Consider the following 41,976-nt stretch of genomic DNA (forward strand, 5'->3'; position numbering starts at 1 on the left):
AGTATGTCATTGTATACGACGATTTGCTTTCAGCGAATGGTGCAAGAAACTACCAGTTCCTATTTAATAACAAAGGTACTTGGACTGGTGATGCAAACAGCGGCTATACCATCACACAAGGTTCGGACAGCATGCAATTGTTCATGCTTCAGCCTGATAATCTTCAAGCCGTATTATCTCCTGCATCTAAGGTGGAAATGGGTACGAATTTGAACGTTAGCAACACAGTACCTTCAGAAAAAGCGAACTTTTTGGGGTTATTTTATCCGAATATAAATGGCCGTTCACTCGATGTGAAACCTCAAATAACGAAAGATTCAGAAGGTACGAAGTTGGTTGTAACCCGTGATGGCGGGAAAACAGACTGGATTGGATTTAGAGAGGTAGGCACAGGAACGCTTACAACGACGGATGCTAAGGCCGATGCAAAATCCCTCGTAGTCACAAAGAACGGTACCACTATCGAAAATGCGATGATGATTCAAGGGACTGCATTGACGCTTCCTAATCAAAGGCTCGTTTTCAGTCAGCCGCTGAATGTACGGTATGAAAACATGACGGGCGGGTTTAAGCTGTGGGCAGAAAATCCTCAAATGACTACCATTACGTCCAGCCAAATGGAGGTTACAGGATTAGTTCCAAATACAATCTACACCTTGCAATGGAGTAACGGCACATCACAACCAGTGACTTCGGATAGTGTGGGTAAAATATCGGTTAACTTAGATCTGACTCAGAACGATTTATCCGTTGTGGTAAGCGGAACGATGTTACCCGATACAAACGCTCCGACGGCACCACATGGATTAAGTGCTGTTTCGACAGCAAGTTATTCTGTAAATCTCAACTGGGACGCTTCAACTGATAATATTGGAGTCAGCCATTATCAGGTGTATAGAAACTGTGCATCGATCGGTACTTCCCTCGGTACATCATTTACGGACACAGGCTTAACTGCATCATCCCGCTACTTCTATTCGGTTGTGGCTTATGATTACAATGGTAATGCATCTGGAGGACTCGGACGCTGTATAAATACGCAGATCACTGACTTACCTCCAAGTATACCAGGTAATTTAGCCGGTGGAATATCGGGCAAATCTGTTGCGCTATCCTGGAATTCATCAACTGATGACAACGGGGTAACAGGATATAAAGTATTCCGTAATGGAACGGAAATCGCAACGGTAACGGATACTACCTACAGAGATTTTAATATCAACTCAACTACGTCGTATTCGTATACAGTGAAAGCATTTGATATAAGGAATAGCTTATCTGGATCAAGCATGCCGTTTGAAATCACAACACCGAACTTCCTAGTCTACGCCAATTTTGAGAATGGTGCTTCTGACTGGACTGTGACTTCTGGAACTTGGAATGTTGTTAATGACGGTAGCAACGTGTATAAGTCTAGTACCACTTTCGACAACTCTGCCGCAATTGGAAGTACATCTTGGACGGACTATACCGTGGAAACGAAAGTAAAGGTGAACAATTGGTCATCCACAAATTCGCCGAATGTTGGTATACGGGCACGGTTTACTGATGTAAACAACTATTATTTTTTCGGTTATAAGAACGGAAACTTGACCATTTTCCGAAGAGTTGGAGGTCAAAATTATGGCGGAATGGCAAGCAAGCCATTTACTTTTGAAAATGGCGTTTGGTATACGTTCAAAGCTGTGGTGCAGGGGACAACACTGAAGCTGTATGTAAATGGAAATTTGGAATTGACGGCAACAAATAGCGTTCTAACATCCGGTAAAGTGGGAATTGATAGCCGCTTCGGTGATTCGAGGTTCGACGAATTTACAGTAACCCAATAAGAGGCGAAAAGGATGTGTTGCATAAATGATAGCAAGGAAACGAAGGAATTCGATGCTGCGCTTTCGTCTACTGAATGTGATTTCGGTGGCAATGTCCCTGTTGTTGCTTACTTCTCATGTAGGTGCGGCTTCAGATACCACACCACCGACTGCACCTTCTGGTTTAACAGCGGAACCAATGTCCGAAAGCACAGTTTCACTTGGTTGGAATGCGGCAACTGATGATATCGGCGTTGATCATTACACCATTTTTCGCGACTGTGCATCTGTCGGAACCACGGTAGGAATGAGTTATACGGACACCGGATTAACGGCATCGACAGATTACTTTTATTATGTTCTTGCCTATGATGCTGCTAATAACGAGTCCGGCGGCGGTGGCGCCTGCGTGACCACACTTGCACCGGACCTAACACCACCTTCCACTCCTACAAGCTTAATAACAAAAATGGAGGGGAAATCAGTCGTGCTGACGTGGTCGTCTTCAACAGACGATCGTTTGATGAATGGTTATCAGGTATATCGGAACGGGGTTCAAATAGGCACAACGAGCAACCTCACGTATACAGATTCATCAATTGCTTCTCTAACGAGCTATTCTTATACAATCAAAGCAGTCGATGATAGTGAAAATGAATCTGCTTCCAGTAGTGCATCTGCAGTTACAACGCCAAACTTTTTGTATTTCACCGATTTTGAGAATGGCGCCGCCGATTGGACTGTCGTTTCAGGGACTTGGAGTACAGTGTATGATGGTGGTCGCGTCTACAAATCTAGTACCACGTTTGATAATTCCTCTAAGATTGGAGAGGGATCGTGGTCCGATTACACCGTAGAGACGCGGGTGAAAGTAAACAGTTGGTCGTCGACAAATTCACCTGATGTAGGTATTCGTGTAAGGTTTACGGATAATAAGAATTTTTATTTACTAGGCTATAAAAATGGTAATTTGGTTATTAACCGTACAGTTGCGGGAACAGGTAATGGCGGCACAAGTAAACCATTTACACTCCAAACGGGACAGTGGTATACGTTCAAGGCAGTCGTTCAAGGCAGTACGCTTAAGCTATATGTAAACGGCAACCTTGAGTTAACTAGAACAGATAGCCTGTTGCCAACGGGCGCAGTGGGAATCGAGAGTCGATTTGGTGATTCTAGGTTTGATAATTTTACTGTTTCACAATGACACGAATGGAGAGCAGGGGCACTTAACGATTTCGCCGCTGACGCTTGGTACAGTTCAGCTTGGCATGCCCTACGGCATTGCTAATCAGCTGGGGTCAGCCGGATGAAGCGATGGCAGCGCGTATGGTGATTCCCGCCTTGAATGGCGGGATCACCTGTCTGGATACTGCGAGCGTTTATGGTAACGCGGAGCAAGTGTTGGGGCGATTTTTGAGGGAGAAACGCGGCCGGGTACTGTGATGACCAAGTTGTTTTTGAATGCGGATCAGGGGACGTCGCTTGCCGACATGGAGCTCCAAATCAAGGAGGGCATCCTTCAGTCGTTAGAACGGCTGCAGCAGTTGCGGATGTGCCTGAATTTGTGAACACGCCTTCCCGCTGGGAGGGTAAATAAACGATAATGATTCACCAAACTTAGAAGAAATGGGAGAACAATATGGCGAAATATGTGAAGCAGGGCCAAGTTCAAACTGGATTTACAATGATGGAGGATGCTGTCTACAAGACGGTTAGAGACGTCATTCAGGATGTAGCGGTCAATCAAGATGCGGCCGTTCGCAAATTGTCGGCGCAATTTGATCAGTGGTCGCCAGAATGTTTTCGCCTTAGCGAGGCACAAATTCAATCGATTATCGCCCGTGTTCCAGACAGGGTCAAAGAAGATATTCGCTTTGCGCAGCAGCAGGTGCGCCATTTTGCACAGCAACAGCTGGGAACGCTGCGCGATCTGGAGGTTGAGACGCTGCCCGGCGTCATTCTGGGCCATAAGCACATTCCCGTTAGCAGCGTCGGCTGCTATATCCCGGGCGGTCGCTATCCGATGGTAGCCTCCGCGCACATGAGCATTTTGACGGCGAAGGTGGCTGGCGTCCAGCGTGTTATCGCCTGTACCCCGCCGATCAAAGGGGAAATCCCAGCGGCAACGGTCTGCGCGATGGCGTACGCAGGCGCAGACGAGATCTACGTGCTTGGGGGCATTCAAGCAATGGCAGCGATGGCGCTCGGGACGGAGACGATCGAGCCCGTCGACATGCTGGTTGGCCCCGGCAATGCCTATGTTGCTGAGGCAAAGCGCCAGCTATTCGGCAAGGTCGGCATCGACCTGTTCGCCGGTCCGACCGAAGTGCTCGTCATCGCCGATCACACGGCCGACGCGGAGATGGTGGCTACCGATCTGCTCGGGCAGGCTGAGCACGGGCCGACATCGCCAGCCGTGCTTATCACGACCTCTGAGGCTCTCGCTCGGGAGACGTTGACTGAAATCGAGAAGCAGCTGCTCAAGCTGTCGACCGCTGACGTTGCCGGCGTGGCTTGGCGAGACTACGGAACAGTAATCGTCGTGGAAAGCCGGGAGGAAGCTGTTCGAGAAGCGGACCGTCTTGCTTATGAGCACGTGGAGGTGCTGATGGAAGACCCGGATTTTTTCCTGGCGAATATGAAAAATTATGGGGCTTTGTTTCTCGGACCTGAAACGAACGTCGCTTACGGCGATAAAGCAATCGGTACGAATCATACATTACCCACCAAAAGCGCTTCCAGGTACACCGGCGGCCTATGGGTAGGAAAATTTTTGAAAACCTGCACCTATCAGCGCTGTACGGAAGAGGCAAGTCATCTGGTCGGCTCATACGTCTCGCGATTATGCGAAATTGAAAATTTCTGGGGTCATAAAGAGCAGGCGGATTTACGTGTACGCAGATATAGTGTCCATGGAGAAAAGGTATGAGAATTGTTTCCTATGTTGAGAATGGCGCGCAGAAAGCAGGCATTTCAACGGAAGTAGGCTTGTAGCCGCTTCCTTGCAAGCTGGAAGAAGTCGTGGAGCTTGGGCCAACACAGCTAAAGAACTTCTACTGCAAGCTGCTGGCCCAGTGCTGAATGATCGTGGATTAGTTTCACCTCAGTTTGTAGCTCGGAATTGGGCTGTCCTTGCCCATGCCCCGACGGATAAGCACCCTTGGTTAATGGCTTGCTTGTACATTCAAGCAGGCCAAGCAGCATGCTATACAACCGTTTTGAAGCTTCCCAGTTGGCGTTATCACCTTTCAGGCTGATCAGATGCCAAAGCGATTCTAAATGATCCCAAAGGTCTCGTCGGGTATTTTTAAACGGAAGATCTGCATGTTAATGGTTCATGTGTAATTAAGGATACTTAAATGGGGGGCTTTGTTTGGACTATTTGACAACCGCATCAAAGGAGTTATTTAGCTATCATCCAGAACTAACCAAAAGGGATGATTTTGATCATTTTTGGCATACGACAATTCGTGAAGCACATCAAAACCCATTACAGGCGAGTCGTACACGAATTGACTATCCTATCCATCATGTTGCTGTATATGAAATTAAATATTCTGGCATGGATAGCACACCGATATATGGATGGATGATTGTTCCTACGTTCTTGCAGAAAGATCGGTATCCTTGTCTCATTCACTATCATGGGTTCAGCGGCAGCCGTGGTGAGCCATCGAGCTATATGAAATGGGTCATGATGGGTTTTGTAGTGATAGCTGTTGATTGTCGCGATCAAGGCGGGCGTACAGGGAATCATGCAGCATATTCAAGCGGGTTTTCGTTAAATGTGGCCAGTAAAGGAATTCATAACAAATATGAATATTATTATCGATATGTTTACATGGATTGCCTGAAGGCAATCGACTTCGCTTGCATGCAACCAGAGGTTGATGACTCCCGCATCGTAGTTGAAGGCGGAAGCCAGGGTGGTGGTTTGGCAATGGCGGTTGCAGCACTTGACCACCGACCTGAGTTAGCTCTAGTTGACGTCCCTAGTAATAGCAATTTAACAGAGCGTGTAGGTGGGATGTACGGTGCGTTTGCTAGTGTAGCTGAATATGTGAAGAAGCATCCTGACCAACTTCATCTCGTTATTGAGAACTTAAGTTATTTTGACACGATGAATATGGCGGATAAGATTAGATGCCGTGTGCTGGCATCGGTAGCTTTGAAAGATGAGACATGTCCACCACTCATGTATTTTGCTACATATAACCGAATTACCAGTGACAAAGATATTGTCATTTATCCATTTAACGGGCATGAGGGTGGAGGGGATATCCAGACAGAGAAAAAGCTAGCGTATGTGAGACAATTCTTTCCTTTATGGTTGGATTGATTAATTAGTCGTACTTACTTTCGATGATGCGTTGATTGCCTTGGTTTTGAAATATACCAGTACCTACATCCTTCTGCTATCGGGCTAATGTTACAAGTGAGGAAAGCCCAAGCGTCTTAAATGAGATGGGATTTCAGTGGGCTAGGAGAGAAGGAGAATTCGTATATGATCCTTCCGTACATCATCACCTCCGTATTCTATCTTTTGAAGCGCCGTTAAAAAAGGATATTAATGAGTTTGCAAAAATGGTGAATCAAGCCAAAGAAGGAAAAATCACCGTTCTTTATTTTCATGGAATCCCTGATCTTGCTCATCCATGGGTTTCCATGGAGCGGGAAGCATTTGAAGCCTATATGGAATATTTGTTAGAAAATAATTTTAAGGTTATTGCTATGAGAGAACTTTCTAATTATATGGATCCATTGAAATTACAGGTGAAAATTCGTTTAGGAGTAAAGCGTAATGTCAGAATGGATATTAGTTATGACAAGTTTGTTATGGGCGGGTAATTTTGTTGCAGGGAAATTTACAGCTGGTCATGCACCCGTCATAATACTGGCTGAGTTACGATACGGAATCGCTGTTGTAGTTATGATCCCTTACATTTGGATAATGGAACGACGATTATTGCCCGTTCGTCAAGCTGTGCCTGCCTTAATCGGCATGGGATTAACAGGTGTCGCACTTTTTACTGTATTCATGTTTTGGGCGTTGGAGCGTACCTCAGCTACCAATATTGGTTTATTATCGACACTTAATCCCATTGCTATTGCTTGCATATCTTATATGTTGCTTGGAGAAAAATTGACCATGCGACAAGCTGTAGGTATGGTTGTCTCAATAGGTGGTGTGTTGTTGGTTATTACACACGGAGAGTGGGATCGATTTCTAGGACTACAATTTAATAAAGGTGATTTATTAATGCTTGCTGCGGTGGCGGTCTGGGGATTATATACGGTCATTGCTAGAAATGCGATGAAGTATATGACACCAATCGCTAGTGCGTTGTGGTCGGGTATATTTGGATTCTTACTATTACTTCCGTTTACAGGGAAGAGCATTACATTTATTGAAGTGTCGCCTGCTTTTTGGGGTGCCATTCTTTACATCGGTATAGGCGCAACAGCGTTAGCCATGGTGCTATGGAATATTGGCGTTCATCGTGTCGGGGGTACGCGAGCTGGAATTTTTCTAAACTTAAATCCGATTTTTACAGCTATCTTAGCTTATCTGTTTTTAGGAGAAAGCATGAACGGAGCACAATGGATAGGCACTCTAGTTGTGATTGGCGGAATGCTGATATTTAGTAGAAACCAAGTAAGAAAATTAGTCAAGGAGAGGTAACTTCTATGCAAGTCAAATGAACTATATCATTTTGCAAATATGGTCACTTCGTCAAGTAAACCATGTTCAGATAAGCATCTTAAGCGGCATGTTGGATATCCTACTGGGCTTATTCCGGCAGCACGAGGTGGTTCTACGCTTGAAAGCTGGAATCAGCAGTAGAGCGGAGAATTGTACAAGTGAAGGCTAGCTAACCAGGGTTTTATGGTCTTGGTTGCCCTTTAGCTTCTTTATGATATGGTCAGTATAACCGATTTTATAGGTGGGAAAGCACGAAAATGGCGACAATTAAAGACATTGCTGAACGAGCGAAAGTATCCGTAGCAACAGTATCATATGTTTTGAACGATACGCGTTATGTATCTGCCGAGAAAAGAAAAAGAGTACTTGATGCCATTAAGGAACTTAAATATGTACCTAATGCGGTCGCTAGGGGATTGCGTATACGGGAAAGCAAGACAATCTGCCTTGTGCTTTCCGATATCACCAATCCGTTCTATCCAGATTTAGCTAGGGCGTGTGAGGAGATAGCACGCAGTAAAGGATTTATTCTTAATATGACCAATACCAATGATCAACCGGGCGCACTGGAGGAAGCAGCCAGGCAACTTCGTGAGGGAAGAGCGGATGGAATGATAGTAACAACCGCGCTGGAATTCGATCGTGAAGTGTTGCAGTCTCTGGCAAGCCAGGGTTATCCGATCGTAATGGCTCACCGTAAGCTGGACGAACTCCCCATAGATTCAATCGTATCCGATAACGAGGGAGGCGGATATTTGGCAACTATGCATCTAATCGGATTAGGACATAAGCGAATTGCCTTCGTTACTGGGGTAAATGGTTCTTCTGTCAATATCTCACGCATGGTGGGATACCGGCGAGCGATGGCGGAAGCAAACTTAGGTGTGTTGCAGGAGTGGATAGTCTCTGGGGAAGCAAAATACAAACCGAGCTACGATGCAGCGGGAGCATTATTGCGATTGCCAGAGAAAGTTCGTCCTACGGCCATTATCAACCTAAGCGATTTGGGTGCACTCAGTGCACTTGACGCTGTTTTGGACGCCAACTTGCGAGTCCCAGAGGATGTTGCGGTTATGGGATTTGATGACTTATTCTTTGCTTCCACCCGCAATGTTCAACTTTCCACCATTCGTATACCGAGGTACGAGCTTGGCAAGCAAGCAGTGGAGCGCCTATTCGAGCGAATGAATAAAAGCTCCGGACTCGGTAAGATGGATACAGTGCTTCCAGTTGAATTGGTAGTACGTAAAACGTGCGGTGCTTACCTAAAGTCTTCAAACTGATAAATTGTCGATTACAGGATTTCGTCATGGAGAAAGCCCTTAAACTAAAGTATAGACATAGAATAAATTCTATATTAACTTTCATCTAATCGATTAGATGATGATTTAGGGGGATTGCGAAAGCTCCAAGTTGAAGCTCTCTTCGTTCAATTATGTTGATAAGAAAAAATAAACTAATGCTCATCGCCATCTAATCGTTTAGACAATACTGGAGGGGTTTCGTTTGACTACCGTTCTACCATTTCATTCCGACCGACCAATAGATTTAATTGGAGTTGGCAGGCTTTGCATCGATTTAAATGCAAATGAAATCTATAGACCGATGGAGGATACGCTAAGTTTCACTAAGTACGTAGGGGGATCACCTGCAAATATTACTATAGCGGCTGCAAGGCTGGGACTTAAAACGGGATTTATCGGACGGGTTTCAGATGATCAGTTCGGCAGGTTCATCATCCGGTATCTAAAGAAGGAACAAATTGACACTTCATCTGTTATTACTGACCGGTCAGGGAGTGTGACAGGGCTTGCCTTCACAGAAATCAAATCGTCTACCGAGTGCAGCATTCTCATGTACCGTGACAATGCAGCTGATTTGAAATTGGAGCCGGATGATGTACGTGAGGCGTATATTTCCAATTCAAAAGCGGTCTTGATTTCGGGTACGGCACTGGCTAAAAGCCCTTCGCGTGAGGCAGTCTTTAAGGTGTTGGAGCTTGCTCGCAAGCATGGAACGGTGGTATTCTTCGATATCGATTACAGGCCCTACTCTTGGGCATCGAAATCGGAGGTTTATACTTACTGTCGGTTGGTTGCCATGCAAAGCGATGTCATCTTGGGGGGGCGTGAGGAGCTTGACCTCATAGAACCAAACCTGTCGGAAAGCCAAGATAGGGATGACATCGAAACAGCGAAGCGCTGGTTCACCCACGGAGCGAAACTCGTTGTTGTAAAGCACGGTTCAGAGGGATCGATCGCCTTTACTCCTGGAGGGGAAACGGTTCGAGCAGGGGTGTTTCCGGCGAAGGTGGTCAAAACCTTCGGTGCGGGGGACTCTTTTGCAGGTGCCCTCATCTATGGTCTGATGCAAGGCTTCTCACTTTCGAGTTGTTTAGAGCTTGGAAGCGCGTCCGCATCGATTGTTGTCTCCAGCCACAGCTGTTCAGACGCGATGCCTGTATTACAAGAAGTTCAATATGTCATTGCTCAACATATAAATCGTTAACGAAAGGAATCGGTTGCCTTGTTAGTTGGATTGAACTCAGTAACCTCTGCGGCTGCGGGTAAGGATTATACGATTCCCGCCTTTAATGTTTTTGGTTATGGAACGTATTCAGTCTAAAGTTGATATTCCTCTGGTTATCCACGGCGCGACGGGTGTGCCAGATGAGCAACTGAAACGACTGATAAAGTACCGTGTAGGTAAAATCAACATAGGCACAGCCTTGCGCATGTCGTTTGGTCGTACCTTGAGAGAAACGATCAATGCGTCGCCATCCGAATTCGATCGAATCAAATGGTTTGCCGAATCTATGATAGCCGTACAGGAAGCAGCAAGCAGGAAACTGCAACTATTAGGATGTAAGGAGAGAGTCTAATCTTATGAACAATCAAGTGCTATCTAATTATATTGGCGGTCGGTGGGTGTCTTCTGAAAGCGGGGTTATAGAGGACGTTCCGAACCCGGCTACAGGAGAGAGAATAGCTATAGTTCCGTTGTCATCCGCTAAGGATGTACAGCATGCTGTGGCGGTAGCCGGCGAAGCATTTAAAGAGTGGAGTACAGTAGCTGTCCCGAAGCGGGCAAGGATCATGTTCCGATTTCAACAACTTCTTGTTGATCATTGGGAGGAACTCGCCCGCTTGATTACCTTGGAGAATGGCAAGAGCTACTCGGAAAGTTATGGTGAAGTACAGCGTGGCATCGAATGCGTGGAGTTTGCCGTAGGAGCCCCCACGCTCATGATGGGAAGCACACTTCCTGATATCGCTACTGGTATCGAATCCGGGATGTATCGGTATCCGCTCGGCGTGGTAGGAGGGATTACGCCATTTAATTTTCCAATGATGGTTCCATGTTGGATGTTCCCACTCGCCATTGTTTGCGGAAATACCTTTGTATTAAAACCCTCTGAGCGAACGCCCCTACTAGCAAACCGGCTTGCAGAGTTGTTCTCGGAAGCCGGTTTGCCTGATGGCGTATTTAACGTTGTTCACGGCAGTAAAGAGGTAGTAAACGAAATTTTGGTGAATGAGGGAGTACGCGCAATCTCCTTCGTTGGTTCGCAACCGGTAGCAGAGTACGTGTACAAGACTGCAGCCGCTCATGGGAAGAGAGTGCAAGCGCTCGGCGGTGCCAAGAACCATTCCATTGTCTTACCGGATGCCAATCTTAGACTTGCAGTTAAAGAGATTACAAATGCTGCTTTCGGTTCGGCAGGCGAACGCTGTATGGCTGCTTCCGTAGTAGTTGCTGTAGGGGATGTTGCCGATCAATTAATTAAAGGCTTGAAGGAAACTGCAAAAGAGATTGTTATCGGTAACGGATTGGAGGAGAAGGTGTTTCTTGGTCCGGTGATTCGCCAAGCCCACAAGGAACGTACGTTCTCTTATGTTCAAAGAGGCGAAGAAGAGGGAGCCAATTTGGTGTTGGATGGTCGATTGGCGGAGCAGACCGATAGAGAGGGGTATTTTGTAGGCCCGACAATCTTTGACAACGTGACACCAGATATGGCCATCTGGAAGGAGGAAATCTTTGCTCCCGTCCTTTCTGTCACTCGGGTAGAGACTTTGGAGGAGGCTATCGCGCTGGCTAATCGTTCCGATTTTGCTAATGGAGCGTGCATCTATACGGACAGTGCTAAGGCAATACGTCAATTCCGTGAGACTATCGATGCAGGAATGTTGGGCGTAAATGTAGGTGTGCCGGCTCCGATGTCCTTCTTCCCATTCTCAGGTTATAAGAAGTCCTTCTATGGTGACTTGCACGCTAATGGGCGCGACGGAGTTGAGTTCTACACACGCAAGAAGACAGTAGTAGCTCGATATTAGAATGGAAACTGTTTACAACCAGGAGGAGATGAAGTTCCATGTTTGATTTAACGGGAAAAAAGGCGATAGTAACTGGAGCAAGCCGTGGGTTGGGAAGAGGAATGGCTGCAGGTTTACATCATGCAGGCGCAGAAGTTGTTATTTTGGATATCAGCGATGATGCGGAAGCTACGGCTAAGGAACTGGGGGCGAGCGGCCCGGCAGTTTATGCAGTAATGGGTAATTTGGAAGATAGGAAAGACCGCGAGCGGGCATTCTCGAATTCTTTGGAGCTGCTTGGAGGAAAGCTGGATATTCTTATCAATAACGCTGGTGTCCATGATCGTAGATCTTGTTTGGACCTACCGCTGGAAGCGTGGGAGAGAGTGATGGAGGTTAATATTAATGCAATCTATCATCTATGCAAGATGGCAGGGGAACTGATGCTGGAACAAAAGAGCGGAAAGATTATCAATATGGGTTCCATGCTTAGTTTTATTGGAGGCTTCAACGCTACTGCTTATGCCGCCAGCAAGGGGGCCGTGGCTCAATTGACTAAGTCTCTCTCCAACGAATGGGCCGGTCATGGAATCCAAGTGAACGCAATTGCACCGGGGTACATGGATACAAGCATGAACAAGGATCTCCATGCCGATGCTGTGCGTTATCCACAGGTTACATCACGCATTCCGGCCGGGCGTTGGGGAACGCCCGAGGATCTGCAGGGCATAGCTGTGTTCCTGGCGTCACCAGCATCCAGTTACATTACGGGCACGGTCATCCCTGTCGACGGCGGCTATTTGGTCAGATAAGCACATGTCCGATGTGCAGTCGAGTAGAATAGATGATCTAATGCAGAACAATCATATATCTAAACCGTAGGGTGGGGGAGTACATGACCGTTAAAGTGGCAGTAGTGGGGGTGGGTTTTATCGGTACCGTTCATATCGAGGCGCTAAGACGGTTGAATGGCGTGGAGGTAGCGGCTATTATGGGCTCCACCCAGGAGAAATCCAAGCAGAAAGCTGAACAGCTTGGGGTACCCAAGTATTATTGGAATTATGATGAATTATTAAACGATTCCGAAATTGAAAGCGTCCATATCTGTACTCCTAATAACATGCACTTTGAAATGTGTAAGAAAGCTTTGTTGGCAGGGAAGCATTTGGTTTGCGAGAAGCCGCTTGCAATGAGCGTTGACGAAGCTCAGCAATTGAGTAAACTGGCGCTGCAAAGCGGTTTGATTCATGCGATATGCTTCAATGTACGTTATTATCCCTTGCTTCAGCAGTTGAAATCCATGGTACTACATGGGGAATTAGGTGAGATTTATGCGGTAAACGGTTCCTACATGCAAGACTGGTTATTTTTCTATACGGACTATAACTGGCGGGTTGAATCGGGCCTTTCGGGGAAATCACGTGCAATTGCAGATGTCGGCTCCCATTGGATGGACTTGCTCGAAAGCACGACCGGATTAAAAATTACCGAAGTCATTGCAGATTTTTCAACGGTTCACAAAACACGAAAGAAGTCATTGCATGCCATGGACACCTATACCGGTAAAGTGGTACATTCTGATCCATCCCTGTATCGGGAGGTTCCAATCGATACGGAGGATTATGCTAACGTACTGCTCCGCTTGGATAATGGCGCAAAAGGCTCGTTCACCGTCAGTCAGATTCATGCCGGCCGAAAGAACCGGGTGTATGTCGAAATAGCGGGTACGAAGCAGACCGTTGCTTTCGATTCCGAACATCCCAACTACCTGTGGGTTGGCAGACGAGATGGAAACAATCAGGTAATCATGAAGGATCCCTCGCTGCTGCATACGGAGGTTCGCCGTTATGCCGATTATCCTGGAGGCCACAATGAAGGATACCCCGATACCTTCAAGCAATTGTTTAAGGAAATTTATGCAGCAATGACTTCTAAAGAACACAAAATCGGTACTAAGGTTTATCCGGATTTTAGTGATGGGTTGCGTGAACAGATGCTATGCGAGGGTATTGTCAGGAGCCATCTGGAAAGCAAATGGGTTTCTATATTATAAGAGGGAGATGGAACAAATAATGGCCGCTATGACAAATGCAAACGGACTTCTTCAAGGTAAAATCTCGCTGATAACCGGAGCTGGTTCAGGAATCGGAAGAGCAACAGCAATGGCTTTTGCCGAACAAGGGGCGAAGATATGCCTTATTGACCGGGATCTGGATCGTTTGTTGGAAGTTAAAGAAGAGTTGCTTGGGATTGGCGCTGAAGTATTAGCGATAGAGGCCGATGTACAAGACAGCTTCCACTTAAAGCAGGCTATCGATAAGGCTGGAGAATGGAAGAACGGGTTGGACATCGTGTTCTCCAATGCAGGGGTTGTAGGGTTTCTGACTTCTATTGAGCAAATGCCGGAAGAAGAATGGCGGCGAATCCTTGACATTAACCTAACGGGAGCGTTCCTGACGCTGAAGTATTCAATCCCATGGATGAAGGCTATAGGCGGAAGTATAATTATGAACAGTTCCATACATGGCAGCCGGGTATTTAACAGTTATGGGATGACTGCTTATGCCGCTTCGAAGAGCGGGATGAATGCGTTAGCCAAGATGGCTGCAGCAGAACTATCCCCCAATAAGATTAGAGTGAACCTTATTTGCCCTGGGGCAATCGATAGTCACCTAAATGATAATCTGATCCGATCCGAGGTATTATCGAAAGTAGGAGTACCGGTTGAATATCCTGAAGGCAAATATCCATTTGGCAGAGGTACACCCAAACAAGTGGCAAAGTTGGCCGTATTTCTGGCGTCGGACTTGTCGGATTATATGACTGGCTCAGAGATAACGATTGATGGTGTCAGATCCTTAGTCTAGGCATGTCATACTTGCCAAATAAACTTAAACGTTGAATTAGGAGGACTTTCTGTGTTGTTGGAGACCGCAAAGAAGGCAGCGAGAGAAGCGGGAAAGCTCATTCGTTCTCGCTTTGAAGCTGATTTTATAACGGAAGAGAAGAGCTCAAGCTTTGACATCGTGACGGACGTGGATAGAGCCTCAGAAAAACTGATCAAGGATTATATAATGGCTAGTTATCCGGATCATTCTTTTCTTGGTGAAGAAGAAAGTTATGGAGACGAATCGGCACTTCACTCGACATTAGAGAGTGCCTCAAAACAGCCTTATTTATGGATTGTTGATCCCATTGACGGTACAAGTAATTATGCACATGGGCTTCCTGGATTTTCTGTATCCATTGCGTTAGCGTGCTATGGAGTATTGACTCTGGGTGTCATTTACGATCCCCTGAGGGATATCTTGTATTGGGCGGAAGATGGAAAAGGAGCTTGGTGCGGTGGGAAACCAATATCTGTGTCGAGTAATGAAAATATTGCCGAATGCATATTAAGTACAGGTTTTTCCAGTGATCTCCGGGCACGAAAAGCTGTATTAGAGAGTATTCAAGTGTTTGGGGAACAGTGCCGCACGATTCGTTCGTTTGGATCTGCAGCCCTTCACTTGGCTTACGTCGCATCAGGGAAAATCGCTGCCCACTGGCAATACGGACTAAGTGTTTGGGATATAGCTGCCGGGGTTTTACTGGTACAGGAGGCAGGAGGCAAGGTATCCAATATGTCAGGTAAAGCATATTGTTTAACAGATAAAGATGTGCTGGCAAGTAATACGGAACTGCATTCCGCTCTATTAGCTAATCTACAACCGCTGCCCCTAATCCAGTAAAGTAAATCTCTTTTAGATCTGAGATGTGTATTGATTAATGTTACTACGTAGCTCTTGAGATCTAGTATGCCAATCCGCTGTTTAGGGGAGGGGGAAGTTGTCTGAAACCGGTTGAGTCAGAGTTACTTGAGGGAGGAAATCATCCGGAGCATTTCCCCGACTTTCCGAGTATGATTGGGAAACCGTACCGGCCAGGTTGGTGGAATTTGTTGCCGAGCATTGCAGCAGCAAGAAATTCATTACGTTTGAAAAGCCATCCTATTTTACTCCGAAATGATTATACATAATTATGCATGTGCTTTAAAGTTAGGCATTTATTTTTATTAACGATTTATGAAAACAATAAAGACGGAGCGTCGCGGGTTATAGTAAGGTTGCTAATTCATGAGCAGCAAAATAATTATTAGCCACGATAAGCTAAAAGATACGGAAAGGTTCGAAAACATTACTTTGATGTTCATATTCCGCTTGCCAAAACTAATGTCAATTTCTAAGTTTAATGTTATAAACACCACATTAAGTATAGAATAACACTATGCAGTACAATCAATTATGTTAGCGAGGTTATACATGTTAACTGCGGAGAAGATTAAACAAAACATGATTCGCATTATGAAACAAATGAGCGCTGCTTGCCCACGTATCACATACGTTAATGCTCCAGGAGTGAATCGATATGAAAGTGATCTTCCCCATTCGCTATTCAATCGAGTAATCGCCTATCAATGTATGGAATCAGAAACCGCCATTGGCGACATCGAAGTGATTGCCAGCCATTATCGTGCACGTAACCTCCCTTTCTCTTGGTTGGTCTGGTCGCATGACGACGAAGCCCGCGACTTGGCGAGGGTACTTGAGAATCTCGGGCTTACAAAATCCAGTTATTCGCCAGGAATGTCGCTTCCTCTTTCTAACTGGACGTTTAATACGACAACGATTCCCAACTTCGAGATTAAACCAATCCGTACAACATTGGAATTCGCATGGTTCAAGGAGATTGTGCTTCCCACATTCGGCTTAAAGGGAGATACAGGTGATGTATTCATGCAAATTAATGAAGCGATAGGAACAAATGATCAAACGATATTACAGCACTATGTCGGCTTTTTGGACGGCCATCCTGCAGGAGCTGCAACCGCATTCCAAGAAGGTGATACGATTGGTATTTACAACGTTGCAACGGTAGAAGCGTATCGGCGCAGAGGTATTGGAAGTGCTATGACAGCGCATGCGATTCGTGAAGGACAAGTCTCTGGCGCACAGTTAGCCGTGCTGCAGTCGAGCGAATTAGGAGTAAACGTGTATCGAGAACTCGGATTCAAAGAAGAGGTCGCAATCGAGTTTTATCTAGGATAACGATTATAGAAATAGTTTGGGGCTCTCCCTTTAGTCGAATGACTGAGGGATAGCCTTTTTGTTGTTGAGAGAATAAGAAAAAGGTCATATATGAGCTATAAGAAGTCATAGTCCCTATATACTAATTGGATCCTTGATACCTTATATTGATAAGGGATATGAATAAGAATTATTGTAACATCATTGTTATTGGAGGAGGCGTTTCCGGAACTATCGCTGCAATGGCTGCCGGCCAGATACTCAAAGAAGCATTTCATGAAATAGCCCAAGAACCAAGTTAAGAAGCATCCTACGAAGCAATACAAAGAGCTGACAGCAAGGAGACATGGAGTATGGAACTCAATACTGTGACCGCACAATCAAGCACAACGCCTTTAAAGAAAGCTGTTAAATCTCAAAAATGGCGTGGCTACACATCCAATTTTCGTTCCTATTGGGATTTATATTTGCTGATGGTGCCCGGGATTGTTTATTTTATTATTTTTAAGTATTTGCCTATGGCCGGAATTGTTATTGCTTTCCAGGATTTCAGCATTTTTAACGGCTTTACTGGAAGCGAGTGGGTCGGGCTGGAGCACTTCCGCAAGATGTTCGAAGACCCGCAATTTTATACGATTTTTCGAAATACGTTGTTGATCAGTTTGTATAAAATCATTTGGGGTTTTCCGGGGCCGATTATTTTGGCGCTGCTGCTCAATGAAATTAAATATGTATTTTTTAAGCGGACGATTCAAACCTTGGCTTATTTGCCTCATTTTCTATCTTGGGTCATCTTGGGCGGCATTCTCATTACTGTCTTATCACCGACAACCGGCACGATCAATAAGGCTCTCATATTCATGGGCATGGAACCAATTTTTTTCCTAGCTAACCCATCTTGGTTCCGAACCGTTCTGGTTGCAAGCGACATTTGGAAGGATATGGGCTGGGGTGCGATTATCTATTTGGCGGCATTGGCCTCTATCGATCCGCAATTATACGAGGCAGCGGTTGTAGACGGTGCCAACAAGTGGAAGCAACTCTGGCATATTACGCTCCCTTCACTTACGAGCACGATTATTATTTTGTTTTTGCTGCGATTAGGACATGTACTGGATGTTGGGTTCGAGCAAATTTTTATTTTATACAATTCACTGGTATATGAAGTGGCCGACGTATTCGAGACCTATGTGTACCGTGTCGGTATCGCACAAGCAGAATTCAGTTATACCACGGCAATAGGGCTATTTAAGTCGATAGTCAGTCTTCTATTTGTACTTGTTGCGAACAAGTTGGTGAAGTGGTTCGGACAAGATGGCTTGTACTAGCAGCGGAAAGGAGGTGTTAAAGGATGTTAGTCTCCAGAGGAGAAAAATGGTTCTCGGCTTTGAACCATACGGTTTTAGTTGTATTCTCGTTGCTCGCATTAGCGCCATTCCTTCATATTGTGGCCCAATCGTTCAGCAATCAGCAAGCAGTCATTTCAGGGATCGTGGGTTTCTGGCCGATAGGTTGGAATATCGATGCTTATAAAAATGTACTAAAAGATACGGCCTTTATCAATGCGTTCAGTGTAAGCGTGAATCGCACAGTAATTGGTACATTGCTCAGTGTGGGCCTGACAAGCCTGCTTGCGTATCCTTTATCGAAATCCTATATTCTAGGTCGACAATGGATTCAATTCATGATTGTGTTCACGATGCTGTTCTCTGGTGGACTCATACCGACTTATTTGGTTGTGAAAGAAGCTGGATTAATCGATACCTTCTGGGCTTTGATCATTCCTGGGGCGATCAGCGCCTTTAATGTGATTATTATGCGCAGCTTCTTTCAAAGCGTACCCATTGAATTGGAGGAATCCGCTCGGATGGACGGGTGCAGCAATATCGGGATCTTGTTCCGAATCGTGCTTCCCTTGTCGATGCCGGTCATCGCAACCATAGCTCTGTTCCACGGTGTGGCACATTGGAATTCATTTTTTGATGCAGTGCTGTATTTGAATAAACGTGATCTGCATCCGTTGCAAATGTATTTGAGAGATTTGATTCTGTCCAATGAAACAAATCTGGAGACAAGGGCGATGGAGAAGAATTCGGCAGCCATCGAATCCTTGAAGGCAGCAGCCTTAATTGTAAGTACGTTACCCATTGTCATGGTATACCCTTTCCTTCAGCGTTATTTCGTTAAAGGTGTTTTAATAGGTTCAGTAAAAGGATAATGGCATAGGTTGAAAAATGGTTTGCATGATATACCCATAGAGGAGGCTAGAGATATGAATAACAAACTAATAAAAAGTGTATCCGTAACCGTAGCGTCATTGCTGCTGGTTGGATTGGCAGCAGGTTGTGCGAAAGAGGACAAACAGGCTAGTACGGCGACAGCTAGCGGTAGTACTACACAGGTTAAAGAGCCTGTCAATCTAAATTTCGTCATCAATAACAGCGGACGTAAATATATGGAAGGAACGGATGCCAATAACAACGATTACATCAAATATATTCGTGAGAAAAGCGGGTTTAATCTGAGGCTTAATGAGCTGGCTGCAGACGGGTATCAAGATAAATTGAATGTGCTGCTGGCATCCGGAGAGCAGTACGATTTAATCCATTCCCGCGATGTTAGCTGGGTAACGAATCTAGCCAAACAAAAAGCGATATTGCCATTAAATGATTTGATCGATAAATTTGCCCCAGATATTAAGAAAAGCATGCCTCCGGAAATATGGGATCGTGTAACGTTCGACGGAAAAATTTATGCACTTCCCGGAATTTCGACCAAGCTTGGAGACGAAATTATGTATGTCCGAAAGGACTGGTTGGATAAACTTGGCTTGCAGCCGCCAAAAACATTGGATGAATACACGAAAGTGATGAAAGCTTTTGCCGAACAAGATCCGGACGGAAACGGCAAGGCTGATACAATTGGTATGCTGATTGGTGAAAAGCTGGCTCGTTCGGGTCCTTATTTCGGGGCGTTTGGTGTGCCGATTGCAACGAATGAAGCAATTAAAGTCAATAACTGGGTTGAACGCAACGGCGAACTTGTCAACGCTGTGGTGCTTCCAGAAACGAAGCAAGCCTTGAAATACATGGCAGAATTGTATAAGCAAAAGACGCTGGATCAAGAATGGGCATTAAACAAGTCGAAAAATATCGGTGAGAAAATTGTATCGGGCAAGGTCGGTATTTACTCGGCAACCTGGTTTGATACCAAGGAGCCTACCGTCATTTTGGGCAGCAAAAAGAATGATCCAAAGGCAGAATGGATTTCTTTGCCTTACCCGGTCGGTTCGGAAGGGAAATCCGGTGTGGGCTCCAAGAATCCAGTTGTATCGTATATGGTTATTCCGGCGAAGAGCACGAATGCTGAGAGCACAATAAAATTGTTGAATTTTATCGCAAAGCAAGAAAATTGGGAGGCGATTAAGCTCGGTTTGCCTGAGCATAACATTTGGAATCGCAAGGACGGCAAGCTATCTATCGATATAGCAGCTCATGAGAAGCATATTTATCGCAATGTTCTGGTGGATTTGGGCAGTATTTGGGATGCTGATCTGGAAGGTGCGCGTCTGGACGCAACCGGCCTTGAATTCAAGATGAACGAGAATATCAATATCATCAATAAAAATGTGATCGCCAATAAATACACAGGCTCGCCGACACCAGCTCTTGCCAAGTATGGGGTCAAGCTGAACCAACAGTTGGAAGAAACCTTTACCAAAATCATCATGGGCACATTACCTCTAGATGACTTTGATAAGTTTACCTCGCAATTTCTGAAGGATGGCGGAGAAGAGCTTACCAAAGAAGTGAACGAGTGGTACAAGGTAAATAAGAAGAAGTAAGGTTCAGGAATAGGGTGCAGTGCAATGCGCACCCTATTCCTCTTTTGGCATAAGTTTGTTAGCCTTAAAGGCATATGGTAAGGTTTGTACAGGATGAGGCGGTGCAGTGTATGGCATGGAAGAACAAGAGATTTAAACAATCGGTACAAGTACGGCTAACGGTTTATTTTTTAATTATATTGTTGCCCTTGGTTACCGTTAGCTTGCTCTCGAATATGCAATCTAAGCGAAATTTGGAGGAGCAGTTTGCCGAGCGAACAATCAACGGGATGGAGTCGTCCTTGGAATATATTGATCTGATCATGCAGGGATTTTATGATATGTCCACATTGATCGCAACAGATCCATATTTGATTCGAACATTCGAGGATAGTGCTGTTGTACCTACAGCAGCAGACATTCTGCAATTTCAGAAGGCTTCCTCTCAAATTTCAGGCATTACCTCTGTTAATAAAGCAGTTAAGCAAGCAGCCGTACTTCATCAATCGTCCGGATTTCTGATCAGCAATAGAGCTTATCGTAAGAACGACAACATTCAGCAGATCCCGCTACTTCAGCGAACAGTAGAATCCAATGGCAACCTCGTTATCGTCCGGCCTGGTGAAGAACTGAAGGATATCCATGCTATTTTGGGAGACGATGTAGATCAGAAAAGCATCCACCTGCTGCGATTGATGAATTTCAGTGATCCTCAGGGCAAACAGAACATTGTGATCGTGTCCGTTAGCAGCGATTATCTGGAAAAGCTAATTGAGCATTTGCTTCCCAAAGGCAATGCCGAGGTACATCTCTATGATAGCCAGAAACGGTATATTGCAGGAACAGGTTCTAGTCCTTTAGAGGCCGTTGATCTCGATGAGGATAATCCGAACATGTGGATAGAACGGCAGGAGTTGAATGGGGAACGTCAACTGCTTGTAAAAACAACATCTGCCAGCTCCCATTGGTCTTTGGTGATGATCCAGCCGGAAGCCGAAATTTTTGCTTTGACCCGGCAGGTACAGCGGAATACGCTATTGACCATTTTCATCAGCGCGATTGTAGCGGTATGTATTTCCTGGTTCGTCTATAGCGGTATTTCTTCACCTCTTACCAAGCTTATCCTTGGAATGAAGCAATTTCGTCAAGGACAGCTCGATACGGTCATTGAGCATAAGCGCAAGGATGAATTCGGTTTTTTGATGGATTCGTTTAATTTACTAACGACGGATCAGAGACATCTGATTCAAGGCATTTATGAGCAGCAGCTTCGTGCCAGCCAAGCGGAGCTGCGTCTTATGCAAGCACAGATTAACCCGCATTTTTTATATAATACATTGGATTCGATCTATTCATCAGCAATTATTAGCGGCGTCGACGATATAGGCGAAATGGTATACAATCTTTCCAAGTTTATGCGCATTAGTCTGGGCAAAGGGAAAATGGATTTGTTCACTATCGAAGAAACCTTCGAGCACATGCTTTATTATGTGAAGGTCCAGCAACTCCGGTTTAACAACAATCTTCGCGTACATGTCTTTATGCATCCTGAATGCTCACAGTTGAAGCTGGTCAAGCTGCTGCTGCAGCCTATCGTAGAGAATGCCATCATTCATGGCGTAGAAAGCAAGTCAGGGAAATGGGATATCCATGTGAACTGTACCCTTACAGAAGAGGGGGACGTATTGCTGGAGGTAAAGGATAACGGGGTAGGAATATCTCCTGATCGGCTGCTGTATATCCAAGAGCAGCTACATCAGATATCGTTTCAAAATATGCCGTTGATTGTTAACGAGGGGCTGAGCTTTGCTGACCTATTCGGCTTGCGAAATGTAAAGGCTCGGTTGAAGCTTACGTATGGGGAAGAGGCAGATTTATGGATAGAAAGCCTCTGGGGCCAAGGAACGTCGGTATTCATTCGGATACCGAAACGATTAATGGATAAGGGGATCAAGGAATGAATCTGTTATTGGTAGAGGACGAGATAGGATTACATACAAGGATCACAGAATTTATTCCTTGGGAACAGCATGGCATTGAAATTGTTGGAATGGCTCAGAACGGTATTGAAGCTCTTCACATCGTAGGAATGAAGAAGGTCGATATTATGATTATCGATATTCAGATGCCAGACATGGACGGACTTACGCTTGCGGAGGAAATAAATAAGAAACACCAACATGTCCGGATGATCATATTGAGCGGTTACGATCAATTCGAGTATGCACAAAAAGCAGTCCAACTCGGCATCATGGATTATCTCTTGAAGCCGGCTCGTAACGAGGAGATTCTAGAGGCTGTGCTGCAGACCAAGAAAAAAATACAGATGGAGCAACAGGAGCGCTTTAATAGTAATTCAATAAAGGAAAAGTGGGGCTACCATCTCCCGGCGCTCCGAAACATCTTTTGGAATAACTGGGTGGCAGGACAATATGCAGAATGGGAAATTATTCATAAGAGCAGGGAGCTGCAGATCGAACTGCAGGAAGACGGATTATATATGGTTGCTATCCTAGCTATGGATCCGTTAAGTGATGAAGAATTGCGATTCAGCAGAAACGACGAGTCACTGCTCCAATTCTCCATCCAGTGTATAACGAAGGAAGTACTAGAGCAGGATGCGTGTTATGTGTTCCAGGTTTCCGCTGGAAACACAGCGGTCATCTTTCGTCGCACCGATTCGGAAAACGAGGATGGCTTTTGCCATCGGGTGAACTACTCCATCACCAGGCTGCTGTCGATTGTCAAGGAATGCCTGAAGGTTACGGCGAGCGCTGGCATCGGCCAAACAGCCATCCGATTAACGGATGTACCAAGGTCGTACATGCAGGCAAACGCAGCGCTCCAGGAAAGAGTGGTCTATGGCCATTATGTAGCTATTCATTCTCGTGAAGAGAAAGAATCCATAACCGAAACGGAGCTCCCTGCTAATGCCATGAAGAAGCTTATGGTCGCTTTGGATATGTGCAGCAAAAGTCATGTGATTGAAGCGGTAGAGGAACTGCTTGCCAATGTGATCCAGCCGGAGCGGTCGATCGAGGAGATCCAGCTCCAAGTACTTCTCCTGAGCAGTATGCTGGTACAGTGGATGCATGGTAAGGGACTTCTATCCAAGGAAGTGCTAGGGGACGATCTTCACTTTTTTCAAAACAATCAAGAGTTGATATCTCGCCACCAAATTAAAGAATGGCTGGTTCGTTCCTTATTTGCAGTTCTGGCTTATCTGGAGAATCAACGCAAGAAGGGAGTGAATAAGCTCACCTCATCTGTACTAGAGATGATTGACGAGAATTTGCATGATAATTTGAGCTTAAACACGATTGCCGAGAAGCTTTTCGTCAACTGCTCTTACCTCAGCAGGCTGTTTAAAATGGAAACGGGACAACCCTTCAGCCAATATGTGATTCATAAGAAAATGGAGAAGGCCAAGGAATTGCTCTTACAAGGGGATAAGGTTCAGGATGTGGCTAGCCAGGTCGGTTATATAAATGTCAGCTACTTTTCCCGTACCTTCGCCAAGATCTGGGGTGTCCTGCCAAGTGAAGTGAGAGGATAGGTTATCGGGACGTTCAAATAGTCATTTTAGGAATAGAAGTAGTAATCGTTGTATTCTATTCAATTTCAATGGAGTTTCTTATACTGAAGGAGGTGGAAGCGTTTACAATAAAAACGAAGAGGTGGGACATGAGGAAAATAGTTTGTTTAGGTTTGGTCATTGCAGGAATGCTGGTCGGTGGCAATTCCATTTTTGCGGATGAATATGATACGCTCCGCGATAAATGGAAGAATATATGGACCGGTGGAACAGGCATATCAACAACCGACCCCGATATTGCTGCTAAGATTGATTCGATGGAAGACATTGTGACGAATGGCTGCGGAGCACCACCATGCTCCGCAGGAACCGGCTACTGGGATACAATGGACCTGTCTGCCGGCAGAACGACGTTATGGCCGGACTTGAGCGATACTTCGGTTTCAGCCAATGTGACCTCGGCCTATGATCGATTAAAAGCGATGGCGCTAGCCTATACGGTTACCGGCTCAAGTTTAAACGGAAATTCACAGCTTCGGAATACGATTATCAATGGACTCGATTGGATGCATGCCAATCGTTATAATCCGAGCACTACGACATATGACAATTGGTGGGATTGGGAGATAGGGGCGCCCCTTCGTTTGAACGATACGGTGGTTCTCCTCTATAATGACCTGACATCCACACAAAGAACTAACTATATGAATGCAGTCAATCAATTTGCTCCAAGCCCTAGTAGGACAGGCGCCAATCGCGTATGGTCCGCGACGGTTGTTGGGGTCAGGGGGATCCTTGTTAAAGACAGCACAAAGATCGGGTTGGGCAGAGACGGCGTCAGCGCAGAGTTGGATTATGTAACCTCAAGTGACGGCTTTTATAAAGACGGCTCTTTCATCCAGCATGGCAAATACTCGTACACGGGTGGTTACGGGAAAAACATGTTTAAAGATACCGCCAACATGATGTATTTACTAGCCGGGTCTTCCTGGGAGGTAACGGATTCAGACAAAGTCAATATTTATAAATGGGCTTATGATGCCTTCGAGCCCTTGATTTACAAAGGGGCCATGATGGATATGGTCCGCGGACGCAATATTTCGCGGAATTATGCAGAGGATCATACCGCTGGACATGACGCGATGATTGCATTTATTCGTCTCTCGCAGTTCGCTCCAGCGAGTGATGCGCTTGCTTTTAAAAAGATGGTTAAATATTGGATTGGAGCCGATACGTACCGCAGCTTTTATTTGGATGTACCCCTAGAGACCGTGGCGCTTGCCAAAGGAATCATGAACGATTCCAGTATTTCTTCACGGGGAGAATTGCTCCGGCATAAGCAGTATCCTTCCATGGATCGCACGGTTCATTTGAGACCCGGATTCGGGTTTGGGATCAGCATGTACTCCAATCGGGTTTACAACTTCGAATTGGGTAATGATGAGAACAAAAAAGGCTGGCATACAGGCGATGGCATGACCTATTTGTATAACAACGATTTGAGTCAGTATAGCGAAGGCTATTGGCCGACCGTAGATTCTTTCCGTTTGCCGGGAACAACGGTGAATGCGAATTCTGGCGCAAGCAGCGGTAAATTAAGCACGATGAGCTGGGTTGGCGGTGCTGAGCATCAGAATCTCTACGGAGCAACGGGCATGGAGTTTAACGCACATAACAAGACGCTTACCGCTAAGAAATCGTGGTTTATGTTCGATGATGAAATTGTCGCTCTTGGTGCGGGCATAACATCAACCGATGGTTTGGTCGTCGAGTCGATTGTTGAAAACCGCAAGCTGAACAGCTCCGGCAACAATGCGCTTACCGTTAATGGAGCAGCTAAAAGCACGGCGCTTACTTGGTCAGAAACGATGACCGGCATCAATACGATTCATCTGGCTGGCAATGTGACAGGCTCGGATATTGGTTACTACTTCCCGACAGCTCCTTCTTTGAAAGGGAAGAGAGAGGCACGAACCGGTACCTGGTACAGTATTAATGCCCGTCCCGTAACACCAACAGAATCGATTACGAATAATTATTTGAACTTCTGGTTCGATCACGGCACAAACCCGACGAATGGCAGCTATTCGTATGTTATTCTGCCTGGCAAGTCCAATAGCCAGTTGGAAACCTATGCCGGTAACCCGAATGTGACGATACTGGAAAATTCAGGAGACGTTCAAGCCGTGAAAGAGACAGGTCTTAATCTAGTGGCAGCGAATTTCTGGAGGGATGCTTCCAAGACGGTGAATGTGAGCGGATCTGCTTACCTAACAAGTAATAAGAAGGCATCGGTGCTGGTCAGTGAGACGAATGATGAGGTTGAGATATCCGTATCCGATCCGACTTTCAGCAACACGGGTACGATACAAATTGAAGTGCATAAGCCTTTAGGGAGTACAATCTCAGTGGATTCAGGGGTCAGCGTTATTCAAAGCTCGCCAACCTTAATTCTAAGTGTAAATGTGAATGGAGCCAGGGGAAAAACATTCCATGCCGTTATTAGTAAAACAGGTACTGGCGGTGGCACGGGCAGCGTATGGAATATGATAAATGATAATATGAGTAGTTACTCAAGCGGTTGGAGTACCACAGGTACCACTGGCTCGGTGACGCAAAATTCAGGAACCGTCACCATAACGGATACGGGTACATCAGCGTCCGGCAGTTACTATTATTTGTCGAAGGACAGCTTTACACCTCCAGCAGGGGCCTTCACCTTTGAAACGAGGTTAAAAACGAATGCTGCAAGTACCGTGAATGAAATTGCAGTTCGCAGCGGAAACTATCAAATTCCGATTTACATCACACACGGCACCTCGGGAACCGTAAAGGATCGCGCCATCTCTCCGACGAAAAGCTACACGCTGAACACAACCGTATATCACTCCTATCGGGTGGTGGTACATGCCAATTACACATATGACCTCTATGTCGATGATGTCTTGGTTTGGTCTGGCGCTGCTAGCGACACGGTAGGTACGGCAAATCTAAGAATCGGCGGCAACAATGTGAATACGGCGAATCTTACCGTAGATACCTTCAGGATGGGGACAGGTGAGATAACACCAGCCTCACAGTGGGATGTGGTCAACGAATCAATGAGTAATACGACAGGTTGGACTACCAGCGGTACGACTGGCTCAATTACCCAAAACACGGGCACGGTTACAATTATTGATACAGGAACAGGCTCCACCGGCAGCTACTTTTACTTGACCAAATCAGGCTTTACGCCCCCAGTCGGAGCATTTACGCTTGAATTTATCGCTAAATCGAAGGCTGCCAATACGATCAATGATGTCATCGTGCGCAGCGCAAATTACTTAATTCCCATTTATATTACGCATGGTACTTCGGGCACTGTCACAAACGACCGCACGAGCCCGACGAAGACGTACACATTGGATACAACCGTGTTTCATACTTACCGTGTCATTATTCATTCTAACTACACCTACGATCTTTATGTAGACGGAACATTGGCTTGGAGCGGCGCAGCGAGTGGAGCAACAGGAACCAACGCGCTAATGTTCGGCGGAAGCAACACACCCATCGCCAATATGGAGGTTGATGAAGTTCGCATCGGTAATGGAGAACTGACTTACTAATCAATTGGCAAGTATCCCTAGACTTATGGAAATAAGACCTAGGGATATTTGCTTTCGAGTTCAACTCTTGTTGAAAATCCAGCTTGCACCTATTTCCTATAGTACTGTTTAGGAGAAAATCCAGTAATATTTCTAAATGCCTTATAAAAGGTTGAATAATCTCCAAACCCGACCGCATGAGCGGCATCTATTGCAGGCATTCCGGACATGAGAAGCTCTATGGCGCTCATAATTCTTTTATAGGTAATATACTCAATGACTGTGAATCCCGTATTCAATTTAAAGATGTGGCATAAGTAATATTTGTTTACATAAAATTTCTGCTGCAGCCTGTCTAGTGAAATTTTTTCTTCTAGATTTTTGTTGATGTAATCCAATATTGCCACTATTTTCTCATCATATTTGTGACGATCGGTATAAGTATGATTATATTTTGAAAAGATTTTATTAATCGTGATCAGCATTTGTATAAATATTGCTTTCATCATAATCGGGCTTTCAGGAGAGGAGTCCTGCGTAGTTTGTTCGATTCTCTCCCAAAGCTCGTTTATTTTATATGCAAAGACTTCTTCCGCAGGTATCTTGTTACAATATCCTAGCTTCCTGTTCTCAATATGGTAAAGCATATTGTAATCATCTGTTTGAAAGGCAGAAATGTACTCTGGCTTAAATTGAATATACTTTCTTTCATAGCAGGCTTTCGAGTTAAAAACAATTCTATGCAACTCTCTTGAGTTCGTTATGACGATATCGTTTGGAGAAAGTGTGTAAGCTTGTCCTTCGATATAATAAGTTAAATCTCCTGAAATAAAATAAAACAATTCATAGCGGTCATGTAAGTGTGTCTTAATTTCCTTCGGAGAATCTGTCACCTTATGCTCCATAGAAAATTGCTTGCTAATGTAGCGTTGGATTTGAGTGCTCATGATCTCCCCCCTTCAGTAATCATTATAAGCGGATAAGCAATATTTGCAATGTATCCCGCAATAATTCCAATGAATAGAAATGATTGTTGAGATAGAATGTAAAATAAAACAACGAGAGGATGGCAACAAATGAGCCAATTTATATTATCTGCATTTGCAGATGAAATCGATGCCAATTTAGATACGCAGATGGATGTACTTGACCAGCATGGCATTAAGTTTATTGAAATGAGAGGCGTAGATGGGAAAAATCTCGTTTATTATACGCTAGACGAAGTCAGAGAAATTAAGCGACGAATTGATGCCAGAGGATTTAAGTTGTCAGCTGTTGGTTCACCATTAGGAAAGATCGGTATTAACGATGATTTTGAACCTCACTTGGAGCTGTTCAAGCATACGTTAGAAGTCGCCAAAATTATGAAAAGTCCGTTTATCCGAATGTTTAGCTTCTGGATTCCACAAGGTGATGCGCCGGAAACATACCGCAATGAAGTCATTCATCGGTGGGGGCAATTTGTAAAGGCAGCAGAAGGAAGCGGCGTAATTCTTCTTCATGAGAATGAAAAAGATATTTATGGAGACACCCCAGAGAGATGCCTTGATCTCCTTAAGAGCTTAAATTCCGACTCGGTCAAGGGCATTTTCGACTTTGCAAATTTTGTTCAATGCAATGCAAGGAACTATCCCGAAGGCTTTGCAATGCTTAAGGAGCATATCGCATATATACATGTTAAGGATGCTGTCTACAGCGACCACCATGTAGTGCCAGCTGGAGACGGGGATGGCTGCATAGAAGAAATTTTAAGTGAATTATATAGCAGTGGTTATGAAGGATTTTTATCACTTGAACCTCACCTTGGGAAATTTAAAGGATTTGCCGAACTGGAGCCCCATTCACCAGGTTTCAATTTACCAGAAGGCGGGCCAAAAAGCTTCGCTATTGCAGTTCAAGCGTTAAAACGAATTCTAACTAAAATCGAGAACTAACGGAGGAGTCTTTATGGAAAAGGTGCGTATAGGCATTATAGGCATTGGAGGTATGGGTACTGGACATGCCAAAAATATCATCGCAGGAAAGGTTCCCCATGCGGAACTAACAGCAGTGTTTGATATAAGTGCGGAGCGATTGGAATGGGCGAAGCAAAACTTTAGCGATAAGGTCAAGATATTTGATGATGTGGATGCTTTCTTTCAATCCAAAGCATTTGACGCCGTTATTATCGCGACACTTCATTATGATCATCCCGTTTTAGCCATTCAAGCTTTGAATCATGGTTATCATACGATGATCGAAAAACCGGCGGGTGTTTACACGAAAGCCGTTAGCGAGATGAATGAAGTTGCGTTACAAAGCGATAAAGTATTTGGGATTATGTACAACCAGCGAACCAATCCCGTGTATCGAAAATTGAAAGAACTCATCGATTCCGGAGAGCTTGGCGAAATTAAACGGTCGATCTGGATTATCACGAATTGGTACCGACCTCAAAGCTACTATGATGCCAGAGAATGGCGTGCGACTTGGGCAGGTGAAGGCGGCGGCGTACTGCTCAATCAAGATCCGCACCAACTGGATCTATGGCAGTGGACATGCGGCATGCCAAAACGAGTGCGCTCCTTCATGTCCTTTGGAAAATATCATGATATTGAAGTTGAAGACGATGTAACAACGCATGTTGAGTACGAAAATGGGGCTACAGGTCTGTTTGTGACATCGACTGGAGAAGCACCAGGGACAAATCGATTTGAAATTACAGGTGATCGAGGAAAAATTGTTATTGAGGACGACAAGTTAACTTTCTGGCGATTGCGTGTATCCGAAAGAGAGTTTAACCGCGATTTTAAAGGCGGTTTTGGCAGCCCTGAATGTTGGAAATGTGAAATCCCTACGCCAGGCGAGAATACGCAACATGTTGGCATCTTAAATGATTGGGTTAACGCAATCTTACATGGCACCCAGCTCATTGCTCCTGGTATAGAGGGTATTAAGGGCTTGAGTCTTTCCAATGCGATGCATTTATCAGCGTGGACGGATAGTTGGGTAGATCTTCCATTTGACGAAAATCTATTCTATGAAAAGCTTAAAGAGAGAATTGACAACTCTACGTTTAAGAAAACAACCGGCAAGGAAGTCACGCTAGATGTTGCCGGAACGCATTAGTTAGACTATCCGTGCTCTAATACAATATCACAAGGGATCTGCTTATATCTTGATATAAGAGGATCCCTTGGTTTAAGTTTTGAGCAGAATACAGCTTAGATGAGGACTCACGAGTATTGCTCATCAACCATTCTCCGTAGAAGCATAACTGTGAGTCGAACCTTACAATTGTATCCCTATAGAGTGGGATTACCTCACTCCATTCTTCTTGACCAAGGATTATAATGAATGAATAATTCCGTGAGAGGGGGTCAACTGAGATAAACGGAACTGCTTACATTGATAGCGCTTACAGTTGCTTGGCTGAATATAGTCAGCAGGAAAGAATTTTGATTTTGCGGAGGTATGTATGCTTATAAAAAAAGGTATGAGTCTTCTATTAGTGCTTGCAATCATGATCACATTTTTTGTGCCACAGACGGTCGGTGCGGTCAACGCCATTGAAAACTATTCCATTACTTCAACGGGCTCTGCAGATGGAGCCGATTCTGGAGCTCATCTCCAGGCAACTGGTGGGCCGGCCACGATTCAGAACTACCCGATGCCCTCCATCTATACGCAATCCGATGTTTATTCATTAAAGGCGGATGATGAGACGATTCCCGTAATCCAATACCTGCCTGAATATGACTATGCGGAGTTTTCTTTCTCCGGAACGGTCAGCATTGAGGTTACGGCGAACAAACCGATTACCTCGTATTCGATCTCCCCACTGGCTAAAAATATCAAAGGGACAGTCGATGGGAATAAGCTGACGTTTACATTGTCTACCTCCACTTACGTGATTGTGGATATTAATGAGGATCCGAATGAAAAAGCAGATGAAAGCGATCCGGCGAAGATAAGGAAAAGACTTGTCATTGCGGCCGATCCACTCGAGACGGATATTCCCGCTTCATCGGGTTCCGGAATCTATAATGTGACATCCGTGCCGTACAATGCGGATAACACAGGGGCTACAATCACTTCGGCTGCAATTCAACAGGCCATCGACGATGCGAATGCAGCCGGTGGAGGTACGGTGTATATTCCAGCTGGAGTCTACAAATCGAGCAATCTGACCTTGAAAAGCAACGTCACCTTCTACCTGGCCGGAGGCGCTGTCATTGTCGGTACAGGCAAGGGAGAGGATTACCGGAATGACTTCCGCAAGGATACGATCTCGGATGGAACTTACTTTATCCGTACGGAAGTAAATTCCGAGAATATCACGATGCGTGGACGCGGAACCATCGATGGCAAAGGGGTGGAGATGCGGAAACGCAAGATGACGAATGCTCCGCCAACGCACAAGAATGGGGAAGGATTCATCAATAACCTGCTGGTCCCGATTGCGACTAGCAACTTTACCTTTGACGGACTGACCTTGCGCGACGGCGGTTTCTGGGCGTTCCTGGTGGTTCGTTCCGACAACGTGACGATTAAGAATTACAAGGGATACCAGAATCTTCATGTTCTTGAAGACGATGCCATAGATATTAACGAGAGTCAGAACGTGTTGGTCAAACATGCGATCGCTATCTCCGACGATGATACCTTCTCCACCAAAACCTGGCCGCAATTGGGAATGTCCAAGAATTGGCCGGGTGCAATTGAGCATTTGGAGAATGTGGTCTTCGACGATTGTATCGCCTGGTCCCGTACTGCGGCGTTTAAGCTAGGCATGGGTATATGCACGCCTCAAATTAACGTAACCATCCGGAACTCTTATGTGTATCAAAGCGCTAGGGCGCTGCTTGTCGATCATGCTTTTACAAGTAATCCGCTTCCAGAGGAAGGTTACGCGAAAAATGTTACGTTCGAGAATATCGATATCGAACGAGTCGGCATTAACCAATTCGGTAATTATTGGTTCAGGGTTTCCACCAGCACATCCGGGAATGTAAGCAATATCCTGTTCAAGAATATTAATGTACGCCAGACGGGAGGTACATCCCAGATTCAAGGGAATCCAACTAACGGTGGAATGGTGGACGGCTTGACGTTCACGGACGTTTATGTGAAGGGTCAGCTTGCGAGAAGCCTGAGCGATCTGAAAGCATCCGTGAGGAATGAAAATGTGCGAGGAGTAGCCATCATTAATACGACTCCGCCTATCTTCAGCGATGATTTCGAAGATGGGAATATCGAACCATGGACAAGTTCTGCAGGTGCCTGGTCAATTGTGGAAGATAATGGAAAAGTTTTGTCCGGCGGCAATTCGACGAATACCTCTCTTATTACTGCTAACGCAGGTGCTGCATGGACCGATTACTCCTTTGAAGCCAGAACGAAGCTGCCACTGATCAACGGACAGGAGAACGGCGGCCTTCTCTTCAGAGTGCAGGATGAAACTAATTTCTATATGTACCGTGTCAATGCAAAGTCCAAGAAGCTGGAGCTGTTTAAATCCATAAACGGAACTATGACTGCTGTAGCCGAAACTCCATTCACGCCAGCGAAACAGTGGTATACGGTAAAAGTGACTGTTCAAGGAAATACCGTCAAAGCTTATGTGGACGGCGTATTAATGACGAGTTGGACGAATCCTGCCCAAGAATTAACAACAGGAGGCATCGGATTCCGAACCACTTCGGCCAAAGTACTGTTTGACGATGCCGTCGTTTCCGCTATTAATGAGGCGCCTACCGATATTAGGATTTCAAATGACCTCGTAGTGGAAAATACGACTGCAGGCAGCACCGTTGGAACCTTTTCCACAGATGATCCCGATGAACTGGATACGTTTGCTTACACGCTTGTGGCAGGTGACGGCGATACAGACAACAGCAGCTTCTCCATTCCCGTGCTTGGGAACACGCTGATTCTTCGTATGGTACCGGATTACGAAACGAAAGATAGCTACAGCATACGCGTGAGAAGTACGGATTCAGGAGGATTATCTTATGAGAAAGTCTTTATTATCCACATAACCGATCTGGATGAAACACCCATCGAGCCGACGCCTAAAGACATCCTCTTCAGTGACGATTTCGAAGATGGAAATTCCAACGGTTGGAGTAAAACTTCAGGTACCTGGGGTGTTCTACTAGATAATGACACGCAAGCTCTGGCCCAGAAGGCTAGCACAACAGCCATCATTACTGCGGGTGAGTCGTGGACCGATTACATGTATGAAGCGAAAATGAAACTCCCAATATCGGATTCAAACGCCGGAATTGTATTTCGAGCGAAGGATTCAAATAATTACTATATGTACCGAATTAATTCATCGTCAAAGAAGCTCGAGCTGTTTAAAGCTGTTGATGGCGTTCTAACCAATGTATCCAGTTCCGCGTTCACAGCGGTTACGAAACAATGGTATACAGTGAAGGTTGTCATTCAAGGGAATACCATTCGCGGCTATGTGGATGGAGAATTAAAGACCATTTGGACCAATCCTGTAACGGAATTAACGGAAGGGAAAATCGGATTCCGAACAACCACTGCGAATGCGCTTTTTGATGATGTTTCAGTTTCAAGTTTGAATAATGCACCTACGAACATTACGCTGACCAATGACAGCGTATCAGAAAGCACGGCTCCGGGAAGCAGTGTGGGAACATTCTCCACCGTCGACCCCGATACGGGAGACAACTTTACCTATACGCTTGTTGCAGGTACAGGAGATGATGACAATAGCAGCTTCACCATCTCCGGCAATACATTGCAGACGGTGACACCATTCGTTTATGATGCGAAGAATACCTATTGGATTCGGATCAAAAGTACGGATGGAAGCGGACTTTCCACCGAGAAGCAGTTTACGATATTTATTACCGCTAAATCGGACGATGGATCCGTTAAAGCCGATGCGGCCAACAACGCCATATCCCTCGACCGCTTCAGAGTAGCGGCAGGTGATAGGGTAACGATAACGGCTGAAGGGGACAGACAATCCATGGATGGCTCTCTGGCGGGAGACGAAAGATTTATCCCGACGACCTGGTCATCCACAGAAACCGGACAAAGCGACAGCTTTAATTGGAATGTCGATGAGGGAGCCTACACATCCAGCTATGCAGCTTCTGAAGTGGGAACACATGTCGTAACGGCTACGTTCCAGAAGATGAGCTGGAATGGCTCGTCCTGGATTAACGGGGAGACAGACACCAAAACGGTGACCCTGCAGGTATATTCGCCGATTAACCAAGCGGGCAACAGTCTTAGCGTTAACCCAAGCGAGGTGATGGTGGGACAACCTGTAACCTTAACGGCAGAAGGCAACAGACAGAGCGTGACACCGACAATCATCGGAGAAGAGCGATATTATCCGACGATGTGGAGCTCCTCCGAAGCCGGCAAATCCGGAGTTTTTACCGTAACGGGGCAGGTATACCAATCGGACTATACGCCTACTATATCCGGAGTATTGACAATAACCGCCACGTATCAGAAGCAGGTATGGGATGGAACAGCATGGGTTAATAGCGTAACGGATACCGCGACCGCAATGCTCACTGTTAGTCCCGCACCTGCGGCCAACGCTGACCATAACACGCTTGCTCTGAACGCATCCAGCGTCATGGCAGGAGAGACGGTCGTCGTCACGGCGACGGGAGACCGACAGCAGGAGGTTGGAACGATAGTAGGAGAGGAAAGGTATTATCCGGCAGCATGGAGCTCCACGGAGGCTGGCAAATCCGGGATATTCACGGTCAGTGGACAGGTATATTCTTCAGGCTACACGACGGCATCAGCAGGCCATTTTACCATCACGGTTACGTTCCAGAAGCAAAGCTGGAATGGGTTGGCATGGATCAATGGCACGACGGATACCAAGACCATCAACCTGACGGTCAATGCGGTTCCGGCCGGAGATAACGGTGGATCCGACAATGAATCCGGCGGCAATGATTCAAGCGGAAGCGATAACGGCACAACCACGCCGCCAGCATCGAGTAATTCTGGCGTAGACTCTCAGAAAGATGATAAAACTATCACGACCGTAACTGTGGATCGGAGCAAGCTGGAGCAAACATTGTCGCAGGAAGGCAATGGCGCAACCGTGACGATTCCGGTTAATAGCCCATCTGACGTGGTAGTCGTAGAATTAACCGGTGGGATGATCAAGAGCATGGAATCGAAGGAAGCCGTACTGGAGATCAAGACAGGGAATGTAACGTATACGGTGCCCGCAGCCCTTATCCAAATTGATGCTGTGTCCCAGCAGCTGGGGTCGCAAGCGGCATTAGACAATCTGAAGATCAATATTACGATCTCTACGCCTTCGGCCGAAACGGAAAAGGCTGTGCAAGACACGGCAAATCGAAATGGGTACCAGATTGTCGTCAAGCCGGTATCGTTCGAAATTACAGTCAGCAGCGGCGGAAAAACGATGGAAGTATCCAAATTCAACGGTTATGTGGAAAGAACCATTGCACTTCCGGATGGCATCGATTCGAGCAAGCTGACGACTGGGGTTGTTCTAAACGCGGATGGAACCTTCTCGCCTGTGCCGACGACAACGACGGTCATCGACGGCAAACGTTATGTCAGAATCAGTTCCATGACCAATAGCATCTATTCGGTCATTAACAGCCCGAAAGCCTTTGCGGATGTGAATGCGCATTGGGCGAAGGAAGCGGTGAACGACATGGCCTCCAGACTGGTCATTGACGGCACCGAAGTCGGCCGGTTCGAGCCGGACAGAGACATGACTCGCGCGGAGTTTGCCGCGATGATCGTCAAAGGTCTGGGACTCTTGCGTCCTGGCACGGGTAAGGAGCTGTTTAAGGATGTAATGAAGGGCAGCTGGTATTACAACGCTGTAGCGACGGCTTACGAATACGGTATTATTGACGGATACGGAAGCGGAACCTTCGGGCCTGCGGATCGAATTACCCGTGAACAGGCGATGACTATGGCGGTCAGAGCCATGAAGCTCACCGGGTTGAATGTAGAGCTCCAAGCCAGCGAAGCGGAAGCTTTGCTAACAGGCTTTGAAGATGCAGGCAGCACTGCCGACTATGCGAAGAGCAGTATCGCCTCCAGCATCAAGAGCGGAATCATTACCGGCAGAGACAGCCATTTATTGGCGCCGAAAAGCAATATCACCCGTGCGGAAGTTGCGGTTATCGTAAGAAGGCTTTTGCAAAAATCAGGATTAATTTAGAGTAAAGACAAGAGAAGCATTAAGGCGCTTTCCATCATCGTTTTGTTACCCTAGAGAGTGGACACACCCCACTCTCTTTTTCTTTGGGGTAGTCTATAATAAAAAACAGGAACACAAGCTGAGATGAAATGGGGTAACTTAGACAATGAAGAAAATAGTAGGACTAGGACTTGGCATAGCTTTGACGGTCGGCTTGGCCGGCTGCGGAAGCGCGGACACGGATGCGGGGAAGAGCGGCGAACAGACCTCAAAGCCAGCACAGAAGAAGATTGTTAAATACTGGACGGACGATCGTCATGACCAGGAGTACATCAAAGAACTGATCAACCAGTTCAACACGACAAACAAAGACAATATCGAAGTTGAATTAACCGTCATGTCGGAGAATTATAATCAAAGCGTCGACATCGCGTTCTCCAGTAATCAAGCGCCGGACGTGCTTCGGATAAAAAGCGTCAATACGGAAACCTTTTATAAAAAAGGATATCTAGCTCCCATCGACTCGTATTTGACTGAGGATCTTAAGTCGAAGTTCTCGACCGTGCTGATTGAAGGAGTCAACCGCTTCGACGGCAAACTGTACTCGCTGCCGAATACAGGGCTGACCTTGCGACTTGTCTACAACAAGGATTTGTTCGCCAAAGCTGGTATTCAGAATCCACCGCAATCGCTTCAGGAGATGGTGGATGCAGCTAAGAAAATTACCGAAGTGGGCAAGAAAGATGGCGTGTATGGCTTCGCGCTCAACTTCAAAAATCCGAAAAGCGCTTTGGACCGATCGGTTCGCGAAATTTTATCGCTTAGCGGCTACCAAGGGCTTGGCTTTGATATTAAAACAGGCAAATTCGACTTTGCCCCGTACGCAGAGGCGATGAAGTATTTCAAGAAAATGTATGAAGACGGAAGCATTATACCGGGTGCGGAGACGTTGGATATCGATCCGATGCGGGCACAGTTCGCGGCAGGCAAGATCGGGATGTACATGTCCTTCTCGACGGAGCCGGGCGTGTACAAGGATCAGTTCCCGACGAAGATCAACTGGGCTGGGGCACTTCCTCCAACATTGGACGGCAAGCGCGGCGGTACATCCGAAATCGTATCGGCGGGCACATGGCTCGGATTGAGCAATACATCGCAGAACAAGGATGCTGCCTGGAAGTTCATGCAATTCATGCACGGCGATGACGTGTTGACGACGTACCACGAGAAGGGCTTTGGCATCGCGGTTGTGCCAAGCATCGCACAGAAAGCGAAGCAGCCTCAAGTTCCTGGCATGGACGGCTTCCTAGTAGGCAAGCTGGACTCGCTATGGCCGGTATCACCGAACGTGACGCCTGAGGGCATGAATTATGCAGACTCCTTCGTTAAATACATGCTGGCTGGTGGAGATGTGGCGAAGATCGTTCAGGATTTGAATACCCGCTATAATGCGGCGTTGGATAAAGCAGTTCAGAAGGGCGATGTGAAGATCGCGCCGAACCCGGGCTTTGATCCGGCCAAGCTGCAGGGCAAATAAGCGGCGAGGGCAGGAGCTTTCGCAGAAGTTACGGCGAAGGCTCTTTCTCTTTTGCAAAAGAACCCGTATCAAGGTGGCACAAGTCATGAGAGCAGCTTTAGGCGACAATTTATGGAGGAGGAGAAGGACTTATGTCCGCATGGAGAAGGCTGAGTGAAAACACAATTTTTCTTTTACCGAGCGTCATCCTGACCCTTGCTTTGGGCATATACCCATTGGTCTGGGTGCTGCGTTACATGTTCTACGATTACGCAGGTTATGGCGCGGAGGTGTTCGTAGGGCTTGATAACTTCCGCAGGCTCGCAACCGACGTACAGTTCTGGGAATCAGTCAAAAATACGTTCATTTACGCGGTAGGCAAGCTGATTATCACGATTCCACTGTCACTGCTGCTCGCGGTAATCCTTAACGGGAAACTGCGTGGCCGCGGACTGCTGCGCGCGATCTATTTCATGCCGACGGTTATTAGTACAGCGGTCATCTCTGTCGTATTCTTTATTATTTTCAATTCCTACAACGGCATGGTGAATCAACTGCTGCTTCAATACTCGATTATCTCAGAGCCGATTGAATGGCTCGGTCCGAAATATGCAATGCTGACGGTAATTATCGTGGCGGCATGGGGAGCGGTTGGGAATTATATGCTGCTATTCCTAGCGGGATTGCAGAGCATTCCGAACGACCTGTATGAAAGCGCGTCGATTGATGGAGCAAATGCAGGGCAGCGCTTTCGGCATATTACGATTCCGATGCTGGGACCGGTGATGCAGATGATTATTATGCTCGCTATCATCGCTTCGCTTAAGGGCTATGAAAGCATTATGGTCATGACGGAGGGTGGTCCGATTGGCCGTACGGAGGTTATGTATTTGTACCTCTATAAACTGCTGTTCCCTGTATCCACAGGAGCGCCCGTCGCTCAGCAGATCGGCTATGGCAGTGCGGTAGGCTTCACCACCGCCGTCATTGTCGGAGCGATTACGTCTATATACTTTTACTTCAGTCGAAAAATGAGCAAGGTGTTCTAGCTCGGGGAGGTGTACAGAAATGAACGAATTAACGATATCGCGAGCAGAGCAACCTGTGCACTTACGCCTCGTTAAGAGTGCCAGTCGGATCGTCCTATGGGCGTTTCTTCTTATCACGGCGCTACTAACGGTGTTCCCTGTGCTGATGACCGTGGCCGGGTCGTTAAAAAGCAACGCCGAGCTAATGAGCGGAGGAGGTTTATTGCCACAGGTATGGCAGTTTTCTAATTACGCCGAGGCCTGGAGGCAAACGAAGTTCGCTCAATATACGTGGAATAGCATGTACTTAAGCATCGCGGTGACAGTTGGTACGCTGCTCGTAGCGGCGATGGCCGCTTACGTAGTAGACCGTAGAAACTTTCCGCTTAAGTCGCTGTACGTGGGTATACAAGCATCAACGATGTTCATCTCCGTCGGAGCCGTCGTGCTCCGTCCGCAGTTTGATTTGATGGTCAAGCTGCATCTGAATACTTCGCTGTGGGGTGTCATTCTTATCTTGGTGAGCGCGCATGCGAGTACGTTCTTTATCTTGCTCGGGTTCTTCAAGTCCATCCCACGGGAGATTGATGAAGCGGCTATGATTGACGGCTCCAGTTTCTCCCGCAGCTTCTTTACAATTATCCTTCCGCTATTGAAGCCGGGTCTCGGGGTTTCTGGACTGTTCGCTTTCCGACATGCGTGGAATGAATATATTTTGCCTCTTGTGTTTACAATGACTAATCCGAAGCTGCAAACGCTGACCGTTGGGCTTGCCAATCTTCGCTACGGCTCTTCCGCCGCAATGCAGACGCATCTGATGATGGCTGGAGCCTGCTTATCGATCTTGCCGATGCTGCTGATTTATATTCTGGCGAACAAATCGTTCATGCAGGTAACTTCCGGGTCAATTAAAGGGTAAGGAAAGTAAAAAAATTAGGGTGTATCGTCAGTCATGGCGCTGCACCTTTTTCGTCGCAATCTATCTAGCAGCGCGCCGTCTGCGCTTTATTACTATGCATAAGTTGACCTTCAGCGTGCATTGTGTAAGGGATGGCATCGTGACATAATTAATCTATACAGTCAACGGGCGATGCCCGATGAACGGGGGAGTCGCCGATGCTTGACCGAAGTAAGCTATCGTTTCGCAACAAGCTAAGATTGGCCTTTTTGATCGTCACCATACTAGCAGTTTTGACAACAGGCGGGCTCTCCTATTCCATCACCTCCAATATCTTGGAGAATAACGCGATGAAGCTGACTCAGGACTCTGTCACGCAATCAGCGAAAATTGTAGACGAGAAGTTGAACAAGCTGATGCTGGTTATGATGACGTTCATGATTAGCCAGCCATTTCGGGCCATGCTGAAGGACGTGAATGCGATGGATGCGTCAAGTTATTTTATTCGCTGGACCGAGATGGATAATGTATTTTCCCAGGCGCGGATTGCCGAACCGCTCATTCACTCGATCTACGTTTCGACGCCGATTGGCGAATTTTATCCATCATCGATGAATCTCAACCGTCAAACCTTCTTTGAGAAGACGCCGCTTTACAAACGATCCGCACAGGAGAAGCGTAATGTATGGATCGAAGGCCATGAGGATACGTTGTTTTTAGGGGGCAACCGGGTTGTCTCACTCATTTTGCAGCCTATTTCCTCGGATCCAGTGAAGGATGTGTACGTTGTCGTTAACATTCGCGAGGAGGGACTCCGACAACTGCTCGATACAGGTGCCGAGGGCGGAGCTGAGCATTTTCTGTTGAATGGTCAGGGACAGCCTGCCCTTCAGGAAGAGGGCACGATGATTCAGGAGGCGGTAAATAGCGGCGTCATAACCGCACTTTTGAAAGGTGCCCAGACTGGTTATGCACCCGATCAGTTGAATGGCGATGACTATCTGTTCAATTATGCTCGTCTGCAACTGAATGACTGGACCGTGGTTGCCATTCAATCCAAGGGTTACGTATTGAAGGATCTCATCTACGTCAAATGGATGATCGCCGCCATTACTGCCAGCTGCTTTTTGCTGGCCTTACTCGTATCTGGGGCGTTTACGGGCTACTTGCTTCTACCCCTGAAAGGACTTCAGCAGGTCATGAAGCGCGTTGAGTTGAACGATCTGACAGCCCGCTTTGAGAGCAATAGTCAGGACGAGATCGCTCAGATTGGTTTACGGTTTAACCGAATGCTTGAGCAGATCGTCAAGCTGATAGAGAAGGTCAAGGAGGCAGAGACGACCAAGCGGACGACTGAGATCAAGGCGCTTTCCGCTCAGATGGACCCGCATTTTCTGTACAACACACTCAATACAATTTACTGGAAACTGGTTACTACTTAGGTTCAGAAGCTGAATTGTCCTTGGAAGACGGAGATAAGCGAGGCGTATATGGGGAGTTTCTGTTTCAAA

The 41,976-nt window shown here is 46.2% G+C and carries 33 protein-coding genes (1 of these 33 cut by a window edge); 32 read left to right on the forward strand and 1 reads right to left on the reverse strand.

Annotated elements, in window-relative coordinates; all coding sequences use genetic code 11:
* From A8708_RS30065 to A8708_RS30170, 25 genes are all read left to right on the forward strand, one after another.
* Positions 1-1,829 carry the final stretch of a family 16 glycoside hydrolase gene (locus tag A8708_RS30065; RefSeq protein ID WP_068669948.1) on the forward strand. It extends 3,256 nt beyond the left edge of the window, so only the last 1,829 of its 5,085 coding nucleotides appear in the window; the start codon falls outside the window, past its left edge; its stop codon occupies positions 1,827-1,829.
* A 25-nt stretch (positions 1,830-1,854) separates the two neighbouring features.
* Positions 1,855-3,015 carry a fibronectin type III domain-containing protein gene (locus A8708_RS30070; RefSeq protein WP_068669950.1) on the forward strand — a complete coding sequence of 387 codons (1,161 nt, stop codon included), beginning with the start codon at positions 1,855-1,857 and terminating at the stop codon, positions 3,013-3,015.
* 77 nt (positions 3,016-3,092) lie between these two features.
* Positions 3,093-3,254: an aldo/keto reductase gene (locus tag A8708_RS30075; RefSeq protein ID WP_204787673.1), complete on the forward strand. Its 162-nt coding sequence runs from the start codon at positions 3,093-3,095 to the stop codon at positions 3,252-3,254.
* Positions 3,254-3,379, forward strand: a complete 126-nt coding sequence (locus A8708_RS36915) for a hypothetical protein (protein WP_275667944.1) — start codon at positions 3,254-3,256, stop codon at positions 3,377-3,379. The genes A8708_RS30075 and A8708_RS36915 overlap by 1 nt, the downstream gene beginning before the upstream one ends.
* Before the next feature lie 71 nt (positions 3,380-3,450).
* Positions 3,451-4,740: a histidinol dehydrogenase gene (gene hisD / locus A8708_RS30080; RefSeq protein WP_068669954.1), complete on the forward strand. Its 1,290-nt coding sequence runs from the start codon at positions 3,451-3,453 to the stop codon at positions 4,738-4,740.
* Between the two features lie 73 nt (positions 4,741-4,813).
* The gene (locus A8708_RS35690) at positions 4,814-5,068 is read left to right on the forward strand and encodes a hypothetical protein (RefSeq protein ID WP_157265123.1); all 255 of its coding nucleotides are present in this window, start codon (positions 4,814-4,816) and stop codon (positions 5,066-5,068) included.
* 116 nt (positions 5,069-5,184) lie between these two features.
* Positions 5,185-6,150, forward strand: a complete 966-nt coding sequence (locus A8708_RS30085; RefSeq protein WP_068669957.1) for an acetylxylan esterase — start codon at positions 5,185-5,187, stop codon at positions 6,148-6,150.
* A 125-nt stretch (positions 6,151-6,275) separates the two neighbouring features.
* The gene (locus A8708_RS30090; protein WP_068669959.1) at positions 6,276-6,659 is read left to right on the forward strand and encodes a hypothetical protein; all 384 of its coding nucleotides are present in this window, start codon (positions 6,276-6,278) and stop codon (positions 6,657-6,659) included.
* Positions 6,613-7,494 carry a DMT family transporter gene (locus A8708_RS30095; RefSeq protein WP_068669961.1) on the forward strand — a complete coding sequence of 294 codons (882 nt, stop codon included), beginning with the start codon at positions 6,613-6,615 and terminating at the stop codon, positions 7,492-7,494. Before A8708_RS30090 ends, A8708_RS30095 begins: the two co-directional genes overlap by 47 nt.
* A 16-nt stretch (positions 7,495-7,510) precedes the next feature.
* The gene (locus tag A8708_RS36255) at positions 7,511-7,684 is read left to right on the forward strand and encodes a hypothetical protein (protein WP_204787674.1); all 174 of its coding nucleotides are present in this window, start codon (positions 7,511-7,513) and stop codon (positions 7,682-7,684) included.
* An 88-nt stretch (positions 7,685-7,772) separates the two neighbouring features.
* Positions 7,773-8,798: a LacI family DNA-binding transcriptional regulator gene (locus A8708_RS30100; RefSeq protein WP_068669963.1), complete on the forward strand. Its 1,026-nt coding sequence runs from the start codon at positions 7,773-7,775 to the stop codon at positions 8,796-8,798.
* 223 nt (positions 8,799-9,021) lie between these two features.
* Positions 9,022-10,023 carry a 5-dehydro-2-deoxygluconokinase gene (iolC, locus tag A8708_RS30105; RefSeq protein WP_068669965.1) on the forward strand — a complete coding sequence of 334 codons (1,002 nt, stop codon included), beginning with the start codon at positions 9,022-9,024 and terminating at the stop codon, positions 10,021-10,023.
* A gap of 91 nt (positions 10,024-10,114) precedes the next feature.
* Positions 10,115-10,396, forward strand: coding sequence for a class II fructose-bisphosphate aldolase (locus A8708_RS30110; RefSeq protein ID WP_204787675.1), 282 nt, complete (start codon positions 10,115-10,117; stop codon positions 10,394-10,396).
* 4 nt (positions 10,397-10,400) lie between these two features.
* A complete protein-coding gene (locus tag A8708_RS30115; RefSeq protein ID WP_068669969.1) occupies positions 10,401-11,849 on the forward strand; it encodes a CoA-acylating methylmalonate-semialdehyde dehydrogenase in 1,449 nt (482 codons plus the stop codon).
* A gap of 38 nt (positions 11,850-11,887) precedes the next feature.
* Positions 11,888-12,640, forward strand: a complete 753-nt coding sequence (locus A8708_RS30120) for an SDR family NAD(P)-dependent oxidoreductase (RefSeq protein WP_068669971.1) — start codon at positions 11,888-11,890, stop codon at positions 12,638-12,640.
* A gap of 83 nt (positions 12,641-12,723) precedes the next feature.
* On the forward strand, positions 12,724-13,881 hold the full coding sequence (locus A8708_RS30125; protein WP_068669973.1) for a Gfo/Idh/MocA family protein: 1,158 nt from the start codon (positions 12,724-12,726) through the stop codon (positions 13,879-13,881).
* Between the two features lie 7 nt (positions 13,882-13,888).
* On the forward strand, positions 13,889-14,695 hold the full coding sequence (locus A8708_RS30130; RefSeq protein WP_239696900.1) for an SDR family NAD(P)-dependent oxidoreductase: 807 nt from the start codon (positions 13,889-13,891) through the stop codon (positions 14,693-14,695).
* 54 nt (positions 14,696-14,749) lie between these two features.
* Positions 14,750-15,559 (forward strand): inositol monophosphatase family protein, encoded by an 810-nt coding sequence (locus tag A8708_RS30135; protein ID WP_239696901.1) that lies wholly within the window; start codon positions 14,750-14,752, stop codon positions 15,557-15,559.
* A 570-nt stretch (positions 15,560-16,129) separates the two neighbouring features.
* Entirely contained in the window at positions 16,130-16,915 is a 786-nt protein-coding gene (locus tag A8708_RS30140) for a GNAT family N-acetyltransferase (protein ID WP_068669979.1), read from the forward strand.
* Between the two features lie 332 nt (positions 16,916-17,247).
* Positions 17,248-18,222 (forward strand): ABC transporter permease, encoded by a 975-nt coding sequence (locus A8708_RS30145; RefSeq protein ID WP_068669981.1) that lies wholly within the window; start codon positions 17,248-17,250, stop codon positions 18,220-18,222.
* A gap of 23 nt (positions 18,223-18,245) precedes the next feature.
* Positions 18,246-19,112 (forward strand): carbohydrate ABC transporter permease, encoded by an 867-nt coding sequence (locus A8708_RS30150; protein ID WP_068669982.1) that lies wholly within the window; start codon positions 18,246-18,248, stop codon positions 19,110-19,112.
* Positions 19,113-19,166: 54 nt separating this feature from the next.
* The gene (locus tag A8708_RS30155) at positions 19,167-20,738 is read left to right on the forward strand and encodes an extracellular solute-binding protein (protein ID WP_068669988.1); all 1,572 of its coding nucleotides are present in this window, start codon (positions 19,167-19,169) and stop codon (positions 20,736-20,738) included.
* A 110-nt stretch (positions 20,739-20,848) separates the two neighbouring features.
* Positions 20,849-22,678 (forward strand): sensor histidine kinase, encoded by a 1,830-nt coding sequence (locus A8708_RS30160; RefSeq protein WP_068669990.1) that lies wholly within the window; start codon positions 20,849-20,851, stop codon positions 22,676-22,678.
* Positions 22,675-24,273 carry a response regulator gene (locus A8708_RS30165; RefSeq protein WP_068669992.1) on the forward strand — a complete coding sequence of 533 codons (1,599 nt, stop codon included), beginning with the start codon at positions 22,675-22,677 and terminating at the stop codon, positions 24,271-24,273. Before A8708_RS30160 ends, A8708_RS30165 begins: the two co-directional genes overlap by 4 nt.
* A 128-nt stretch (positions 24,274-24,401) precedes the next feature.
* Complete coding sequence (locus A8708_RS30170; RefSeq protein ID WP_068669994.1) at positions 24,402-27,863, forward strand: polysaccharide lyase 8 family protein; 3,462 nt, start codon at positions 24,402-24,404, stop codon at positions 27,861-27,863.
* An 89-nt stretch (positions 27,864-27,952) separates the two neighbouring features.
* Here A8708_RS30170 and A8708_RS30175 read toward each other — a convergent pair whose 3' ends face one another.
* Positions 27,953-28,789, reverse strand: coding sequence for an AraC family transcriptional regulator (locus A8708_RS30175; protein ID WP_068669996.1), 837 nt, complete (start codon positions 28,787-28,789; stop codon positions 27,953-27,955).
* Between the two features lie 129 nt (positions 28,790-28,918).
* Here A8708_RS30175 and A8708_RS30180 point away from each other — a divergent pair, with 129 nt between their 5' ends.
* The 7 genes from A8708_RS30180 to A8708_RS30210 all read left to right on the forward strand — a co-directional run bounded on the left by A8708_RS30180 (position 28,919) and on the right by A8708_RS30210 (position 41,907).
* On the forward strand, positions 28,919-29,776 hold the full coding sequence (locus A8708_RS30180; RefSeq protein ID WP_068669998.1) for a sugar phosphate isomerase/epimerase family protein: 858 nt from the start codon (positions 28,919-28,921) through the stop codon (positions 29,774-29,776).
* A 13-nt stretch (positions 29,777-29,789) separates the two neighbouring features.
* A complete protein-coding gene (locus A8708_RS30185; RefSeq protein ID WP_068670000.1) occupies positions 29,790-30,950 on the forward strand; it encodes a Gfo/Idh/MocA family protein in 1,161 nt (386 codons plus the stop codon).
* A gap of 349 nt (positions 30,951-31,299) precedes the next feature.
* On the forward strand, positions 31,300-37,044 hold the full coding sequence (locus A8708_RS30190) for an S-layer homology domain-containing protein (RefSeq protein ID WP_068670002.1): 5,745 nt from the start codon (positions 31,300-31,302) through the stop codon (positions 37,042-37,044).
* A 145-nt stretch (positions 37,045-37,189) separates the two neighbouring features.
* On the forward strand, positions 37,190-38,560 hold the full coding sequence (locus A8708_RS30195) for an ABC transporter substrate-binding protein (RefSeq protein ID WP_068670004.1): 1,371 nt from the start codon (positions 37,190-37,192) through the stop codon (positions 38,558-38,560).
* A gap of 131 nt (positions 38,561-38,691) precedes the next feature.
* Entirely contained in the window at positions 38,692-39,588 is an 897-nt protein-coding gene (locus A8708_RS30200; RefSeq protein WP_068670006.1) for a carbohydrate ABC transporter permease, read from the forward strand.
* A 19-nt stretch (positions 39,589-39,607) separates the two neighbouring features.
* The gene (locus A8708_RS30205) at positions 39,608-40,486 is read left to right on the forward strand and encodes a carbohydrate ABC transporter permease (RefSeq protein ID WP_082927903.1); all 879 of its coding nucleotides are present in this window, start codon (positions 39,608-39,610) and stop codon (positions 40,484-40,486) included.
* A 197-nt stretch (positions 40,487-40,683) separates the two neighbouring features.
* Positions 40,684-41,907, forward strand: a complete 1,224-nt coding sequence (locus tag A8708_RS30210; protein ID WP_068670007.1) for a cache domain-containing sensor histidine kinase — start codon at positions 40,684-40,686, stop codon at positions 41,905-41,907.
* Positions 41,908-41,976: the final 69 nt, after the last annotated feature.

Origin of the sequence: Paenibacillus oryzisoli, from assembly GCF_001653565.1 — a bacterium.
GTDB lineage: Bacteria > Bacillota > Bacilli > Paenibacillales > NBRC-103111 > Paenibacillus_E > Paenibacillus_E oryzisoli.

What these genes read in the sequence shown, in the direction of transcription:
- A8708_RS30070 (WP_068669950.1), top strand. Translation starts at nt 1,855, where the DNA reads ATGATAGCAAGGAAACGAAGGAATTCGATGCTGCGCTTTCGTCTACTG.
- A8708_RS36915 (WP_275667944.1), top strand. Translation starts at nt 3,254, where the DNA reads ATGACCAAGTTGTTTTTGAATGCGGATCAGGGGACGTCGCTTGCCGAC.
- hisD (WP_068669954.1), top strand. Translation starts at nt 3,451, where the DNA reads ATGGCGAAATATGTGAAGCAGGGCCAAGTTCAAACTGGATTTACAATG.
- A8708_RS30090 (WP_068669959.1), top strand. Translation starts at nt 6,276, where the DNA reads ATGGGATTTCAGTGGGCTAGGAGAGAAGGAGAATTCGTATATGATCCT.
- A8708_RS30095 (WP_068669961.1), top strand. Translation starts at nt 6,613, where the DNA reads ATGTCAGAATGGATATTAGTTATGACAAGTTTGTTATGGGCGGGTAAT.
- A8708_RS36255 (WP_204787674.1), top strand. Translation starts at nt 7,511, where the DNA reads ATGAACTATATCATTTTGCAAATATGGTCACTTCGTCAAGTAAACCAT.
- A8708_RS30100 (WP_068669963.1), top strand. Translation starts at nt 7,773, where the DNA reads ATGGCGACAATTAAAGACATTGCTGAACGAGCGAAAGTATCCGTAGCA.
- A8708_RS30115 (WP_068669969.1), top strand. Translation starts at nt 10,401, where the DNA reads ATGAACAATCAAGTGCTATCTAATTATATTGGCGGTCGGTGGGTGTCT.
- A8708_RS30120 (WP_068669971.1), top strand. Translation starts at nt 11,888, where the DNA reads ATGTTTGATTTAACGGGAAAAAAGGCGATAGTAACTGGAGCAAGCCGT.
- A8708_RS30125 (WP_068669973.1), top strand. Translation starts at nt 12,724, where the DNA reads ATGACCGTTAAAGTGGCAGTAGTGGGGGTGGGTTTTATCGGTACCGTT.
- A8708_RS30130 (WP_239696900.1), top strand. Translation starts at nt 13,889, where the DNA reads ATGGAACAAATAATGGCCGCTATGACAAATGCAAACGGACTTCTTCAA.
- A8708_RS30140 (WP_068669979.1), top strand. Translation starts at nt 16,130, where the DNA reads ATGTTAACTGCGGAGAAGATTAAACAAAACATGATTCGCATTATGAAA.
- A8708_RS30145 (WP_068669981.1), top strand. Translation starts at nt 17,248, where the DNA reads ATGGAACTCAATACTGTGACCGCACAATCAAGCACAACGCCTTTAAAG.
- A8708_RS30150 (WP_068669982.1), top strand. Translation starts at nt 18,246, where the DNA reads ATGTTAGTCTCCAGAGGAGAAAAATGGTTCTCGGCTTTGAACCATACG.
- A8708_RS30155 (WP_068669988.1), top strand. Translation starts at nt 19,167, where the DNA reads ATGAATAACAAACTAATAAAAAGTGTATCCGTAACCGTAGCGTCATTG.
- A8708_RS30160 (WP_068669990.1), top strand. Translation starts at nt 20,849, where the DNA reads ATGGCATGGAAGAACAAGAGATTTAAACAATCGGTACAAGTACGGCTA.
- A8708_RS30165 (WP_068669992.1), top strand. Translation starts at nt 22,675, where the DNA reads ATGAATCTGTTATTGGTAGAGGACGAGATAGGATTACATACAAGGATC.
- A8708_RS30170 (WP_068669994.1), top strand. Translation starts at nt 24,402, where the DNA reads ATGAGGAAAATAGTTTGTTTAGGTTTGGTCATTGCAGGAATGCTGGTC.
- A8708_RS30175 (WP_068669996.1), bottom strand. Translation starts at nt 28,789, where the DNA reads ATGAGCACTCAAATCCAACGCTACATTAGCAAGCAATTTTCTATGGAG.
- A8708_RS30180 (WP_068669998.1), top strand. Translation starts at nt 28,919, where the DNA reads ATGAGCCAATTTATATTATCTGCATTTGCAGATGAAATCGATGCCAAT.
- A8708_RS30185 (WP_068670000.1), top strand. Translation starts at nt 29,790, where the DNA reads ATGGAAAAGGTGCGTATAGGCATTATAGGCATTGGAGGTATGGGTACT.
- A8708_RS30190 (WP_068670002.1), top strand. Translation starts at nt 31,300, where the DNA reads ATGCTTATAAAAAAAGGTATGAGTCTTCTATTAGTGCTTGCAATCATG.
- A8708_RS30195 (WP_068670004.1), top strand. Translation starts at nt 37,190, where the DNA reads ATGAAGAAAATAGTAGGACTAGGACTTGGCATAGCTTTGACGGTCGGC.
- A8708_RS30200 (WP_068670006.1), top strand. Translation starts at nt 38,692, where the DNA reads ATGTCCGCATGGAGAAGGCTGAGTGAAAACACAATTTTTCTTTTACCG.
- A8708_RS30205 (WP_082927903.1), top strand. Translation starts at nt 39,608, where the DNA reads ATGAACGAATTAACGATATCGCGAGCAGAGCAACCTGTGCACTTACGC.
- A8708_RS30210 (WP_068670007.1), top strand. Translation starts at nt 40,684, where the DNA reads ATGCTTGACCGAAGTAAGCTATCGTTTCGCAACAAGCTAAGATTGGCC.